Annotated in this window: 58 protein-coding genes and 1 pseudogene (1 of these 59 only partly in view); 28 read left to right on the top strand and 31 right to left on the bottom strand. The window is 71.9% G+C overall.

Translation table 11 applies throughout. The features are described 5' to 3' along the window. The first annotated feature begins 21 nt into the window (after nucleotides 1–21). From AC5R91_RS17925 to AC5R91_RS17910, 4 genes are all read left to right on the top strand, one after another. Nucleotides 22–1152, top strand: a complete 1131-nt coding sequence (locus tag AC5R91_RS17925) for a DegT/DnrJ/EryC1/StrS family aminotransferase (RefSeq protein WP_495392500.1) — start codon at nucleotides 22–24, stop codon at nucleotides 1150–1152. A gap of 8 nt (nucleotides 1153–1160) precedes the next feature. After that, complete coding sequence (locus AC5R91_RS17920) at nucleotides 1161–2138, top strand: NAD-dependent epimerase/dehydratase family protein (RefSeq protein WP_495392499.1); 978 nt, start codon at nucleotides 1161–1163, stop codon at nucleotides 2136–2138. A gap of 2 nt (nucleotides 2139–2140) precedes the next feature. Further along, nucleotides 2141–3484, top strand: coding sequence for an MGDG synthase family glycosyltransferase (locus AC5R91_RS17915; RefSeq protein ID WP_495392498.1), 1344 nt, complete (start codon nucleotides 2141–2143; stop codon nucleotides 3482–3484). Between the two features lie 266 nt (nucleotides 3485–3750). Further along, a complete protein-coding gene (locus tag AC5R91_RS17910; RefSeq protein ID WP_495392497.1) occupies nucleotides 3751–4953 on the top strand; it encodes a DMT family transporter in 1203 nt (400 codons plus the stop codon). 203 nt (nucleotides 4954–5156) lie between these two features. Here AC5R91_RS17910 and AC5R91_RS17905 read toward each other — a convergent pair whose 3' ends face one another. Next, nucleotides 5157–5924: an NUDIX hydrolase gene (locus AC5R91_RS17905; protein WP_495392496.1), complete on the bottom strand. Its 768-nt coding sequence runs from the start codon at nucleotides 5922–5924 to the stop codon at nucleotides 5157–5159. Nucleotides 5925–6005: 81 nt separating this feature from the next. Between AC5R91_RS17905 and AC5R91_RS17900 the strand changes: the two genes are divergently transcribed. Both AC5R91_RS17900 and AC5R91_RS17895 read left to right on the top strand, forming a co-directional pair. After that, nucleotides 6006–7046 (top strand): SPFH domain-containing protein, encoded by a 1041-nt coding sequence (locus AC5R91_RS17900; protein WP_495392495.1) that lies wholly within the window; start codon nucleotides 6006–6008, stop codon nucleotides 7044–7046. Further along, complete coding sequence (locus AC5R91_RS17895) at nucleotides 7043–7966, top strand: NAD(+)/NADH kinase (RefSeq protein ID WP_495392494.1); 924 nt, start codon at nucleotides 7043–7045, stop codon at nucleotides 7964–7966. The genes AC5R91_RS17900 and AC5R91_RS17895 overlap by 4 nt, the downstream gene beginning before the upstream one ends. Before the next feature lie 101 nt (nucleotides 7967–8067). On the opposite strand, the gene AC5R91_RS17890 is transcribed toward AC5R91_RS17895, so the two are convergent. The 5 genes from AC5R91_RS17890 to AC5R91_RS17870 form a co-directional block, all read right to left on the bottom strand. Further along, nucleotides 8068–8712, bottom strand: coding sequence for a dihydrofolate reductase family protein (locus AC5R91_RS17890; protein WP_495392493.1), 645 nt, complete (start codon nucleotides 8710–8712; stop codon nucleotides 8068–8070). Nucleotides 8713–9049: 337 nt separating this feature from the next. Next, a complete protein-coding gene (locus tag AC5R91_RS17885) occupies nucleotides 9050–9208 on the bottom strand; it encodes a hypothetical protein (RefSeq protein WP_495392492.1) in 159 nt (52 codons plus the stop codon). A 993-nt stretch (nucleotides 9209–10201) separates the two neighbouring features. Then, nucleotides 10202–10444, bottom strand: a complete 243-nt coding sequence (locus AC5R91_RS17880) for a DUF397 domain-containing protein (RefSeq protein WP_495392491.1) — start codon at nucleotides 10442–10444, stop codon at nucleotides 10202–10204. Next, the gene (locus AC5R91_RS17875) at nucleotides 10441–11301 is read right to left on the bottom strand and encodes a helix-turn-helix domain-containing protein (RefSeq protein WP_495392490.1); all 861 of its coding nucleotides are present in this window, start codon (nucleotides 11299–11301) and stop codon (nucleotides 10441–10443) included. Before AC5R91_RS17875 ends, AC5R91_RS17880 begins: the two co-directional genes overlap by 4 nt. Nucleotides 11302–11502: 201 nt before the next feature. Then, on the bottom strand, nucleotides 11503–11745 hold the full coding sequence (locus AC5R91_RS17870; RefSeq protein ID WP_495392489.1) for a hypothetical protein: 243 nt from the start codon (nucleotides 11743–11745) through the stop codon (nucleotides 11503–11505). 196 nt (nucleotides 11746–11941) lie between these two features. On the opposite strand from AC5R91_RS17870, the gene AC5R91_RS17865 reads away from it, so the two are divergent. Beyond that, nucleotides 11942–12220, top strand: coding sequence for a hypothetical protein (locus AC5R91_RS17865; RefSeq protein ID WP_495392488.1), 279 nt, complete (start codon nucleotides 11942–11944; stop codon nucleotides 12218–12220). Here AC5R91_RS17865 and AC5R91_RS17860 read toward each other — a convergent pair. The 3 genes from AC5R91_RS17860 to AC5R91_RS17850 all read right to left on the bottom strand — a co-directional run bounded on the left by AC5R91_RS17860 (nucleotide 12208) and on the right by AC5R91_RS17850 (nucleotide 14910). Beyond that, nucleotides 12208–13368 (bottom strand): SPFH domain-containing protein, encoded by a 1161-nt coding sequence (locus tag AC5R91_RS17860; protein ID WP_495392487.1) that lies wholly within the window; start codon nucleotides 13366–13368, stop codon nucleotides 12208–12210. The two genes, AC5R91_RS17865 and AC5R91_RS17860, sit on opposite strands and share 13 nt — an antisense overlap. A gap of 15 nt (nucleotides 13369–13383) precedes the next feature. Continuing rightward, nucleotides 13384–13623, bottom strand: coding sequence for an NfeD C-terminal domain-containing protein (locus AC5R91_RS17855; RefSeq protein ID WP_495392486.1), 240 nt, complete (start codon nucleotides 13621–13623; stop codon nucleotides 13384–13386). A gap of 315 nt (nucleotides 13624–13938) precedes the next feature. Beyond that, nucleotides 13939–14910, bottom strand: coding sequence for a helix-turn-helix domain-containing protein (locus AC5R91_RS17850; protein WP_495392485.1), 972 nt, complete (start codon nucleotides 14908–14910; stop codon nucleotides 13939–13941). A gap of 102 nt (nucleotides 14911–15012) precedes the next feature. Between AC5R91_RS17850 and AC5R91_RS17845 the strand changes: the two genes are divergently transcribed. Then, nucleotides 15013–15564 (top strand): cupin domain-containing protein, encoded by a 552-nt coding sequence (locus tag AC5R91_RS17845; protein WP_495392484.1) that lies wholly within the window; start codon nucleotides 15013–15015, stop codon nucleotides 15562–15564. 7 nt (nucleotides 15565–15571) lie between these two features. On the opposite strand, the gene AC5R91_RS17840 is transcribed toward AC5R91_RS17845, so the two are convergent. Both AC5R91_RS17840 and AC5R91_RS17835 read right to left on the bottom strand, forming a co-directional pair. Further along, a complete protein-coding gene (locus tag AC5R91_RS17840; RefSeq protein WP_495392483.1) occupies nucleotides 15572–16369 on the bottom strand; it encodes a response regulator in 798 nt (265 codons plus the stop codon). After that, a complete protein-coding gene (locus AC5R91_RS17835; protein WP_495392482.1) occupies nucleotides 16369–17907 on the bottom strand; it encodes a sensor histidine kinase in 1539 nt (512 codons plus the stop codon). The genes AC5R91_RS17840 and AC5R91_RS17835 overlap by 1 nt, the downstream gene beginning before the upstream one ends. A 381-nt stretch (nucleotides 17908–18288) precedes the next feature. On the opposite strand from AC5R91_RS17835, the gene AC5R91_RS17830 reads away from it, so the two are divergent. Both AC5R91_RS17830 and AC5R91_RS17825 read left to right on the top strand, forming a co-directional pair. Then, nucleotides 18289–18795, top strand: coding sequence for a hypothetical protein (locus AC5R91_RS17830; protein ID WP_495392481.1), 507 nt, complete (start codon nucleotides 18289–18291; stop codon nucleotides 18793–18795). 214 nt (nucleotides 18796–19009) lie between these two features. Then, the gene (locus tag AC5R91_RS17825; RefSeq protein ID WP_495392480.1) at nucleotides 19010–19804 is read left to right on the top strand and encodes a putative protein N(5)-glutamine methyltransferase; all 795 of its coding nucleotides are present in this window, start codon (nucleotides 19010–19012) and stop codon (nucleotides 19802–19804) included. A 126-nt stretch (nucleotides 19805–19930) separates the two neighbouring features. Here the strand turns inward: AC5R91_RS17825 and AC5R91_RS17820 are convergent, their stop codons facing one another. Next, nucleotides 19931–21151 carry an FAD-dependent monooxygenase gene (locus AC5R91_RS17820; protein ID WP_495392479.1) on the bottom strand — a complete coding sequence of 407 codons (1221 nt, stop codon included), beginning with the start codon at nucleotides 21149–21151 and terminating at the stop codon, nucleotides 19931–19933. A 131-nt stretch (nucleotides 21152–21282) separates the two neighbouring features. Here AC5R91_RS17820 and AC5R91_RS17815 point away from each other — a divergent pair, with 131 nt between their 5' ends. Continuing rightward, nucleotides 21283–22071, top strand: a complete 789-nt coding sequence (locus tag AC5R91_RS17815; RefSeq protein WP_495392478.1) for a TetR/AcrR family transcriptional regulator — start codon at nucleotides 21283–21285, stop codon at nucleotides 22069–22071. A 55-nt stretch (nucleotides 22072–22126) separates the two neighbouring features. On the opposite strand, the gene AC5R91_RS17810 is transcribed toward AC5R91_RS17815, so the two are convergent. From AC5R91_RS17810 to AC5R91_RS17800, 3 genes are all read right to left on the bottom strand, one after another. Further along, entirely contained in the window at nucleotides 22127–23137 is a 1011-nt protein-coding gene (locus tag AC5R91_RS17810; RefSeq protein WP_495392477.1) for a tyrosinase family protein, read from the bottom strand. A 1-nt stretch (nucleotide 23138) separates the two neighbouring features. Beyond that, nucleotides 23139–23618 carry a hypothetical protein gene (locus tag AC5R91_RS17805; RefSeq protein WP_495392476.1) on the bottom strand — a complete coding sequence of 160 codons (480 nt, stop codon included), beginning with the start codon at nucleotides 23616–23618 and terminating at the stop codon, nucleotides 23139–23141. A gap of 211 nt (nucleotides 23619–23829) precedes the next feature. Beyond that, a complete protein-coding gene (locus AC5R91_RS17800; RefSeq protein WP_495392475.1) occupies nucleotides 23830–24624 on the bottom strand; it encodes an MFS transporter in 795 nt (264 codons plus the stop codon). Nucleotides 24625–24834: 210 nt separating this feature from the next. Between AC5R91_RS17800 and AC5R91_RS17795 the strand changes: the two genes are divergently transcribed. Beyond that, entirely contained in the window at nucleotides 24835–25218 is a 384-nt protein-coding gene (locus AC5R91_RS17795; protein ID WP_495392474.1) for a DUF427 domain-containing protein, read from the top strand. A gap of 53 nt (nucleotides 25219–25271) precedes the next feature. Next, on the top strand, nucleotides 25272–25880 hold the full coding sequence (locus AC5R91_RS17790; RefSeq protein WP_495392473.1) for a 2-phosphosulfolactate phosphatase: 609 nt from the start codon (nucleotides 25272–25274) through the stop codon (nucleotides 25878–25880). Here AC5R91_RS17790 and pip read toward each other — a convergent pair. Together pip and AC5R91_RS17780 are read right to left on the bottom strand one after the other, a co-directional pair. Beyond that, nucleotides 25850–26842: a prolyl aminopeptidase gene (gene pip, locus AC5R91_RS17785; RefSeq protein ID WP_495392472.1), complete on the bottom strand. Its 993-nt coding sequence runs from the start codon at nucleotides 26840–26842 to the stop codon at nucleotides 25850–25852. The two genes, AC5R91_RS17790 and pip, sit on opposite strands and share 31 nt — an antisense overlap. Before the next feature lie 117 nt (nucleotides 26843–26959). Beyond that, nucleotides 26960–27718, bottom strand: a complete 759-nt coding sequence (locus AC5R91_RS17780) for an SDR family NAD(P)-dependent oxidoreductase (protein WP_495392471.1) — start codon at nucleotides 27716–27718, stop codon at nucleotides 26960–26962. Between the two features lie 136 nt (nucleotides 27719–27854). On the opposite strand from AC5R91_RS17780, the gene AC5R91_RS17775 reads away from it, so the two are divergent. Then, entirely contained in the window at nucleotides 27855–28772 is a 918-nt protein-coding gene (locus tag AC5R91_RS17775) for a helix-turn-helix transcriptional regulator (RefSeq protein WP_495392470.1), read from the top strand. Nucleotides 28773–28876: 104 nt separating this feature from the next. On the opposite strand, the gene AC5R91_RS17770 is transcribed toward AC5R91_RS17775, so the two are convergent. From AC5R91_RS17770 to AC5R91_RS17750, 5 genes are all read right to left on the bottom strand, one after another. Then, complete coding sequence (locus tag AC5R91_RS17770) at nucleotides 28877–30130, bottom strand: VWA domain-containing protein (protein ID WP_495392469.1); 1254 nt, start codon at nucleotides 30128–30130, stop codon at nucleotides 28877–28879. After that, nucleotides 30123–32654, bottom strand: coding sequence for a DUF5682 family protein (locus tag AC5R91_RS17765; protein WP_495392468.1), 2532 nt, complete (start codon nucleotides 32652–32654; stop codon nucleotides 30123–30125). Before AC5R91_RS17765 ends, AC5R91_RS17770 begins: the two co-directional genes overlap by 8 nt. Beyond that, entirely contained in the window at nucleotides 32654–33826 is a 1173-nt protein-coding gene (locus AC5R91_RS17760) for an ATP-binding protein (protein WP_495392467.1), read from the bottom strand. Before AC5R91_RS17760 ends, AC5R91_RS17765 begins: the two co-directional genes overlap by 1 nt. Then, on the bottom strand, nucleotides 33826–37056 hold the full coding sequence (locus AC5R91_RS17755) for an SWIM zinc finger family protein (protein WP_495392466.1): 3231 nt from the start codon (nucleotides 37054–37056) through the stop codon (nucleotides 33826–33828). The genes AC5R91_RS17760 and AC5R91_RS17755 overlap by 1 nt, the downstream gene beginning before the upstream one ends. 307 nt (nucleotides 37057–37363) lie before the next feature. Continuing rightward, nucleotides 37364–38092, bottom strand: coding sequence for a hypothetical protein (locus AC5R91_RS17750; RefSeq protein WP_495392465.1), 729 nt, complete (start codon nucleotides 38090–38092; stop codon nucleotides 37364–37366). Nucleotides 38093–38704: 612 nt separating this feature from the next. Here AC5R91_RS17750 and AC5R91_RS17745 point away from each other — a divergent pair. The 4 genes from AC5R91_RS17745 (at nucleotide 38705) to AC5R91_RS17730 (ending at nucleotide 41930) form a co-directional block, all read left to right on the top strand. Beyond that, nucleotides 38705–40120: a ferredoxin reductase family protein gene (locus AC5R91_RS17745; protein WP_495392464.1), complete on the top strand. Its 1416-nt coding sequence runs from the start codon at nucleotides 38705–38707 to the stop codon at nucleotides 40118–40120. Beyond that, entirely contained in the window at nucleotides 40117–40755 is a 639-nt protein-coding gene (locus tag AC5R91_RS17740) for an FMN-binding protein (protein ID WP_495392463.1), read from the top strand. The genes AC5R91_RS17745 and AC5R91_RS17740 overlap by 4 nt, the downstream gene beginning before the upstream one ends. A 58-nt stretch (nucleotides 40756–40813) precedes the next feature. After that, entirely contained in the window at nucleotides 40814–41632 is an 819-nt protein-coding gene (locus AC5R91_RS17735) for an FAD:protein FMN transferase (protein ID WP_495392462.1), read from the top strand. A 130-nt stretch (nucleotides 41633–41762) separates the two neighbouring features. Then, entirely contained in the window at nucleotides 41763–41930 is a 168-nt protein-coding gene (locus AC5R91_RS17730) for a hypothetical protein (protein ID WP_495392461.1), read from the top strand. Nucleotides 41931–42018: 88 nt separating this feature from the next. Here AC5R91_RS17730 and AC5R91_RS17725 read toward each other — a convergent pair whose 3' ends face one another. Next, nucleotides 42019–42501: a MarR family winged helix-turn-helix transcriptional regulator gene (locus AC5R91_RS17725; RefSeq protein WP_495392460.1), complete on the bottom strand. Its 483-nt coding sequence runs from the start codon at nucleotides 42499–42501 to the stop codon at nucleotides 42019–42021. Between the two features lie 66 nt (nucleotides 42502–42567). On the opposite strand from AC5R91_RS17725, the gene AC5R91_RS17720 reads away from it, so the two are divergent. Beyond that, the gene (locus AC5R91_RS17720) at nucleotides 42568–43656 is read left to right on the top strand and encodes an epoxide hydrolase family protein (RefSeq protein ID WP_495392459.1); all 1089 of its coding nucleotides are present in this window, start codon (nucleotides 42568–42570) and stop codon (nucleotides 43654–43656) included. A gap of 51 nt (nucleotides 43657–43707) precedes the next feature. On the opposite strand, the gene AC5R91_RS17715 is transcribed toward AC5R91_RS17720, so the two are convergent. Further along, entirely contained in the window at nucleotides 43708–44055 is a 348-nt protein-coding gene (locus AC5R91_RS17715) for a hypothetical protein (protein ID WP_495392458.1), read from the bottom strand. Further along, entirely contained in the window at nucleotides 44052–44432 is a 381-nt protein-coding gene (locus AC5R91_RS17710; protein WP_495392457.1) for a hypothetical protein, read from the bottom strand. The genes AC5R91_RS17715 and AC5R91_RS17710 overlap by 4 nt, the downstream gene beginning before the upstream one ends. 156 nt (nucleotides 44433–44588) lie before the next feature. Between AC5R91_RS17710 and AC5R91_RS17705 the strand changes: the two genes are divergently transcribed. The 6 genes from AC5R91_RS17705 to AC5R91_RS17680 all read left to right on the top strand — a co-directional run bounded on the left by AC5R91_RS17705 (nucleotide 44589) and on the right by AC5R91_RS17680 (nucleotide 48414). Then, complete coding sequence (locus AC5R91_RS17705) at nucleotides 44589–44819, top strand: hypothetical protein (protein WP_128423324.1); 231 nt, start codon at nucleotides 44589–44591, stop codon at nucleotides 44817–44819. Beyond that, entirely contained in the window at nucleotides 44816–45199 is a 384-nt protein-coding gene (locus tag AC5R91_RS17700; RefSeq protein WP_495392456.1) for a twitching motility protein PilT, read from the top strand. Before AC5R91_RS17705 ends, AC5R91_RS17700 begins: the two co-directional genes overlap by 4 nt. A gap of 71 nt (nucleotides 45200–45270) precedes the next feature. After that, nucleotides 45271–45867, top strand: coding sequence for a hypothetical protein (locus tag AC5R91_RS17695; RefSeq protein WP_495398107.1), 597 nt, complete (start codon nucleotides 45271–45273; stop codon nucleotides 45865–45867). Further along, nucleotides 45848–46303, top strand: a complete 456-nt coding sequence (locus AC5R91_RS17690) for a DnaJ domain-containing protein (RefSeq protein WP_495397998.1) — start codon at nucleotides 45848–45850, stop codon at nucleotides 46301–46303. Before AC5R91_RS17695 ends, AC5R91_RS17690 begins: the two co-directional genes overlap by 20 nt. A 403-nt stretch (nucleotides 46304–46706) precedes the next feature. Next, nucleotides 46707–48251 carry a carboxylesterase/lipase family protein gene (locus AC5R91_RS17685; protein ID WP_495392455.1) on the top strand — a complete coding sequence of 515 codons (1545 nt, stop codon included), beginning with the start codon at nucleotides 46707–46709 and terminating at the stop codon, nucleotides 48249–48251. A 16-nt stretch (nucleotides 48252–48267) separates the two neighbouring features. Then, nucleotides 48268–48414, top strand: a complete 147-nt coding sequence (locus tag AC5R91_RS17680) for a hypothetical protein (RefSeq protein ID WP_495392454.1) — start codon at nucleotides 48268–48270, stop codon at nucleotides 48412–48414. 96 nt (nucleotides 48415–48510) lie between these two features. Here the strand turns inward: AC5R91_RS17680 and AC5R91_RS17675 are convergent. From AC5R91_RS17675 to AC5R91_RS17665, 3 genes and pseudogenes are all read right to left on the bottom strand, one after another. Then, nucleotides 48511–48731: pseudogene (locus AC5R91_RS17675) on the bottom strand (IS5/IS1182 family transposase); the annotation flags it as partial. Nucleotides 48732–49022: 291 nt separating this feature from the next. Then, nucleotides 49023–49685: a hypothetical protein gene (locus AC5R91_RS17670; RefSeq protein ID WP_495392453.1), complete on the bottom strand. Its 663-nt coding sequence runs from the start codon at nucleotides 49683–49685 to the stop codon at nucleotides 49023–49025. After that, nucleotides 49682–50122, bottom strand: a complete 441-nt coding sequence (locus AC5R91_RS17665) for a hypothetical protein (RefSeq protein WP_495392452.1) — start codon at nucleotides 50120–50122, stop codon at nucleotides 49682–49684. Before AC5R91_RS17665 ends, AC5R91_RS17670 begins: the two co-directional genes overlap by 4 nt. A 425-nt stretch (nucleotides 50123–50547) precedes the next feature. Between AC5R91_RS17665 and AC5R91_RS17660 the strand changes: the two genes are divergently transcribed. After that, nucleotides 50548–51036 (top strand): zinc-binding dehydrogenase, encoded by a 489-nt coding sequence (locus AC5R91_RS17660; protein ID WP_495392451.1) that lies wholly within the window; start codon nucleotides 50548–50550, stop codon nucleotides 51034–51036. 109 nt (nucleotides 51037–51145) lie between these two features. Continuing rightward, nucleotides 51146–51721 (top strand): HhH-GPD-type base excision DNA repair protein, encoded by a 576-nt coding sequence (locus AC5R91_RS17655; protein WP_495392450.1) that lies wholly within the window; start codon nucleotides 51146–51148, stop codon nucleotides 51719–51721. A gap of 307 nt (nucleotides 51722–52028) precedes the next feature. Here the strand turns inward: AC5R91_RS17655 and AC5R91_RS17650 are convergent, their stop codons facing one another. Both AC5R91_RS17650 and AC5R91_RS17645 read right to left on the bottom strand, forming a co-directional pair. After that, a complete protein-coding gene (locus AC5R91_RS17650) occupies nucleotides 52029–53429 on the bottom strand; it encodes a phenylacetate--CoA ligase family protein (protein ID WP_495392449.1) in 1401 nt (466 codons plus the stop codon). A gap of 321 nt (nucleotides 53430–53750) precedes the next feature. Next, nucleotides 53751–53981, bottom strand: a complete 231-nt coding sequence (locus AC5R91_RS17645; protein WP_495392448.1) for a hypothetical protein — start codon at nucleotides 53979–53981, stop codon at nucleotides 53751–53753. A gap of 107 nt (nucleotides 53982–54088) precedes the next feature. Between AC5R91_RS17645 and AC5R91_RS17640 the strand changes: the two genes are divergently transcribed. Beyond that, nucleotides 54089–54673 (top strand): type II toxin-antitoxin system HicB family antitoxin, encoded by a 585-nt coding sequence (locus AC5R91_RS17640; RefSeq protein WP_495397997.1) that lies wholly within the window; start codon nucleotides 54089–54091, stop codon nucleotides 54671–54673. A gap of 73 nt (nucleotides 54674–54746) precedes the next feature. On the opposite strand, the gene AC5R91_RS17635 is transcribed toward AC5R91_RS17640, so the two are convergent. Then, nucleotides 54747–55030: the end of an AraC family transcriptional regulator gene (locus AC5R91_RS17635; protein ID WP_495392447.1), read on the bottom strand. It continues 676 nt past the right edge of the window; the window shows 284 of its 960 coding nt (coding positions 677–960); the start codon falls outside the window, past its right edge; its stop codon occupies nucleotides 54747–54749.

Genomic DNA, 55030 nt, shown 5'->3' with positions numbered 1-55030 from the left:
TCGGAAGGCAGGGGTGAACAGGTGCATGTCCCCGCGGCGCGCATCGTCTTCTCACCGGAGGATCGCGCGGAGATCGCGTCGGCCACGATCGAGATCCTTTCCACCGGCGCGATGACCTTGGGCGCTCATACCGATGAATTCGAGGCGGCATTCGCCGCCGCTCACCGAGCCCCGTTCGCGGTGGCCGTGAGCAGCGGCACGGCCGCACTGGAGATCATTCTCCGAAGTCTGGACGTTCAGGGTGCGGACGTCGTCGTTCCCACCAACACATTCGCCGCGACCGCCTTCGCGGTACTCCGGGCCGGGGCCACCCCGGTCTTCGCGGATGTGAGTCCGGACACCTTCGCGTTGACCGCCCGTGACGTCGAGGCGGCCGTGACCCCCAACACCCGGGCCGTGGTGCTGGTGCACATCGGCGGCCTGATCGCGCCGGACGTCGCCGAGTTGGCGGCGTTCTGCGCCGACCGCGGCCTCGCACTCGTCGAGGACGCGGCGCACGCCCACGGCTGCCGCCACGGTGAGGGATACGCCGGCTCCTTCGGGGTGGCGGGCGCGTTCTCGTTCTACCCCACCAAGCTGATCACCAGTGGCGAGGGCGGGATGATCGTCACCGCCGACCCCGCCATCCACGAGGCCGCGCTGATCTACCGCGACCAGGGCAAGGCGGGCTTCCTCGGCAACACCCACATCAAGCAGGGCTACGCCTGGCGCCTCAGCGAGATGCACGCCGTCACCGGCAAGGTGCATCTGCGCCACCTCGGCGAGTTCCTGACGACCCGCGCCGCCGTGGCCGCCCGCTACGACGCCGCGCTCGACGCCCTCGACGGCGCCGGCCGCCTGCGGGTGCCCGCGGGTGACGTCTGCAACTACTACAAGTACATCGTGCTGCCCCGACCCGGTGTCGACCGGGCGCGGCTGAAGAAGGAGCTCAAGGAGCGCCACGGGGTCTCGCTCAGCGGTGAGGTCTACGAGGCGCCGCTGCACCAGCAGCCCGTGTTCAGCGACTACGCGGGCCGTTCGCTGCCGGTCGCGGAGGACCTGTGCGCCCGGCACGTGTGCCTGCCGATCCATTCCGACATGACCGACGCGGAGGCCGACCACGTGGTCACCTCCTTCGCCGCCGCGCTGGCGAGCCTGGACCTGGACGGGTGAGCGTGAGCATGAAGATTGCCGTTACCGGAGGCTCGGGGTTCATCGGCAGCCACGTCGTGGACCGGCTCCTCGACGCCGGCCACGACGTCCTCTCCCTCGACGTCGACTCCCGCCCGAGCGACCCGCGGGCGACCAGCCGGCAGGTCGACGTGCTCGATCTGCCGGGGCTGACCGCGGCGTTGGCCGGGGTCGAGGCGGTGTTCCACGTCGCGGGGATGTCCAACGTGGACTTCGCCTACGCCGACCCGGCGCGCACGGTGCGTCTCAACGTCGAGGGCACCGGCAACGTCTGCGAGGCGGCCCGGCAGGCCGGCGTCGCCCGCGTGCTGTTCGCCAGCACCGTGTGGGTCTACGGCGCGGTCGGGGAACGGGCGGATCCGGCGCCGCTCACCGAGGACGCCGAGATCACCCTCGGGCGCGCCGGCCACGTCTACACCTCGACGAAGCTCGCCGCCGAGCTGCTGCTGCACAGCTATCAGCAGACCTACGGGCTGCCCTTCACGATCCTGCGCTACGGCATCCCCTACGGCCCCGGCATGCGCGACGAGCTGGTGCTGGCCCGGTTCGTCCGCAAGGCGCTCGACGGCGAGTCGCTCACGGTCGCCGGCGACGGACAGCAGTTCCGCAACTACGTGTTCGTCCGCGACCTCGCCGACGCCCACGTGCTGGCGCTGCGGCCCGAGGCGGAGAACGCCACCATCGCCCTGGAGGGCGCCGAGGCGGTCAGCGTGCTGGAGATGGCGCAGGCGGTGTGCCGCCACTTCCCCGGCACGGCGATCGAGCACGTGCCGGCCCGGCCGGGCGACTTCCGGGGCCGGGAGGTGTCGGCGCAGCGGGCGCTGGAGCTGCTGGGCTGGCGACCGACCACCCCGTTCACGGACGGGGTACGGCAGTACATCGAGTGGTACCTGGCAAACCGACGGCCCCCGACGCAGGCCGTCCAGCCCGTCGACGACCTAGACGTCTCCGCAGCGTCCTCGGAGTAACCATGGCTCAGATCGGCGGTATCACGGTGAGCGGACCATCCGAAAACGGCGATCCGGCGGCGACCGCCGCTCCCCCGACCCGACCCTCCGCGGAGGGTCGGCCGGCGGGGGTGGCGTCGGCGGTCGGACGCCTCGGCGACGACAAGGCGCCCGACCGCGGCGGACCGGTGATCAACGGCCTCGCGGTGGAGGAGGCCGCGGCCGCGGCCCTGTTCGCCGGGGCTGGGGCGCGGCAGCCGGCGACCCGTCGCGGATCGGCGCTGCTGCTGTCCGGTTCGCTGGGCATGGGGCACGACGTCATGGCCGAGGCGTGCGGGGCGTCGCTGGCGCGGCGCGGGTTCACCGCCCGGACCGCCGACAGCCTGCGCATGCTCGGCGGGCGCAACGGCTCCCGTGGGGAGAAGGTCTTCCGCGGGATGATCGCCGTGCCGGGCCTCTACGACGCCGTGCACTTCTCCCAGATGCGCACCGGTGGCCGGTTGGCCCTGGCGATCGAGCGGGCGTCGAGCCGCTACGTCGTCCCGGCGCTGCGCCAGGAGCTCACCGAGCAGCCGACCGATCTCGTCATCTCCATCTTCGCCACCGGCGCCGCGGCGACCAGCCGGGTCAAGCCGGAGTTCCCCGGCCTGGTCACCGCGGTGTTCTCCACCGACTGTTGCGTGCACCGGCTGTGGGTGCACGACAACACCGACCTGTACCTGGTCACCTCGCAGACTGCCGCCCGCTACGTGCGGCGGTTCGCGCCGGGCGCGCTCGTCTCGGTCGTGCCCACCCCCGTGCGCGAGCCGTTCTACGACCCCCCCACCCAGGAGGAGGCGCGCGCGGCGCTCGGCATCCCGGCCGACGCCCCGTGCGTGCTGCTGATGTCCGGCTCCTGGGGTCTCGGGCCGCTGGTCGAGGGTGCCGCGGCGATGGCCGCGGCGGGGATCTACGTGCTCGCGGTGGCCGGGCGGAACAAGCCGCTGGCGGCGCGGCTGACCGCCCTGGCCGAGCGGCAGCACAAGGTCATCCCGTTCGGCTTCACCGACCGCATCCCGGCGCTGATGGCCGCCAGCGACCTGGTCGTCACCTCCTCCGGGGACACCTGCAGCGAGGCGCGGGTGATCGGCCGGGACCTGCTGCTCATCGACGTCGTGCCGGGGCACGGCCGGGACAACCTGCAGAAGGAGCTTGAGCGGGGGCACGCCGAGGTCACCAACACCGATCCGGTGTCGCTGACCCGTTCCGCGCTCGCCTGCCTCGACCGGGTCAAGCCCCCCTCGGACCGGGTGGCGATCGGGCCGCAGGCGTGGGAGCAGGCGTTCGGCTCGGCGCTGGCGCAGATCGGCTTCGGTGCCCACTGGTGATGCGGTGCCCACTGGTGATGCGGTGCCCATTGGTGAGACGCGTCGGCGGTGGGACGCATCGGCGTCGGGCGGGCGCTCGTCCGGCCCGGGACGTTCCACGCGGCCCCCGGTGTTGACCCCGTCAGATGTTGTCGTCCCGGGTGTGGGCCCGGGGCGGCGGGGGACGAGTGAGGCGGCCAGCGCATGGGCAGGGCAGGGGGACCCCGGCATGAACGGCCGGATCCAGGCGCGAACGACGGCACGCCCGTGACCAGGATGGCGCGCGTATGAGCAAGGCGTTGGCGCTCGGCCTGCCCACCGCGATGGTGTCGGCCGCGCTGTACGGGGTCGCGCCGCTGGTGCAGGCGCGGGCCGCCCGGCGCGAGGAGGACAGTTCCGGCCTGGGGCTGGGCCTGCTGGCCCGGCTGGTGCTGCGCCCGCTGTGGCTGCTCGGGCTCGCCGTCGAGGCGGCCTCGTTCCTGCTGGAGGTCTACGCCCTGTCGGTCGCGCCGGTGGCGATGGTCGCCCCGGTGATGGCTCTCGACATGATCATCTTCACGTTACTGGCCCAGCGGGTGCTCGGTGAACGGATCAGCCTGACGGGCTGGCTGGGCGTCGGCTCGATGGTCGCCGGGGTCGGCCTGCTCGCCTATGGCTTCGCCAGTCGCGCCGAGGTCGGCAGCGCGGCCAGCACGGACGTCCTGCTGGCCTTCCTCGTCCTCGGCCTGATCTTCGCCCTGGTGTGCGCGTTCCTCGCGAACGTCGCCGCCGCCCGGAGCATGATCGCCGGGGCGGCGTTCGGCTTCGGCGCGGCCGCCGGCGTCTGCTATGCGATCGCCACCCTCGCGACCCGTCAGATCGGCCTGGCGGTCAACGATCGCCGCGAGGGCCAGTCCGCGCTGGCCGACCTGCTCACCACCCCGACGCCGTACGTCCTCGTGCTGTTCTCCGTGCTGGCTCTCGGTCTGCAGCAGCGCGGGCTGCAGGGCCGGGCGGCGGTGATCGCCTTCCCCGTGACCAGCGGGGTGTCCGCCTTCCTGCCGGTCACCCTGGGGCTGACGCTGTTCGGCGAGCCGGCCCCGGACGGCGCCCATCGGGTGGCGTTCATCGTCGCGATGGTGATGGTGGCCGCCGGCATCGCCGCCCTCGGGCGCGACCGGATGGCGGCCAACCGCTCCGTGGACGAGCTGGAGGGCGCCGCGGCACGCCCCGACGGGCCGGATCCAGGTCGGCCGGATGGAGGTCGGCCGGATGCAGATCGGCCGGATCCCGGTCCCGGTCGGCCGGATTTGCGTGGAGCTGATTCTGACCGACTGGACCCCGCCGAGCGGTTGGACTCGGAACGGCTGGATTCCGAGCGGCTGGAATCGAAGCGGATTGACCTGGAGCGGGTGGATCTCGGACGGCGTTCTCGCCACGGCGACGAACCGTGGAACCCGCCGGGCCGGGGAGACGGCGGGCCCGGCGCCGCGCTGCGGGAACTCGGCTGACTCGGAGGGTTGCCGGACCGGGCGACGAACCATCACCAAGGGCGCGGACCGGCACGGTCGCTAACCCTGACGGCATGACCCCAAACTTATAGTGACACCGCGTGTGCTTTCGGTGAGATAGTCGAGGTGGCCGGCCGCCCGGGTTCACCCCCCGATCGCCCGGGCGCCCGGCCATCTCCCGCCCGCGGCCACCCATGGCCCACTCAGGGTAGCCGCGGGACGGGCCGGAGCATCGCGGGATGCAGCACCGTGGCGTCGCCCTGACGGTACAGCTCCGCGGGCCGGCCCCCGTCCCGGGTCGTGAAGCGCCCGGTCGGGATGAGGAAGCCCGCGGTCCCGGTCACCTTGCGGTGGAAGTTGCGGGGGTCCAGCCGCGAGCTCCAGACCAGCTCGTAGATCCGGCGCAGCTCCGCCACCGTGAACTCGCCTTCGCAGAAGGCCGTCGCCACCGCGCTGTACTCGATCTTTGCCCGGGCGCGTTCCAGCCCGTCCGCGAGGATCGCCGCATGGTCGAAGGCCAGCCCGGACCCGCCGCCAGGGGTCGAGACCGGCTCCCAGCGGCTCGCGGCGGCGTCCGTGCCGGCGATCGGCGTGCGCGACTGCGGCGCGAGCGCCAGGAACGCCACCGTGACGACCCGCCCGCGGGGATCGCGATCCGGCGCGCCGTAGGTCGCGAGCTGTTCGAGGTGTGCCGGCGGGTGGCGTAGCCCGGTCTCCTCGGCGAGCTCCCGCACGGCCGCCTCGGCGAGATCCTCCCCCGGCCGGACGAAGCCGCCCGGTAGGGCCCAACGGTCCCGGTAGGGCTCGATACCGCGGCGCACCAGCAGCACCTGGAGCTGCTCCTCGCGGACCGTCAGCAGGACCAGATCGACGCTGAGGGCGACCGGCACGACGTCCGCCGGCAGCCCGACCGCCCCGCCGCCGTCGGCGTGGGTGGTCGTGGCCGCGGACGACTCAGGGCGGGACGGCATGCGGGGAACCTTACTCGTCAGGTTGACGAGAACCGCGTTCCCGGATTATCGTCAGTTCGACGATAAAGAGAGGACCTCCTCATGGCGGACATCAGCCGGGCGCCGTTCCTGTGCCACCTGCGGGGCACCCCCACCGCGTACATCCGCCACCAGCGCGGCACGGCCGTCGCCCACGAGGGCGTCGGCCTGGTCTTCTGGTATCGGCCGCGCACGGCGGTGATCAGCGAGGTGCCGGTCGACGACCGGGAGCTCGCGGTGCTCTTCCACGCGCGGACCGCCGACTTCCAGGACGTCGCGGTGCAGGCCACCGTCACCTACCGGATCGCCGACCCGGTGCTGGCCGCCACCCGCCTCGACTTCGGCATCGACCCCGAGCTCGGCACCTGGCGGGAGAAGCCGCTCGACCAGCTCGCCGGGATGATCAATGAGTCCGCCCAGCAGTACGCCTCGGACCTGCTCGCGCGCACGTCGCTCACCACCGCCCTCGCCGAGGGGGTGCCGGTCATCCGGGCGCGGGTGACCGACGGCCTGCGCGCAGACGCCCGCCTCGTCCAGACGGGGGTGAGTGTGGTCGGGGTGCGGGTGGTCGCCGTCCGCCCGTCGCCGGAGGTGGAGAAGGCGCTGCGCACGCCCACCCGCGAACAGATCCAGACCGAGGCCGACCGGGCCACCTACGGCCGCCGCGCGCTCGCCGTCGAGCAGGAGCGGCGCATCGCCGAGAACGAGCTGCAGAGCAAGATCGAGCTGGCCGTGCGCGCGGAGCGGCTCGTGACCCAGGAGGGCGCCAACGAGCAGCGCCGGATGACCGAGCAGGCGGCGGCGGCGCGCATCGCCGCCGCGGCGGAGGCGGAGCGGGCCGAGACGGCCGCCCGCTCGCAGGCCGAGCAGGTTCGGGTGGAGGCGGCGGCGCGGGCCGAGGCCGTGCGCCTGGTCGGGCAGGCTGAGGCCGACGCCGAGGCGGCCCGGGTCGCCGCGGTCACCGGCCTGGACACCTCGGCGGTGGTCGCGCTGGCGGTGCGGGACCTGGCCGACCATCTGCCCGCGATCGGGGCGCTCACCATCACCCCCGACGTGGTCACCGAGGCGGTCGCCCGGTTCGTCCGCGCCGGCACCCCTCGGTGAGCCTCGCCCCGCGCGCGGTGCTCGTGCACCGGCGCACCGAGTACGCCGAGTTGCTGGACCGGCACGGCACCCGCGGCCAGGCCGCCTTCTTCCTGGCCACCCGCGGGCGGGAGCTGGCCGAGGTGCAGGCCGCCCACGACGCCGCCGAGGGGGCCCGTCGGGCGGTCGCCGCGGCGATCCCGCCGCACTGGCGTCGCGGCGAGGTGGAGCGGACCGACCTCGACCGGTTCCTGTTCGCTCCGGATGACGTGGTCGTCTGCGTCGGGCAGGACGGGCTCGTCGCGAACGTCGCGAAGTACCTCGACGGGCAGCTCGTCCTGGGGATCAACGCCGAACCCGCCCACACGCCGGGTGTCCTGGTCCGGCACGCCCCGGGAGAGGCTGCCGCGCTGCTGCGCGCCGTCGAAGGATCGCCCGCGGATCCCGCCCGGGGGCTGGGGCGCCTGCTGCGCGAACTGACCATGGTCGAGGCCCGCTCCGACGACGGCCAGCGCCTCGTCGCGCTCAACGAGGTCTACGTCGGCCACCCCGGCCACCAGACCGCCCGATACCGGTTGCGGGTTCCCGGCGAGGGCACGCCGGTGACCGAGCGGCAGGCGTCGTCCGGTCTGCTGGTCGGCACCGGCACCGGTGCGACGGGCTGGTGCCGCTCGGTCTGGGCGCAGCGGCGCAGCGAGCTTTCGCTCCCGGCGCCGACCGCCGGCGCGCTGGCCTGGTTCGTCCGCGAGGCGTGGCCGTCACCGGCCACGGGCACCGCCTGCACCGAGGGCCGCCTCGCCGGGCCGGCGCGGCTGGAGGTCCTGGTGGAGGCCGATCGGATGGTCGTGTTCGGCGACGGCATCGAGACGGACACGATCGAGCTGTCCTGGGGGCAGCAGCTCACCGTCGGCGTGGCCGACCGTCGCCTTCGCCTCGCCTAGTACATCGCGGGCGGGTTCGCACGGCGGGACGTCGCAGCCGGCGCGCGGGACCTGCTGGGATCCACCGCCGACGACACGGACCCACCTGGCGCGGGGCGGCTTCAGCCGGCGCGCCCGGCACCGCGATCGGGTGCGCTCATGTCCCCCGTTCCGGGCGTGCCGTCGGCGAGCCCGTAGCGCAGGTACACGGTGCCCTTCGGACCGGCTACCGGCGGTTCGAGGAGGGTGACGTTCGTGGGCACCGCGCCACCGTCGAACACCTTCTTCCCGACGCCGAGCACGAGCGGGTGCACCCAGAGGTCGAGACGGTCGAAGAGTTTCTCGCGCAGGAGGGTCTGCACCAGGTTCAGGCTCCCGACGACCTTCACGTGCTCGTGCCGGTCACGGATCTCGCGCACCGCGCCGGCGAGATCCGGGCCGAGCTGCGTGGACCCGGTCCACGAGAGGTCGGGCCTGCCGCGGGAGGCCACGTACTTCGGGACGCTGTTGAAGAGCGTGGCGATCTCGTTGTCCTCCCCGCCCTCCTGGTACGGCCAGTAGGCGGCGAAGATGTCATACGTCCGCCGGCCGAGCAGGAGGGCATCCGTGCCCTCGTACGCGGCACCGACCTGCGCCCCGGTGACCTCGTCCAGCAGGGGCGCCTGCCAGCCGCCGAACGCGAACCCCACCGGGTCCTCGTCGGGGCCGCCGGGTGCCTGCCCGACGAGGTCGAGGGTTGCGAACAGCTCGATGTGGATGAGGCCCATGCCCTACTCCCGATGAGTCGGTTGTCTCGGTCGGAAGGTAGACTTGTGGGCGCCGCCGCCAGACTCATCGCTGCGACGACACCCAGCTTCGTACTCGTCGACCGCCTCGCCCGGTGCATGTGGCTGCCCTGCGTTCAGCGTCACCGCAGGTCACCGGCGCGATCTACGGCTGTGGTACTGGCAGGCACCTCGCCCGCGGCGCGCCTCGAACGTCAGCCGCGGCGGCGAGCCCGGCGGCCTGGCCGGGAGGTCCAGGGTCGGCCAGGCCGGCGGACCGCGCCGGTCGCGGACGGGCCGGCCGGCGGACGGCGCCGCCCGCCGGGCCTGGGCCGGCCCATCACACCCCGAAGCGTTCGAGAGCCTTGCGTACCCGGAGGTTCGCCTGCGCGTAGGTGATCTTCCCGTCCACGTACGCCGACAGTGCCGCGCGCCGAACACGTTCGACTCGCTGATCTTTCATCGGGGTGTTGAGCAGGTTGGTCGTGGCGGTGGCCACGGCAATCACCTCCCAGTGGCAGGGGAACAGGATGGTGCTACGCGGTGAATCTCGGAAGCCGTGCCCGCAACCCGGGATCCGTCGGGGACGTCCATGCCCGGCGGATCCAGATGCGGACCGACCGTGATCAGATGTGAGAGGGTGCCCGGCGCGCGGGCGGGATGCGCCGTCCTCAGCTAGGACGGCGACGGGATGGCGGCTCCGCCGGCCACCGAGCCTGCCCGAGGCCCCCCTGCCGGCGGGCGACAACACGCGGCTGTGAGGACTGAGGCCATACGCGCAGCCTGATGGCCGCCGGGGTCGAGCACCGCCTGCGACGCGGCCACCCGGACCGTGGCGTGGCGGCGCTGTACGCGGGTAGCCGTACCGTCAAAAATGATCACAACGACTGCCCTCCTCCGCGTTGGGCGGGCATCTGCAGCCCGCGTGGCCCGTCCAGTGGGCGAAGGTGGCCGAGCGCCGCCCCATGCCGCCACGGCGCCGGGAGCGTCCGGTCCGCCTGCCCACCCTGCGCGATGGACGACGCGGACGTCGTGCCCCGGAAATGCCACGACCACAACGGGACGAACACTTGAACAACGAGGACCGACTGAACATCTACAAGAGTGCGCGACCGGGGGGCGTTGCGCAAGAGCCAACCGGCATGTCGAGCGGCCGCCACCGCACCGTCAGAACAGGAACCTCGACCCGGTCGGGGCGGGAACGTCGACGTTGATCGGATCGTTCCGCCCCCACGACCGGCGGCCGTCCCCGGCCCAGCGGTCCCCGACCGGCCCGGGCGCATCCGGTGGAGGCGTCCGGGCCGGACCTGGCGCTGTCGGGCGCAGGGGGAGCGCAGGCTCGGGCCAGGCCGGTCTCGCCAGCCGCTTCGTCCGGCCGGGCTCTGGTCAGCTCCGAGTCCGAGTCCGAGTCCGGCCGAGTGCGAGGCCGGGTCAGGCCGGGTCAGGCTGGGTCGGTCGGTCGGTCGGGCTGGGCAGGTCGGGCCGGGGTGAGTCAGGCCTGGCGGACCCGGGTTCGGTCGAACTCGCCGTCCCGCGCGCCAGCCAGGAAGGCGTCCCACTCGGCCGCGGAGAAGGCGAGCACGGGACCGCTGGGGTTCTTCGAGTCACGAACCACGATGCCCTCGCCCAGGGGGGCGACCTCTACGCACATGCCACCTGCTCCGTTGCTGTGGCTGCTCTTGCGCCAGGCCAGCTCGGCGGGACCGCCCACATCGGGCTTCGCAAATCTGGTCATTTGAGTTCCTTTGCGACGGAAAGTATCATCTGTATGGATTCTTCTGGCCGCAGGGCGGCGGCCAGAAGGTGATTCATCTTCAACTTATAGCGCCGGACTTCGGCGGCACGCTCGATGTAAAGGCTGCCGGCCGCCTCTTCTATATAGACCACTTCGTGGTCTTCCGAATCGGGGAATCCGAGTATGGAGAATGCGCTGCCCAGGCTGGAGTGTGCGCCCACCGCGAACGGCAGGACCTGGATCGTCACATTCGGGAGTTCGGACCGTTTGGCGAGGAAATCGAGCTGGTCGCGCATGACCGCCCGACCGCCGATCTCCCGGCGCAGCACCGCCTCGTCCAGAATCACCCAGAGCCGGGGATGGTCGGGGGCGGTGAGCCGACGCTGCCGGTCCATCCGCAAGGCGATCTTGCGCTCGACCTCCTCCTCGTCGGCCTCCGGGTCATCGGCCCGGATGACCTGCCGGGCGTAGTCTCCGGTCTGGAGCAGCCCGTGGACGAGCTGGGACTCGTACACCTGGATCGACGCCGCGTCACCCTCGAGGCCTATGTAGATCTCGAACCAGGCCGGGACGACATCGTGGTAGGAGTGCCACCAGCCGTGCCGGCGGGACTCCCGGGCCAACGCCAGCAGCGCGTCGCGCTGCTCACCCTCCGTAACACCATACAGGTTGAGCAGGTCCGACACGTCGCGGGTGCGCACCGGCACCCGCCCGTTCTCCATCCGGCTGACCTTCGAGACCGAGCATCGCAGCAGTTGGCACACCTCGTCGACCGAGACGTCCGCCGCCTCTCTCAGGCGCCGTAACTCGGCACCCAGCCGCCGCCGCCGCACAGTCGGACCGCCGCTCGTGGCCATCGCTAGTCCTTCGGTCTGTTCGGAGTGATGGGTGCATCCTGCCACTGGATCGCCACTCCTCATACACAGTGCGCAGCTCTGGGTAGCGAGACTCTTACAGAAGCTCTTGCAGACGGTCGAGGCAGGGGCCATGCTGCGAGTCTTGGTTTACTTTGAGTGGCGAACACAACGCTCTGGGTGAGAACTTGGTACGGTGAGGAATCACGGGGAGTAGTCGATGGCGATCGCGCGGGGTCCGAGGCGTCGATCCTGCGACCATGCCGGGATGACCGCCCGGGAGGCGTCGGTCGTGCTGCCCGCCCCCACCGCGCTGTCCACCTCTGCCACCCCGCTCATCCCGTCCATCCCGTCCGCTCGGGAGATTCGGACCGCCACGACCATGGCGCGGCCCGCCGTCGCGAGGGCTGCGGCCACGTGGCCGGCGACCAGGCAGTCCACGACCACGCGGCACGTCGACGCGCTGGCCGGGGCCGGTGGGGGCGGCCGCCGATCGCCGGCTCCGGGCGGGTGGGCGTCGAGCCCCGCCCGGAGCCGGCCAACCCACCATCGCGGGCCGGACCGACGCCCCACCAGACGTGACCGCGCACCGTGGACAGCTCCACGGTTCTCATTATTCGGTAATTGGCTGAAAGGCGTGACAATGGCGACTCGCCGATTCCAGGTCTATGACGGCGATGGCGAACTGGTGGCCACCTTCCTGGAGTGGGAGGCGGCGCACTCCTGGGCGCACCGCCGCGCCACCGAGGCAGGGACCCGAAACCCCGTGCAGGTCGAGGACCGGGTCGAGCGGCGGACCTGGACGATCGAGGCCGATCAATGCCGGCTCACGGTGTGGCGGCGCCGCGTGGAGTACGGATACTGCGGCCGGCCGGAGGCGCGTCCCGCCGCTGCCGGCCGTAAGCACGTCTACGTCTCCTGAACGGGCCGGGCGGTCCCGATGCCGGGGTGTCCGGCGCTGGCGCTGGTTTCCTGGCCTTCGGCGGCGTAGGCCGGCTGCCGGACGCCCGCGCGTAGGGCCTCGAAGATGGCTACGCCCTGCCCGACGAGTCCGCTGGCGATCTCACCGATGCCCTCGGCGCCGTTGAGCACCGTGACGTTCGCGCCCGCCAGCCCCGAGGCCGCCTGCCGGACGATCTCCGGAAGCTGGTCGATGAGCATCCGGTCGAGTGCAACCCGGTTGTGCGACGCGGCGGCCTCCGCCTGGATCCTCATCTTCTCGGCCTCGGCGAGAGCGAGGACGCGGACCCGCTCGGCCTCCGCCTCTGCGGGTTTGACGACCTCGGTGACGAGCTGCTGCTGGCGCAACTGAGCCTCGCGTTCGGCCAGCTCGGTCCGCGCCGCGGTCACCGCCACCTCCGCCTGGGCCTGCGCAAGCGGCCCGGCCTGTGCGGCCTCTGCCTGGGCTCGGTCGATCTCCGCCCGATACTGGGCCTGGACGATGGAGGTCTGCCGGGCGTACTCCGCCTGCGCCCGCTGCGATCGCTGCTCGGCCTCGGCGGCCGCCTGGTTGGCCTCGGCCTGGGCGATCTGAGCCTGACGCTGGATGGCGGCGTTGTGCGGCGCCGCGATCGCCGCGATGTAGCCGAGTCTGCCGTCGTCGATGGACTGGATCTGCAACGCGTCGATGGTCAGCCCGATCCGGGCCATCTCCGCCTTGGACCCGTCGAGTACCTCGGTGGCGAGCTTCTGCCGGTCGCGGATGATCTCCTCGACCGTCATCGAGCCGATGATCGAACGCAGGTGGCCGGAGAAGATCCGCCCCGTCAGCACGGCCATCTGGCCCTGGTCGGACAGGAAGCGCTGGCCGGCGTTGACGATGCTCTCACTGTCGTTGCCCACCTTGAAGGCGATCACGGCCCGGACGTTCAGGGAGATTCCCTGGTAGGTGACGCATGTCTCCGCGACCTCGGCCTCGCACATGGCCAGGGTCAGGAAGCGCACCTTGCGGAAGAACGGCAGAATGAACCCGCCGTGACCGGTGACCACCCTGAAAGGCATCCCACCGCGGTTCTTCCCGCCCGAGATCAGCATCGCCTGGTCGGGTGCGGGGACTCGGTAACCAAACACGCCGCGAACCTTTCGTCAGAGATCGCCGCCGAAGACGGCGGCGGGATCCAGCCACGGCACCACCTCGACGGTCCGAGGCCCGCGCGTCCCGATGACCAGCACAGACACGCCCTTGGGCAGCGGGGTGTCGGACAGCGCGAGGAATGTTTCGATCCCGCCGCGAACCCGCACCACCACCTCGCCCGGCCCGGCGTCACCCCGGGTGCCCACGATGAGCGCGCCGACGCGGCCGATGACGGACGGATCGCCCACCATCCTCGAACCTCCTCCTCGCACGCGGCGGGCGCGGAAGGCCATGGCTGAAACGGTCGTTGCAGGCGAGAAAAGACTACAAGTCGCCATCCTTGGGATCAGGGTCTCGTCGCTGTCGACTTCTGTATTGACCAGACGCTGGTCGTCTGGAGCAGCCCGATCGGCGCTGGCCGCCTATCCGCCCCGCCTCACCCCACGGACCGTTCCCGCCCGCCCACGGAACGTTCCCGCCCGCCCACGGACCGTTCCCGCCCGCCCCGCGGGCCGTTCCCGATCCGGTTTCCCGACCTGCTCGACCTTTTCTGTCGCTCCCTCCGCTCAGCCGCTGTCCGCCGGACCGGCCAGTCCGGGCGCCGGTCGGCCCGGCCCGAACCGGCTCCGGTAGGCGGTCGGCGTGAGGCCCGTGCGTCGCCGCAGCGCGACCCGCAGACCCGTGGCGGTCCCGAGACCACTGGCCCGGGCCACGAGATCGAGGCGATGTTCTCCGCGTTCGAGCAGGCGGCAGGCCAAGGCGACCCGTTCGGCGGTCAGCCACGCCAGTGGAGTGACACCGAGTTCGGCGCGGAACCGGCGGTACAGCGTGGCCGGGCTGACCGCGGCCTGGCTGGCGAGGTCGGCGATCGCCGTAGGTCGGTCGAGCCGCTGGCGGGCCCAGTCCAGCAGCGGCGCGAGGGAGGTGTCGGGCACGATCGGTACGGGCCGTTCGACGAACTGCCGCTGCCCGCCGTCACGGTGCGCCGCGAACACCAGCCGTTGGCTGACCACATTCGCGACCTCGGCCCCATGATCACGGCGGATGAGATGCAGCCCGAGGTCGAGGGCGGCGGCGCTGCCCGCGGCCGTGCACACGTCGCCGTCGTCGACGAACAGCACATCGGGTACGAGCCGTACCTCGGGGTAACGGCGGGTGAACAGCTCGGCCCACCGCCAGTGGGTCGTGGCCCGGCGACCGTCGAGCACCCCTGCGGCGGCGAGGGTGAATGTCCCCGTGCAGAAGCTGACCAGGCGGGCCCCGCGGTCGCTGGCCGCCCGGATCGCGGCCAGCACTGCCGGTGGCGGTGTGACGAGCGGATCCGGCCGGTTCGGCACGATGACCGTGTCGGCGGCGGACACCACGTCGAGCCCGGCGACGCCGGACAGGGTGAACAGCCCGCCGTGCATGCGGACCCGCGGGATGGGCGCGCAGAGCGTGCAGGCGTACCAGGGTCGGTCGAGTTCGGGGCGGCGCAGCCCGAACAACTCGGTGGCGACACCCAGCTCGAAGGGATTCGACCCGTCATCCACGATCACCGCAATTCGATGCGTTGGCGCGCGATCCGGTTGCGAGGATCCATGCGACATGCGCGATTCCTAGCACTCGTCCATCCCTTCGCCGGGCGGGAGTATCCACGCATGACCGCCGAGCCAGTCTCCGGGCCCGACCGCCGCCCCGCACCCGCTGACACCTCCGCACCCGCTGGCACCTCCGCGTCCGCCGCCACCCCGGCGTCTGCTGGCTCCGCGCACGCTGTCCCTGAAGCAGCGGCGGCCGAGCCTCCGCGAGGTCCATGGGCGGATCCGGTCGACCTCTATGCCGCTTTCGGCAGCTTCGAGGAGCTGTGGAGTCCCCGCATCGTCGCTCGGGTAAACGATTACGACATCCGCATCGCCAAGGTCGCCGGCGAGCATGTCTGGCACGCGCACTCCGATACCGACGAGCTTTTCCTCGTGCTCGCGGGCACTCTGCACATCACCGTGCGCGACGCGCCTGGCGGAGGGGAGCGAGTCGTCATCCTGAACCGGGGGGAAATCTTCGTCGTCCCGCGCGGTGTGGAGCACCGTCCCGCATCTCCGGTCGGCGCGTCGATCCTCCTGGTCGAACCGACAGGCACCCTGTCTGTGGGGGACCGCCATGACCCGTTGCCCGACCACGTCGAGGCGACCACGGGGCACGCCCTCGCCTGAATCGTTCTCACGAGCGGTCCCTTCCCGGCGCGAGCGGATCGGCGCCGGGGATTACCACGCCGGACTCGTACGCGGCGACGACGAGCTGCGCCCGATCGCGCGCCCCAAGCTTGGTCAGTAAGCGGCTGACATGCGTCTTGACGGTTGTGACGCCGACGAGTAGCCGCCTGGCGATCTCGGAGTTCGACAGTCCCGCTGCGACCTGGATGAGCACCTCGCGCTCCCGCTCCGTCAGCCGGGTCAGCTCTTCACCCCAGGCTGCGGGCCGCTGCGGCCGCTGGGCGAACTCGGTAATGAGCCGCCGGGTGACGCTCGGGGTCAGCAGCGCGTCGCCGGCGGACACGATCCTGATCGCGGCCAGGAGGTCCTCCGGACGAGTGTCCTTGAGTACGAATCCGCTGGCGCCGCCACGTAGGGCCGCGAAGACGTGCTCGTCCTGATCGAAGGTCGTCACGACGAGGACGCGCGTCGCGGCGGTGCCAGGGTCCGCAGCGATGATCCGCATCGCCTCCAGGCCATCCATGATCGGCATACGGATGTCCATGAGAACGACGTCCGGGCGTAGGTGCCTGGCCAACCGCACCGCCTGGGCACCGGTCTCGGCCTCCGCGATCACCGCGAGGTCGGGAGCGGACTCGACCAGCACCCGGAAACCGGCGCGGACCAGGGCCTCATCGTCGGCGATGAGGACCCGGACGCGACCGTCGGCCGCCGACAACGGGCGGGACCCATAGTCGGCTTCAGCGCGGTTACCGGGCCCATCATGGCTCTCCGCCGGCGCGGAGCCATTGGATGTCAACATCATCAGCCTGCATCCTGCCCGACAGGGCACGGCCGGACAGACGCCGGTGGGAGCCCACAAGACTGATCCGCGATCACGGTGGCGAGTGAGACGGGGAATCGGGCCACGACCGCGAATCCCCCTCGTTCCCGGGGGCCCGCACTGAGCGTGCCGGCGAAGAGCTCCGCTCGCTCGCGCATCCCGACCAGGCCCAGCCCGGGTCCTGATGCTCTGTCCGGCTCGGGTCGCCGCGGGGTTCGGCCACTCGGCTCATCAGCCGGGTCGTGGCGCGCCTGGTCGCTCCGGCGATCTGCCGGCGTCTCGACGCTGTGGTGATGCTCTGGACCGCCCGGTGAGGTGTGGCCGTCATCGACGATGCTCACGACCAGCTCCCGCGGCCCGTCGTGCACACTGACCTCGGCCTCGGTGGCGTTGGCATGCCGGACCACGTTCGTCAGTGCTTCTTGGACGATGCGGTACACCGAGGTCTCCAGGACCGGGAGATAGCAGCGCTCGGTGCCTGTGCGCCGGTATGACGTGCGGAACCCACGTCGCTGCAGCCCGGCGACCAGATGGTCGAGGTCTGCGAGCTTCGGTTCGGTGACCCTGGCTGGCTCGTCAGCACTGGCCTGTTCGCCAGCTCGCGCGGATTCGGTGCGCTCGGGCCGCCCACCCGACGAGACCGCCTCATCCGCCCGGCCCGAGACTCCGGTCGGCTTTGTCTGCGGTCGCGCTGTCAGCGTCGCGTCTGATCGAAACACTGGCTCCCGGATCTCCTGGCGGGTACTGCGTAGGACGCGGCGCACCTCGTCGAGAGCCGAGCGGCTCGTCGTCTCGATCACGCTCAGTGCCTCACGCGCCTCGCGTGGGTCCTCGAGCAGCCGGGCGACTCCGGAGCGAACCGCGATCAGGCTCAGCGTGTGCGAGACGACGTCGTGGACGTCTCGAGCCACTCGAAGCCGTTCTTCGGCGCGGATACGGCGCTCCCGCTCCGCGGCCTCTCGGCTCGCCTCCAGCGCCAGCCGGGACCGGTAGCGGCGGCGGGTGCGGAAGGCATCGCCGACCAGCCAGGCCGCTGCGGCGATGAGTGCCTGGACCAGATCCTGTTCCTGATCGGGATACAGCCGCATGGCGACGGCGGTGGAGACCGCGATCGCTGCGACTGCCGCCGTGCTCGCGGCCAGTGACGTCCGCCTTGGGTGATGATCCGCGACGGTGAGGACGGCAATGCCGAGCGCTGGTCCGGCGTTGCTGACCAGCGGCGTGAAGCGGACCCCTGCGAACGCGGCCGTGCAGAGGACCGCGGTAACGCTGGCGAGAACCGGAAGCGGCCAGCGTCGGGCCGCTATCAGTGGCGCGGCGGCGAGTGCCCCGAACAGAAGGATGTGCGCGGTCGAGCCGTAGGCGTCAGCCTCAGTCGCGACCGTCGGAGTCAATGCGGCCGGCACACTGAACAGGGCGAAGGAAGCAAGGACAACCGCGATGTCGACGGCGCCGGGTCCAGCACTTCGGCCAGCCTTAGCGGAAACGTCGACCTTGGCGGACCCGACGAATCCCTGCATGCATGCGGGCCGGTGGGTCGGGCCGGACGGGGCCGGCGTGATGAGCGCCATAGGACATTACGGTAGACGCCGAGGTCGGCTCCCGGCGTCCCTCCGCAGGATGACTCGGGCCATCCGTCTCAGGTCGGATCGAGCCGCTCCGAGTCCACCCCTCGAAGGACCTGGAGGGGGTTCCGGCGATGGACGACAGGCCGGCCAAAAAACGCGAGTTTGATGGACATGAAGCCGCGTCCATCCGCTCCGCCCCAACCAGCCGCCGCGTCGCCGCGCAGGGTAGCCAGCGTCCGTCCACGGCTCCGGCATCGGCCGCATCCAGGTCTCTGGACCGTTTGCCGGCAGCGGGCGGCCGCCGGGATCTCGCCCGTTCTGACCGGGTTCGCTATGAGCGCTTTCAGCGCAGGTGTCCTCTCCGGCGGTGTCATGTACCAGCACCGGTCCGCCGTGCGCGCGGGGCACAGCGCGGGCACTGCCGCCTGGGGGCCACACCTTGTCGTACTGATCCTGGCCGGGGCGCTCGCCATCGGTGCCTGGCTGCGCCGCCGGCGGCTTCCGGCCGAGCGGCGTGCCCGGGGCGCGCTGCCTGCGCCGCTCGGCCGGCCCGCGGCGCGGCGAATCGGGCTGACGGCGCTCGCTGTCCGTCGCCACCCGGTGGAGCTCTGGCGGCTTGCCGTTCTCGCCGCCCTGGCCGTGCTGCTGCTCTACCTGTGTTGGCGGACCGGGGTGCAGGTGCTGGCCGGACTGGACCCGAACTTCACGGTGAACGCGTGGGGCGGCCCTAGCTATGCGGGGGCGATGGCCTGCCACTACCTCGATCTTGCCGTCATCGGCGCGGTCGTCGCGGGGCTGCTCGATTGTGCCCTGCTGCCGGTTCCAGTGGGCCGTGCGTAGTCCCTGGTAGAGCGAACTGGTTCTGGTACTGTAGGCGCAGTCAGAGATGATCTTTTTGAGGAGGTGGGACCCATTTCCGCGGTATCAGGGTGGGTGTACTCCTCCCATGATCACATGCGGGTCGACCGGGCCTGGTGATCGGGAGGGCGCCCTTCGGTGTCCCGAAAGGCTTCCCGTGTCGTCAATTCCATCGCCCCTTCCGCCGTCTCCATCGTTGCCCGATGTCGTTCGTCGGCTGCGTGCCGCAGGTTGCGTCTTCGCCGAGGACGAAGCCCGACTGCTTGTGGGCGCCGCCCGGACTACCGCCGAGCTCGCCGCGATGGTCGACTGTCGGGTCGCCGGCAAGCCCTTGGAACACATCCTCGGCTGGGCGGAGTTCTGCGGCCTGAGGATCGCGGTCGAGGTCGGCGTGTTCGTGCCCCGGCACCGCACGGAGTTCCTCGTCCGACAGGCCCTCGACCAGGCCGGTGGCCGGCCCGGCGAGGTCGTGGTCGACCTGTGCTGTGGATCCGGTGCAGTGGCGGCCGCGTTGCTCGCAGCTCTGCCCGACGCTGAGGTACACGCCGCCGACATCGAGCCCGCCGCAGTGCGCTGCGCTCGGCGCAACGTCGCCGACGGCGGCTTGGTGCACGAGGGTGACCTGTTCGCCGCGCTCCCCAGGGCGCTGCGAGGACGCGTGGATCTCCTGGTGGTCAACGCGCCGTATGTCCCGACCGACGCGATCGGCCTGATGCCGCCCGAGGCGCGGGAGCACGAGCCCCGGCTGGCTCTCGACGGTGGAACGGACGGTCTCGACGTGCTACGCCGGGTCGTCGTCGGCGCGCCGTCCTGGCTGGCCCCGGGCGGCAGCCTGTTGTTCGAGACCAGCGCGCAGCAGGCGCCCTCGCTCGTCGACGCGGTCTCCCGCACCGGGCTGATCGCCCGGATCGCCATATCCGACGAGTCGGCAGCCACCGTGGTCATCGCGGTCTCTCTGACCGGAGACGCGGCAACGTCGGACCGACAGTGAGGCCTTTTCCCAGAGGACGACTACCGCCGATGGTGGAGGGCGGGCGGTAGTTGTCCTCCGACGCACGTTCAGGCGCCCTCCTCGCTCCTACCGAGCCCTGTGATCGTGGCGCGGGGTAGGGAGCGGTCAGCCCGGTGAGGTGGCGCCGGCGGGGCGGGCGGGGGCGAGGTGGGGCGGGTTGGGGCCGCGACCGGCGGTGGTCAGGCGGCTGCCGAGCCAACCGGCAGCGGCGGCGGCCGGCCAAAGTCGAGTCGCTGCGTTGCGGGCGCGGATGCCGGTCCAGGTAGTGGGGATGAGCAGGTGGGCAGCCTGATCGACGCCGCGCTGGCGGGGTTCGACGAGACGGCGGTGGCGCGCCTCGTAGCGGCGCAGGGCCGAACGGTGATCGTCCGGGGTAGCGGCCAGCTCCTCGGCGAGTGCGAACGCCCCGGCCATCGCCAGGGAGGAGCCGTCGCCGAACAGAGACACGCAGGAGGCCGCGTCGCCGACGAGCGTGATCCGACCCGTCGACCAGGCGGGTACGTCCACCCGGCTCACCGCGTCGAAGTACAGGTCCTCGCTGGCCTGCGCCCGCGCCAGCAGCTCCGCCGTCCGCCATGATCCGGATGCGTAGGCGCCGGCAAGCAGGGTGCGGTGCTGGTCGATGTCACGATGGTTGAAGTCCGCCAGATCCGGGCGGCGGAAGGCGAAAAACGCGATCGGTCCGGAGGCCGACGGGTGCAGGGCGACGGCCCGACCCGGGGTGTTGTGCATGACCACCTCACGCCGGTGCTCGATCGGCCCGTTGAACGGCACCGTGGCGATGTAGAGGCCCAGGTGACGCACGAAGTTCGCGTCTGGTCCGAAGGCGAGCCGGCGCACCACCGAATGGAGGCCGTCGGCGCCGATGACCAGGTCGAATCGGCGGGAGCGACCGTGGTCGAAGGTCACGTCGACGCCATGCTCGTCCTGCGCCAGACCGGCGATGGAGTCGCCGAACACGAACTCCGCGTGCTCCGCGCTCGCCGCCTGCAGGATCGTCGCGAGCGCGCCGCGAGGAAGCTCGACGTCGCCGCCGCCGGTCGCGCGCGCGAGCGCGCGCAGGTTGACGCGGCCGACGCTGCGGCCGGCCGCGTCCACGAACCGCATCCCCGTCACGTTGGTGGCGGCGGCCCGCAGCCGCGCGAGCACCCCCATCCGCTCTGCCACCCGGAGGGCCGGGCCGCGCACGTCCACCGGGCTGCCACTGGTCCGCTGCCACAGCCCGCGCTCGACCACCATCGGCCGAAAGCCGTGCCAGGACAGCCAGTACGCGAGCGTCGTACCGGCGATGCCGGCGCCGGAGACGAGCACCGTCCGGTTGCCCATGCGTCCTCCGCAGGTGGGGTCGAGGCCGATCGGACCGTCAGCGTATGACCAGATTTCAAATCTGGTCAAAAGTTGAATGCGCGGTGTGATGAACGTTGACCAGATCTCGAAAGCGGTCATACGGTCGTCGCGTGAGCCCGACAGCCGGCCGGTCCCGGGACCCGTCGCGCGGGCGGGAGCGCGCCACGCGCATCCTCGACGCCGCCGAGGATCTGCTGCTGCGTCACGGCGCGCGGCGGGTGACTGTCGAGGACGTCGCGGTCGGTGCCAACATCGGCAAGGGCACGGTCTACCTGCACTGGGAGACGCGGGAGAAGCTGTTCGCCGCTGTCTTCGACCGGGCGGTGGCCCGAGCGATGTCCGAGCTGCTCGTCGCGATGCGCACCCGGCCGAGTACCTGTCTGCCGCACCAGTTCGCCCACGACTACTTCCTCGCAGTCATGCACCGTCCGCTGCTGCGAGGGCTGCTGCTGGCCGACCCGGAGCTGCTCGGCCGGCTGGCTCGCCAGCACGACCCCGCCTGGGACGAACGCCACCACCTGGTGTCCGAACGGTACTTCCGGCTGCTCGCCGAGTACGGCGTGCTCCGTGCCGAGCTCGGGGCCGACGAGGTCGCCTACGCGTTCCAGGCGACGTTCGAGGGTTTCGTGCGGGCCGAGGGCGAGCTGGCCGGCGGCGAGAGTGCCGCGCCGCGGGCCGCCGCCCAGCCCGCAGTCGCCACCCTGGAACGGCGGGCGGACCTGCTCGCCCGGACCGTCGAGCTCGCGTTCGAGAACAGCCGCCCGTTTACGGCCGACGAACTGCGTTCGCTCGCCGCCGACGTCGTGGACCTGTTCACCGACCTCGTCGACCGCCGCGGGTTCGCCGACCTCGTCGACCTCGTCGACCGTGCCGAGCTCGGCGCTCCCGCCGCCTCCTGATCGTCCAGGCCGGGCGTCCCCGTCCCCCGTCGGACGTCCGCCGGGGGACGGGAGGTCAGGGCAGAATGTCGTAGCTGTAGAAGGCCGCAACGTCGAGGACGCCACCCGGGGTGTCCGGCTTGCGGGCCGGGGCGAACGGGGAGACGAGCGGATCGTCGATCCGGTGGCCGAGCAGGCTCGGTGGGGCCGTCATATCCGGCTGGTACTGGCGGCCGTTGCGGAGCATCCAGCCCTCCCAGAGCCGGTCGACATTGCAGTGGTGGACGAAGAACACCGGGTCGTTCGGGGACGATGCCGGGGCCATGTCCCCGCCGACCCACAGGTGGACCTGGTTGTGCAGGCCGGGGCCGGTGAAGCCCTCCAACCGGTTACGGAAGCCGCGAGATGAGACGTCGAAGGGCGGCCGGTCATAGTCGGCGAGGCTCGGGTCGGCACGCGCGTTGTAGGCCGCGCGGACGTCGCTGGTGCGAGGCAGCCGCGGCGAGCCGAACGGCGCGTTCTGGCCGAACCTGCGGGCGAGGCCGCGCTCGGTGACCTGGCGCAGCGCGCCGCTGGAGTTGGTCGCGATCCGCACCCGGAAGCTCGTCGGGTCGGCACGGTCGAAGGCGAACGCGCCGCCGCGCACGGGGCTGCCCTGACCGCCGAACCCGTCCGGGGTGTCCCGCCACAGCGCCGAGGCGGCCGGATTCGCCACCCCGTCCGGCGCGGGCGGGGTGCCGTCGAGCGCCCAGTCCCAGTAGGGCAGGCCGAAGTCCGGGTCACGGAGAACCCGTTGCAGGTGGGCCTCCAGCCATCTGAGCATCACCCGGTGCCAGGGCAGGAAAACCGGCCCGCGGTGCGCGGCGTTGCGGGTTCCGGCGTCACCGCCCGGTGGCACCGCGGTGTTCATCGCGAGGACGTGCCAGATGACGAACAGGTCGTAGGTGTACACGGGGCGGGCGGGCCCGGAGACGCCGAACCGGTCCGTGGTCAGCGTGGTGGGCTCGTGCTTGAGCAGCTTGACGCCGCGGATGTAGTCGGCTCGCGACTTGTCGTCGCGGAGGATGTCCCGGCGGACCGCGGCCACCTCACCGCCCTCCCGGGGTCTCGTCGCCGTGGGTGTGGGTGTGGGTGTGGGTGTCGCCGTCGCCCTCGCCATGGTCGCGGACGTGGTCGAGGTGCTCGGGATGGTCGCTGGATCCGGCTCCGCCGTGATCGCCGCCGTGATCGTGGCCGTCGTGACCGTCGTCGGGCGTCGGGTGCGGGGAGAACTCGTCGGGGAAGGTGCGGATGAGCACCCGCACCAGGTCCACGAGCGAGGGGAGCTGGTAGGCGGGCAGGCCGTGGCAGTGCGCCGAGCCGTCGTTCGACAGCCCGATGTGCACGTCCAGCGGCCGCCCGTCGACGGTGATCTCGTAGGTGGTCGTGATGACGACGTGATGGCCGTCAAAGTCGTCCTCGCGCACGCTGCGCGCCGGGCCGGTGTGATCATGTTTGGGCTGTGGGAGTCCGGCCAGGTAGGTCGCGAGGAAGGCCGGTTGGGTGGGGTCGGCGGTGTCCGGTTGCATGGAGGTTCCCCCGAGGTCTGATGGCTGCCACGATGCGACGATGTGGCCGCAGCATCTACCGTGAGTGAGGGATTCACAACGAACTGTCGCCTAGGTGTCGCCGATCGCGTGGCGGGCCCGGGGCAGCAGCTCGGCGCAGGGCGGGTTCGGCGCAGGGCGGGCTGGGCGCAGGGCGGGCTGGCACTGACAGCCCGGGATGAGAGCGGGCAGGTCAGGTCCTCTGCTCGCCTCCGACCGGGATGGGAGCGGCCGGCGCTGGCTCCGGTGGGGTGACCCTGGCCTGCGGTCGGGCCGGGACGAGCAGCAGGGCCAGGATCGCGGCGAGCGCTAGCAGGCCACTCCTGACGCCGACCGCGGCGGCGTAGCCCGCGGCCAGCGCCGTGTCCGGGGCGCCGCCGTGGTGCTCGGTGACGGTGATCGCCGTCGTCGCCAGGGCCGCCAGCCCCACCGCGCCGCCGATCTGGCGTGAGCTCTTGATCAAGCTGGACGCCATGCCGACCTCCGCCGGCGCCACGCCGATGGTCGCCGCGGTGCCGATCGGCACGACGCACAGGCCGATGCCGACGCTGGTCAGCAGGGATGGGCCGAGGACAGAGGAGAGGAAGCTACCGTCGGCGGTCAGCGTCGCCGCAAACCAGCCGAACCCGGCAGCGGCGGTCAGCCCACCCGCGCCGAGCAGCGGGCGTAGACCGAACCGGTTCACGGTGCGTGCTGCGACGCCCGAGCCGAGCACGGTGCCGAGCGCGAACGGCACGAACGCCACCCCGGTCGCCGTCGGGCCGTAGCCCAGCACCTGCTGCAGGTAGAGCGAGACGAAGTAGAACGCGGCAGCCTGCCCGGCGAACAGCAGCAGCACGAACAGGTTCGCCGTGACGACCGCACGCTGGGCCAGCAGGCCTATTCGCAGAAGTGGCTGTGCGCTACGCGACTCGATCACGACGAACATGGCCAGCAGGACCCCCGCCCGCGCCCCGCGGTGACCCGCGGCCACCCGCGGGCCCGTCACTCGCCGGGACTCCGCGGCGCCGACGGGCGGCTCACCGTCGTGGCGGCCACTTTTGCGAAGCAGGGTTGACGGTTTCCGCGATGCGGCGGAGCCTTTATGTGCGCCGCGTTTCGCCCTTGGCAGTCGGGCTGCCCTCGTCGGCTGCTCGCCGTCGGGGTGTCCGCATCCGCGGGGTCCGTCTGCGGGCCCGGTCGGTCTGGAGGAAGCCTGATGTCGCGAACGGTCCTGTTGCCGAACGCAGACCATCCGATCACCGTCGAGCCGACCCGCGGCCGGGTGGTCGTCCGGATCGGCGGGCGGGTGGTCGCGGACTCGCACGACTCCCGCACCCTGCGCGAGGCCGGCTACCCGGCGGTGCAGTACCTGCCCATCGCCGACGTCGACCAGAGCGTGCTGCGCCGGAGCGAGACAACCAGCTACTGTCCGTACAAGGGCGACGCGAGTTACTACGGCGTCGAGACCTCGGACGGCACGACGCTCGGCGATGTCATCTGGACCTACGAGACCCCCTATCCGGCCGTTGCCGACATCGCCGGCCGGGTCGCCTTCTACGCCGACCGCGCGGAGATCACCGTTCCCGACGCCGCTGCGTGAACCCGGCGGCGCAGCACCCCTTCCGGCTCCGTTTCGGCTGGGGTCGAGAGGACTTGGACGTCCTCGCCGCCCCAGGCGGCATTGTCGTGATCGTCGATGTGCTGCGGTTCTCGACGGCAGTCTCGGTTGCGGTCGGTCGGGGCGCGCGGGTCTGGCCGTGCCGGTGGCGCGATGAGGACGCGGCCCGGCGGGCCGCCGAGCTGGGCGCGGTTCTCGCCGTGCCGGGCCGGGACGACCCGACCGCTCGCTGGTCGCTGTCACCGGCGGACCTGACGGCCGACCGGCTGGCGGACGGCGGGACCGTGGCCGTCATCGCGGCCGGCGAGCGTTGGCCCGATCCGTCCGGGGCGTCGCACGCCGGCCCCCTACGCCCGGCGGTCGAGGATCTGCTCGGCGCCGGCGCGGTCCTCGCCCGGATCCTCGAGGCGGGGCACCTGGAACGTTCGGCGGTCGCCCCGGAGGCGCGCGCCGCCATCGCCGCGTTCCGCGCCGCCGAGGCCGATCTGGCCGGCGAGCTGCGCGGCTCGGCGTCCGGCCTGGAGCTGCTCGCGTTGGGCTGGGACGACGACGTGGCCTGCGCGGCCGACCTCGACGCCGACGCCACCGTTCCCGTCCTCGACGCCGACGGTGCCTACACCGGCGCGCCCGAGCTGTCGTCCTGACCTCGGGCGAACCGGTCGAGTGCGCCGCGCAGCCGGCGGCCCAGGGCGTCGCTGCCGGTGTGGCCGGAGTCGGTGATCGGGACGAGTTCGGCGCCCGGCCAGGCGCGGGCCAGCTCCCAGGCGACGCGGAACGGGCCGCCCAGGTCGTGGCGGCCGTGGATCAACACCCCCGGGATGCCGGCGAGCCGGCCGGCGTCGCGCAGCAGCACGCCTTCGTCCAGCCAGGCCCCGTGTGCGAAGTAGTGCGAGCAGATTCGCGCCAGCGCGAGCCGTGCCCGCTGCGGGCGGCCGCCGTATGCACCTGGCTGCCCGTTCGACTCCAGTGAGATGACCGCGTCCTCCCAGGCGCACCACTCGTCGGCGGCCCGCCGGCGCACCGCCGGGTCGGGGTCCGCGAGCAGGCGTGCGTAGCCGGCGACGATGTTGCCGTTGCCGTTGCCGTCCGCGGGCGGCAGCCCGTCTCGGAACCGCTCCCACTCCTCGGGGAAGTACCGGGCCACACCTCGGTAGAGCCAGTCGATGTCGCGGCGACGGGTCATCGTCACGGCCACGAGGATGATCTCCGAAACCCGAGACGGGTGGCGCTCGGCGTAGGCCAGGGTGAGCGTCGAACCCCATGAGGCGCCGTACAACAGCCACCGGTCGATCCCGAGGTGCTCGCGGAGCAGCTCCATGTCGGCCAGCAGGTGATCGGTGGTGTTGTGCCGCAGGTCGGTGTGATGGTCGCCGGCATGCGGGGTGCTGCGGCCGCAGCCGCGCTGGTCGAACAGGACGACCCGGTAGCGGTCCGGATCGAACCAGCGGCGCGCCCCCGGGGAGCAGCCCGAGCCCGGGCCGCCGTGGACGACGAGTGCCGGCCTGCCGGCCGGGTTGCCGCAGACCTCCCAGTAGACGAGGTTGCCGTCGCCGACGTCGAGCATCCCGGCGTCGTACGGCTCGATCGGCGGATATTGCGATCCCATCAGCCGATCCTGACCTACTGGTCACGGCGAGTATCGGCAGTCGACGAGGTCGCGATCGTCGTCGCTGCCGTGCCGTGCCGTGGAGCGGGCTCGTGGGCGCGGTGGGCCGGCGTCGCGCTACAGGTTCTGGCCGCCGGACAGTTCGATGCGGGTGCCGTTGGCCCAGCCGAAGCCGTCGGCGAGGATCAGCGGCACGGCCGCGCCGATGTCCTCGGCCTCGCCCACGCGGCCCAGCGGGATGGCGCTCGCGACCGCCTCGTTGAGCTGGGCGTTGTCCCGGAGCCGGCCGCCGCCGAAGTCGGTGGCGATTGCCCCGGGCACGAGCACGTTGACCCGGATGCCTCGCTCGCCGAGCTCCTTGGCCTGGTACCTGGTCAGAACCTCGATCGCGCCCTTCGCGGCGGCGTAGGCGGAGGTGCCCGGATGAGTGAAGCGGGCCAGGCCGGAGGACACGTTGAGGATGCGTCCGCCGTCGGCCAGCAGCGGCAGCAGCGTCTGCGTCAGGAAGAACGGCGCCTTGACGTGAATCCGGAACAGCTCGTCGAACTGCTCCTCGGTCGTCTCCGTGAACGGCGCGTAGAGGCCGACTCCGGCGTTGTTGACGAGGTAGTCGATGCGTTCGGCGCCGAGGCCGGCGAGCGTCGTGCGGACGTCGGCCGCGAACCGGGCGAAGTCGGCGCTGTTGCCCACGTCGAGCTGCAACGCCGCCGCGGGTACTCCCTGCCCCTCGAGCTCCGCCACGAGCCGATCGGCCTCGTCCTTGCGGCTGTTGTAGGTGCCGATGACGCCCACCCCGGCGCGGGCGAGGTGCGTGGCCATGCTGCGCCCGAGGCCGCGGCTCGCGCCGGTGATCAGGGCGATTCTGTTGTCGGACATGATTCCTCCCGTGCCATGCCAGTGGTGCTCGCATTCCACCCTGGCACCTCCGCCGGCCGTCAGCGGCGTCTCGGTCATCCCCGGATCGCGAGTCCGGCGATAGTCCGGCCGGCCGCGGTCATGATGGAGATGTCTGATGGGCCGTGGGCGCACGGCCGAGTGGAAGCCGGTCGAGTGGAACCGCGGAGGGACCGCCGTGCAGCGCCAGGAGCTGGGTGTCTTCCTTCGTCACCGAAGAGAGCTGCTGCGGCCGTCGGACGTCGGGCTGGTCGCCGGCGGTCGGCGACGGGCGCCCGGGCTTCGTCGCGACGAGGTCGCCGTGCTCGCCGACATGTCGACGGACTACTACGAGCGGATCGAGCAGGGCCGCGGGCCGCGGCCGTCGCCGTCGATGCTCGGCGCGATCGCGCGGGCGCTGCGCCTCACGCTGGACGAGCGCGACCACATCTACCTGCTGGCCGGCCACGAAGCCCCGCCGCGGCACCGCTCCCTCGGCTACGCCGACGCCGGCCTGATGTGCGTGCTGGACGCGCTCGCACCCACCGTGCCGGCGCTCATCTCGGATGACCTTGCCAACGTCGTGGCGCAGAACCCGCTGAACGTCGCGCTGCTCGGCCCGATCGCCCGCGCGCCGGGTCGGGCGCGCAACTTCCTGTGGCGCTGGTTCACCGACGGCGAGCTGCGCGCGCGATACCTCGCCGACCAGCACGACACGCTTGGCCGCGACCACGTCGCGGACCTGCGCGTCACGCTCGGCCGGCGGCACGAGGACGAAGCGGTCCGTTCCCTCGTCGCCGAGCTCTCGGCGGCCAGCGCGGAGTTCCGCGAGGTGTGGGCCCGTCAGGAGGTGGCGGTGCGGCGGACCACCCGCAAGGTGCTCATCCATCCCGAGGTCGGCCGGCTCGACCTGGAGTGCGACGCGGTGGTCAGCCCGCCGTCGGGCCAGCGACTGGTTCTGTTCCGCCCGCGGCCCGGCTCGGGGGCGGCTGAACGCCTGGAGATGCTCGCCGTCCTCGGTACCCAGACCTTCCTCGAACCCAGCCGCTCGCGCTGACGCCCGCCCCGCCCACGGCGCCGAGGCCGGACGAACCTGCTCGCCGGTGCTCCGCGCCGCAGGGTCGCCCCGCAGCCGACGTGGTCCCCTCCGCATCCTCGTCGTCAGGCCGGAACGAGGCCGTGCAGCGCCGCCCACCGGCCGACCTCCTCCCGGCGCAGCGCTGTGGCCAGCAGCTCGGGGAATCTGTCCGGGGTGCACGCGAAGGCCGGCGCGCCGAGCTGCGCGCAGGTCGCCGCGAGTTGGTGGTCGTAGGCGGGGGCGCCGTCGTCGGACAGCGCCAGCAGCACGATGACGGCGACCCCGGCATCGACCAGCCCACGCAGCCGGGCGATCAACGACGACTGGTCGCCGCCCTCGATGAGATCGCTGATGAGGATGAGGACGGTGTCGGCGGGCCGGCGCACGAGACTCGCGCCGTAGCCGACCGCGCGGTCGATGTCGGTGCCGCCGCCGAGCTGGACCCCGAAGAGCACGTCGACGGGGTCGTCGAGGGAGTCGGTCAGGTCCACCACCGACGTGTCGAAGACGACCAGCCGGGTGCGCAGGGACCGGATACTCGCCAACGACGCGCCGAGCACCCCGGCGTAGACGACCGACGAGGCCATCGAGCCGCTCTGGTCGATGAGCAGGATGACGTCGCGCAACGCGGCCATCCGCCGGGCCCGCTGGTATCCGATCAGCCGGTCGACGATGACGGTGCGCTGCTCGGGCTGGTAGTTGCGCAGGTTGGCGAGGATCGTCCGGTTCCAGTCGACGTCGGGCAGCCGCGGGGTGCGGGCGCGTTCGCCGCGGTTCAGCGCGCCGAACACCGCCGAGCGCAGCGAGTGCGCCAACCGCCGCTCGATGTCCTCGACGACCTTGCGCACCACCATCCGCGCGGTCTCCCGGGTGCGTTCGGGCAGCGCCGAGCGCAGCGACATCAGCGTGCCCACCAGGTGCACGTCGGGCTCGGCCGCCGCCAGCAGCTCGGGCTCCATCAGCAGCCGAGCGAGCCCCAGCCGCTGGACGGCGTCGTGCTGGAGGACCTGCACCACCGACGACGGGAAGTAGTCGCGGATGTCGCCGAGCCAGCGGGTCACCGCCGGCGCCGACCCGCCGAGCCCCGCCGAGCGCCGCCGGCCGCGACCACCGCCGGGCTCGCCGCCGGGCTCGCCGCCGGCGTCGTAGAGCGCGCCGAGCGCGGTGTCGATATCCGCGTCCCGGGTCGACAGCGCACACGCCGAGTCGAACGCGGGCGCCGCCGGCGCGCCGAGGATCAGCCGCCACCGCCGCAGCCGCTCCTCCTCCGCCGCCATCTCGCCGGCGGACCGCGTCGGCCCCGGACCGTCGATGTCCCTGGTTGTGTGGTCAGGCATCGGAATGTCCCTCCTCCGCGCCGGCAAGCGCGGTGCTGGCCGGTCTGGTGCTGGCCGGTCGTGTGCCGGCCGGTGCGGTGCCGGCGGCGGGTGCGGTGCCGGCAGGACCGAGCAGAGTGGTGAGGGCGGGCAACACGGCCGCGACCCGGCCGAGGTCCCAGGCCGGGCCATCACCGGCAGGGACCGCGCCGGCCGGCGAAATGGCCGCCGGGGCCGGACTCCCTCCCGCACGCCCTCCCGGGCTCCCGGAGTCGGCCGGGTCTGTCGCGGTGCCGCCCGGCGGGCCGGCGGTCGGCCGGGGCAGGCCCGAGCGGACCCGTTCGCCGATCAGGCGGCGTTCCGGGCCGGCGAAGTCGGCGAACGTTCGGCGCAGGGGCGCCAGCACGATCGTGAAGGCGTCCCCGTCGAGGCTGGCCAGCCAGGTGTCGACGAGCGAGAGCATCGCGGGGTCGCGGGCCAGCACCGCGCCGGACCGGCCGAGGAGGCCCGCGAGCCAGCGCGCGGCGTCTGCGGGGGCGCCGCCGGCCGCGGACAGCGCCCGGGCCAGCCTGGTCGCCACCTCCGCGGCCGCGAGCACGCCGGCGTCGGACAGGATGCGGGTGCACCGCCCGGCGACCAGCGGGTTACCGCCGGCCATGGCGGCGGCGATGCCCACCGCCGCGTGCCACCGGGCGACGTGTTCGGGGTCGGCGACGAGCCCGAAGGCGGTGTCCGCGGTGTCGACGGCGGCGACCATGGCGTCCGCGGCGTCGTCGTCGAGGCTTGCGCAGGCCGGCGGTAGCCCCGCGCAGATGCGGGTCGTCAGGCTCGTCGTCAGCCCGACGACCAGGCCGGTGTCGGTGCCGCGCACGTCGCCGTAGCGGTGGACCCGTGCCAGCGGGGCCAGCGCCAGCATCAGGTGGGCGACGTCGCCGGTCGTGGCCGCGCGCTGTTCCAGCCCCGCGCGCACCGCCTCCAGCGCGGCGGCCAGATCCGCGAGGACCACCTGCTCGAACAGCCCGGTGATGGCGGCGAGGTCGGGCGCTGCACGGATGCGCTCGGCGACGACGTCGCCCGCGGCGTCCTCGACGGTTGCGCCGTGCCTGGCGGCTGCGACGAGCGCCAGCACGAACGTCGGCTTCCAGGCGAGCGTCCAGCCCTCGGCGAACGTGCCGGTGCTGTTGGTCGCGGTGGGGATGCCCCAGTCGACGTCGAGCAGGCGCAGCCGGTGCAGCAGGGCGCTGCGTTCCCGGTCGAGCTCGCGGCGCAGGTCCAGGCGCAGCGGCTTCTCCACCGGCGTGGGCGCGAGCCGCAGCCTCTTCTGCGTGCGGGCGACGTCGGCGGCCAGGGGCACGGTGGGCACGTCGGGGCCGACGGCGCCGACGATGTCACCGACGACGAGCTGTTCGCGGACGACGGCCAGCGGCACGGGGTCACCGGCGCAGAGCCCGGCCAGCACCGCGTCGGTCAGCTCGGTGAGCCCTGGGACGGCTCGCTCGCGCACCGCGGCGAGGGCCTCGGCCAGCCGCACGGTCTCCACCACCGAAGCCGTCGAGGCGGGCAGGTCGGCGGCGCGCAGGAGCGCCGCGACGCGGGCGACCCAGCGGGCGCCGACCTGGTCGGGCGCGGTCCACAGGTGGTGGTACCAGCCCGGTGACGTGACGCCGGCTCCGTAGCCGGAGTCGGCGCTCAGCAGCGCGTGCGTCCACGGCACCCACGTCGTGGCGGTGCGCACCGGCCGGACGCCGCGCAGCAGCTCACGGTCTGCCGCGACGGTGATCCGGCCCGTCCGGCCGGTCAGCGCCGGGACGTGCCACGCACCGCAGAGCACGGCGACCCGTGCAGCGGCGTCGGCGCCGGTGCTGGCCGCACGGATCTCCAGGCGCATGTGCGCCTCCCGTAGGTCCTCCCGCCGAGCGTGCGCCCCCCGCGGCGCGTCCGGACCGGGCTGGTGGTCGGGATCGCGCAGCGCCGCCATGGACTCGGCCACGGCGGCGAACAGCTCCAGCGCCGAGGAACGGCCGCCCGCGTCGGCCGCCGGAGCGCTCGCGGGCCGGTGGTGCTCGACGAGGTCCTCCCAGAATCGTTCCGGGTCGTCGTGGCCGGCGGCGAGCGCCAACCAGCCGAGCGGGTCGGCCGCCAGCTCCGGGACCGTCTCGTCGCCGGCTTCCGCCGCGTCCTCGCCGGCTTCCGCCGCCTCCTCGTCGGAGTCGGTCTCGGCGTCGCGCCGGCGCAGTGCCAGGTCGTGACCGAAGGGCAGGTCGATGAACCGGGTGGGCACGCCCGCCGCGCGGCCGTGCAGCAGGGCCTGCCACTCGGGGGAGAACTCGGCGAAGGGCCAGAAGGCGGCGTCGCGCGGCTCGTCGACGGCGTAGGCGGTCAGCGCCACGGGTGGGGTGAGGGCGCCGACGTGGGTGAGCGCGCTGTCCCCCTCGGGCGGTCCCTCGACGAGGATGAGGTCCGGATCGAGCTCGGCGAGCGCCGCCCGCACCGCCCGCGCCGAACCGGGGCCGTGGTGGCGCACTCCCAGAACGGTGACGGGCATCAGGCGCCGCCGGAGACGCTTGTGCCGTCGTCCAGGTCACGGCAGGCCCGGTACAGGTCCGACCAGCCCTTCCGGTCCCGGACCACGCCTTCGAGGTACTCGCGCCAGGCCACGGGGTCCGCCGCGGGATCCTTGATCACCGCGCCGAGGAGCCCGGCGGCGACGTCCTCGGCCCGCAGTCGGCCGTCGCCGAAATGGGTGGCCAGCGTCATTCCTCCGGTGATCACACTGATCGCCTCGGCGGTGGACAGGGTGGCGGTCGGGGTCTTCAGCGTGGTGCGTCCGTCGCTGGTGACGCCGGCGCGCAGCTCGCGGAAGATCTGCACGACGCGGCGCACCTCGCTCGCGGCCGGCGGCTCGTCCGGCAGCGCCAGCGCCCGGCCGAGGTCGGCGACCCGCCTGGTGACGATCTCCACCTCGGCGTCCTCGCTGGCGGGCAGCGGCAGCACGACGGTGTTGAACCTGCGGCGCAGCGCCGAGGACATCTCGTTGACGCCGCGGTCACGGTCGTTGGCGGTGGCGATCACGGCGAACCCGGCGACGGCCTGCACCTCGCTGGCCAGCTCGGGGACGGGCAGGGTCTTCTCCGACAGCACGGTGATGAGCGCGTCCTGCACTTCGGCGCCCATCCGGGTGAGCTCCTCGACCCGGGCGATCGACCCGCGGGTCATCGCGCGCATCACCGGCGAGGGCACCAGCGCGTCGGGGGAGGGCCCCTCGGCGATCAGGCGGGCGTAGTTCCAGCCGTAGCGGACAGCGTCCTCGGAGGTGCCGGCGGTGCCCTGCACGACGAGGGTCGAGTCGCCGCTGACCGCCGCGGCGAGGTGTTCGGACAGCCAGGTCTTGGCGGTGCCGGGGCTGCCGAGCAGCAGCAGCGCCCGGTCGGTGGCGAGGGTGGCGACCGCGACCTCGACGAGGCGCCGGGAACCGATGTACTTCGGGGAGATGACCGTCCCGTCGTCGAGCACGCCGCCGAGCAGGTAGGTGACGACCGCCCACGGCGACAGCCGCCAGGACGGCGGGCGCGCCCTGGTGTCGGCGGCGGCGAGCGCGGCGAGCTCGCCGGCGTACGCCTGCTCGGCGTGCGGACGCAGCAGCGGCGCAGTGTCCGCGGCGGGCGCGGGACCGGTGTCGGGCGCGGCGGTGCTGGTGGTGGGGGGCGCCAGGGTCATCAGGGGCCTTCCTGAGGGAGGGGCACCGGGCCGGCCGGCCCGGTGTCGGCGGAGGGCGGGTCGGTGAGTGCGGCGCGCAGCCGCCGTCGGGCGCCGAGGATCGTGCGCAGCCGGGTGTGCCCGCCGCGGTGCAGGTACGTCTCCCGATCCGGGTCGGGATCGCCGAGTTCGATGTCGGGGTGCAGCCGCCAGGCCATGGGCCCGAGCAGCTCGCGCAGGACGTACTCGTCGCTGTAGCCCTCAGTGGGCACGGCGGCGAGCGCGATCCACGCCGTCTGGGAGAACGGCTCGGACCACGGGCCGGGCACTGCGGTCAGCAGCGACGTGATCCGCTGGGCCGGGGTCTCGCGTTCCCGGCCATCGCGTTCCCGGCCGGTCGGCCCGCCCGCGCCCGAGGAGCCGAGCTCCGCATCGCGCAGCGTGAGCAGGAGCACCTGCGAGCGGGCGGGTTCGGCCAGGCAGGCGATGAGCCGCCCCTGGTGCGCCCGCCCGACACGAGGGAGGAGCGCCGCGACCCAGTCGGGATCGCCGTGGCGCAGGACGGCGGGCAGCAGCCCGATGCTCACCAGCCGGCTCACCGGGCTGGTCGCCCCGGGCAGGTGGGTCACGGCACCGAGGAACTCCTCGGGGGTCAGCCCGGTGCGGCGCGTCCACACGGTCGGATCGACGCGGGCGAGCTCGGCCATGAACATGACCTCGCCCGCCGTCGCCGTGCTGATGTTCGAGCGGGTCGGAACCGTGTCGCTGATGCCGTCGCGGCGCATCTCGTCGCTGCACTCGGTAGGCAGGACGATCTCGAGATGGTGGCGCCCGCTCAGCCTGCCGCGCCGTGACGTGATCATTCCTTCGGTGCGTGTCTCGGCGCGTGCCTGCAGGCCGGCGCCGGGCAGAAGCAACGCGATCTCGACCGCGGCCCCGCGGACGTCGGCGCGCCGGTCGTCCAGGGCGTGCTCGAGCAGGTCGACGTCCCAGGGACCGAGACCGACCCGCAGCGCCTCGCAGAAAGCGAGGCGTTCCGCGGCGCTGGCCCCGTCGAAGGCGGCGAAGGCCGGACCGTCCGTCGGGCCGCGCAACAGTGCGATCGCGGCGGCCGGGTCGCGCTGCCTCAGCTCCTGTACCAGCGTGCGCCGCTCGAGGGCGCTCGCTGTCGGCCAGTCGGTGAGGCGGGTGCGTGCCACCCACCGGCCGTCCGGGTGCAGGCCGGCGAGCCACCGCCCACGCTCGCCAAGAACACCGGCGATCGGGCCGCGGATCGCCACATCCCGCAGGCCCCGGGACAGCAGCCCCGGCAGCAGGAGATCCGGGGCGCGCCACCCTCCTTCGGCCACCAGCTCCAGGCACGAGCGGGCTCCCTCGGGCTCGGAGCCGGCCAGCGCGTCCTCGACGATGCGCGCCGCGTGGGGCGCCAGCGCCGGTACCCGCTCGGGCGCAGCGGGGGCGGGTGCGGGCAGCGCGCGGGCGTCGGCGGCGAACAGGCCGGCGCGGCGCGCGCAGGACGCGAGGGCCGCGGTCTGCAGCAGAGCGGTGGCGCGCGAGGGTCCGTCTCCGGCCGCGCCGCCACCACCACCGCCGCCGCCACCGGCATCGGCAACGTTGCCGAGGCCGGGGATGACGGGCACAGCGGCGCGCGCCGTGCCGACGACGGCCGCGTCGACCAGGCTCGACCATCCCGGCGTCGGTCGCGGACAGGCAGGTTGCTCAGGGGGCCCGCTCGCGAGGTTCGCAGAGCTCGTCGGGGCGGGCAGGTCGGCGCCGGGCTGCGGCTGGGACGGCATCGCCGCCAACGGCACCAGGGCGAATCCGTCCCACTCCACAGCCAGGTCGAGGGGGCGGCCGCCGCCGAGGGCCAGCAGGTGCCAGCCCCACCGGACGCCCGCGTCGGCCGCCAGCGGCAGGGCCTGGCCGGCCCGGTCGCGCAGCAGCCAGCGAGCATCGACGCCCGATGAGGGCCCACCCGCCGGACCTTTCCTCGCCGCCGCACCCGTCGGCGCCCTGTGGGGAGCATCGACGGGAGGCGGCAGCACGGTGAGCTGGCGGACGACGAACGCGACGGGGTCGGCCCACGGGTCCTCGGTCAACGCCGAGGTGAGTGCCGTCAGCGCCTCCTGCCAGGTCCTCGCGGTATCACCGGCATCGTCGCCGGCCAGTTCGGCGAGTGGTCTCGGGGCCGTGGTCGTCTCGGCGAGGGCCAATCTGGTCGGGCGACGCCCCGGATACGCGGCCACCTCCGCCTGGAAGCGGGTGAGGACGGGCAGAGTCGGCGGGGGGGCCTCTTTGGCCGAGCCGTAGGTGACCAGCAGCGCGAGCCGGTCGAATCCGGCCACCCGTAGCCACTGCCGCCGACCCTGCAGCTTTCCGGTGGTGAACCGGCGCTCGCCCAGGACGTCGATCGGCCCGGTGAGCCGCTCGCCGGCGAGCACGTCCGACGCGCTCCGGGAGAAGCCGATCCGGTCGCGCACCACGTCGACCAGCGCGGGCCCCACCTCGCCCCGCCTCGACCAGCCCTCGCAGAGCAGGTACAGGCGGCCGATCCGGTCGGTGAGCCGCGCCGGCCAGTCGGGACCGCCCGCTGCGGCGATCCGCGCCATGTCGCGGATGACCTCGGCCAGCCCCGGTGCCTGCGCATCGACCATCCGCGCCGCGGTCGCCTCCCACCAGGAGGCCGGCCGGGCCTGGGCGGCGCCGAGCCCGCCGTGGGCGAGGTCGACCAGCCAGCGGCTCAGCTCGGCCACTCCGGCGTCGACCCGGGCGTCGCGGCGGGCCTGCGTGCGCGCCGACGACGCGGCGCGCGACGCCCCGGCCTTCCCACCGGCTCCGGCCCCGTCCGTTCCCGCGGACTCAGTCGGTGCCACCTGCGGTGAGGTTGCCCGCGCGGCGCGGGCGGCCCGCCGCGCGAGCCAGCCCGAGACCCAGTCCGGTGGATCGTCGTCGGCGGCGAGCGCGGACGGGGCGCCGCAGGCGAGGAACAGCAGGCCGAGGGCGTGCTTGCAGGGGAACTTCCGGCTCGGGCAGGTGCAGGTGGAGGCGAACTCGGCGCCGGCCAGCACCACCACCCGGTACGGCGCGGCCCCGCTTCCCCGGCACGCCCCCCACAGCGCCTCGCCGGACATGCCGAGATCCGACCAGCCGCCGGGGCCACCGAGGCGTTCACCCGCTCGGGCGGAAGCCTGGTCGGGTGCCAACGCGAAGACGGCCTCGCGGGTCATGGCCAAGGCAGGTGTCAGCGACATGCCACGCAGTCTGGCCTCGGCCTCCGACACTTTTTCCCGGCGCAAGCACGCCGACGAAGGCTGTCACACCGACCGGAGGCGCTGGTGGGCCGAGGTGACGTGCGACGCGCAGGCACTGCGTCACATGGTTCAACCATCCGCGGGTCTGAATTCTCACACCGCACCCGAGTCGCTCAACCGGCCGAGAAAGGCGGGCCTCACCGACCTGGCGGGACCCGGCTTCCCGGCGGGACCACGCTTTGCCTGGGCTGCCGACCGCACGGCAGATGGTTGGCGCGGTCACCGGGCTGCGGGACGGCAACGGTGGTCATCGCGCGCGTCGGCCGCCGACCGCGCTCAGCCCGAGCATCCCGACGATGACGGCCAGGAGCAGCAGGATGGCCCAGAGGGGTCCGTCCTCGCCGACGAGAACCTTCTCGCCGATGGCGGCCGGGACCCAGACGAACGCGGCGGCCAGTTGGATCCGGCGTCCGACGACGCGGCGGCGGGTGATCCTCTCCTGATCGGCCGCATCCGTGATCACCTGCCGGTGCCGGTGCAGCCATCGGACCGGGTCCTCGAACCGGGTGGCTCCGGCGGCGAGGAGGAGCCGCTCCAGCCCCGGTGGGTTCTCGGCACGCAACGTCACGCCGTCGACGTAGGCCCCGCGCTCCGCCCGCGTCGAGAAGTAACCGAACGGAAGGTCGGAGTTTGGCGCCATCGCGGGCCCGAGCCGAAGCGGCGGCACCCGCTGCGGCTCGGTGAACATCAGCAGCAGGTTCGGCCGGGTCAAAGGCCCCGTGGTGAACAGATAGGGAATCGTCACCTGGCGGGCCAGAACCGGCTCGGGTTCTGGGATGTCCTCCGGTAGTGGCGCGCTGCTCAGGTCGCGCACGGCAACCCGATCTACCGGGATGGGCCATGGCCGGCCACCGAAGTATCCGGGGAGAACCAGCGACACCGTCCCGGCCTCGTGGACCACCCGGGGCTTGCGGATCGCGTACCAGTACGCCTTCAGTCGTGTCGCTTCGGCCGGCGTCACCTCGTCCGACAACATGCTCTTCCCCTTCGCAGTGCCAGGCAACCTGGCGTTGTCAACGATGGACGTTGTGGATTCACGATGAATGATCACTGTGGGCCGTCGAATCGGCGCGCGAGGAGTCGAATCGGCGAGCGAGGGGTTGAGTCCGCAGACCGGGACCGGGTGAGACCGATGGTCGTCGGAGAAAACCGGTGCTGTCGGGCCGTTGGATGGGCCGAGGCCACGGGGTGATGGTCACCGTCTGCCTCCAGGGAATGGTCGGACACTAATCGCCGACCAGTCTTCCCGGCACACCGCGAAAAACTTTACCTGAAGGCGCGGGTTCCGTTCGAGCTTTCGTCCGGCTGCACGAGGCGACGGCGGCGGCTGGAACGCCGGGAGATCAAGAAGATCGCGAAGTCGCGGCCGTCCGGCCACCCCCGAGCAGGCACATTCCGACGGCAACCTGTGAGACGCCCCGGATCCGGGCGCAGTCAGCCGGCGAAGCGGACAGGCAGGGTGGTCGAGGTGCGGCGAGCGGAGACCGGGGCGGGTTCCCTGGTTGGCCCGCAGGTGTTTTTCAGGTTCGGCATCGACCGTGGTCAGGCACTTTTCAGCCTTGTGACCGACCGTTGCCACATGACGTGGATGCCTCCTCCGGCGCCCGAGCCGCGCGCTGGCCTCGGGCTGAAGCCCGGGCGGCCGCGCGTCACGGCGTGGTTACACGAGCTGCTGTCCGAGGACCGGCTCCCCGAGCTGGCGGTGCGCCTCGGGCTCACCGCGGTCGGCGTCGCCGTCGTCGCCCTGTGGTGGGTGGACACGCCTTCGTCCCGGGTGCAGACGGCGGCGGCCACGATGACCGCGCTCGGCCGGGTGGCCGGCCTGCTGGCCGCCTACCTCGTGCTGGTGGAGCTGATGTTGATGGCCAGGGTGCCGGCGCTCGAGCGGGCGATCGGCTTCGACCGGCTCGCGTCCTGGCATCGAGGTCTGGGCACGAACATCGTGCTCCTCATCGGTGGGCACGTCCTGCTGACGGTGTGGGGCTACGGGCTGAGCGCGCACGAGCAGCCGCTGTCCGAACTCGTCACCGTGATCATGCAGTACCCGGACGAGTGGGAGGCGACCATCGGCGCACTGCTGTTCGTCGCCGTGGGGATCAGCAGCGCCCGGTCGTTGCGCGCCCGGATCTCGTATGAGGCGTGGTACGCGGTCCACCTGACGGTCTACGCGGCAGTCGCGCTCACCTTCTTCCACCAGGTCGCGAGCGGCGAGGACTTCGTCGGCCATCCCCGGAACAGGCTGCTGTGGACGGCCATGTACCTGGCCGTGGCGGCCTGCCTCGTGGTCTGGCGGATCGTCCTGCCGGTGCGGGCCGTCCTGCGACACCGGATGACCGTCGACCGGGTGGTGGTGGAGGCCTCCGGGGTCGTGTCCGTCTGGATTCGGGGGCGGCGGCTGGACCAGCTCGGCGCACTTCCCGGACAGTTCCTGCTGTGGCGGTTCCTCGCCCGCGGACAGTGGGCGTCCGCCCACGCCTACTCGTTGTCGATGCCCCCGCATCCGGATCTGCTGCGGATCACCGTGAAGGATCTCGGCGACCAGTCCCGGGACCTCGCCCGGCTCCGGCCCGGAACCCGCGTGCTCGCGGAAGGGCCGTTCGGGCACTTCACCGTCGCCCACGCCCACGCCCGCAAGGCGCTGCTGATCGGCGGCGGCAGCGGCATCGGGCCCGTCCGGGCGGTGGCCGAGGACCTCGTCAACCGAGGCCGGGACGTCATCGTCCTGCAACGGGCGAGCCGGCCGGACGATCTACCGCTCGGCGGCGAGCTGTCGCTTCTCGCCGCTCATGGGCGTCTCGTGTTCCACCAGGTCGTCGGCAGCCGGCGGGAACTCGGCTACGACCCGCTCGCATCCGGCATCATCGCCGTCTCCGTCCCGGACGTCGCGCAGCGTGACGTCTTTGTCTGCGGACCCCCCGGGATGACGGCAGTTGTCGCGCGCGGGCTGCGTGATCTCGGCGTCCCGGCGGGTCAGATCCACACGGAGGAATACAGCCTACGTTGAACGACATCGACAGTCGCCGCTACCGGGGTTCGCTCGGCTTCGCCGCCCTGGCGGGCGCGGTCGTCCTCGTCGTCGGCGTCAAGACGATTTCCGGCGACGGGTCCACACCGAGCTCCGCGCTGGCCTCCGCGCCGCCGGGCCGGGCCGCGACATCCGAAGCGGCCCCCTCGACTTCACCCGATTCCGACCCGTCCGATCCGTCCGCCGCGCCCGACCCCTCCGCCGCGCCCGACCCCTCCGTCTCGTCCGACCCCTCCGTCTCGTCCGGTTCCAGCGGCTCGTCCGGTTCCAGCGGTTCGTCCGGCTCCGGGGGTTCGACAAGCCCATCGCCTGCGGCCGGCTCCGGCGGCTCCAGCGCCCGACAGACGGTGCGAGGGGACGCGATCGACACCAGGTTCGGGCCGGTACAGGTCGACGTCGTCCTCGCCGGCAGCACGATCGTCGACGTGGTGCCGGTGGTGGTGCCGGATCAGGATCCACGCGACCGCCAGATCAACGAGTACGCCGTGCCGCTCCTGCGGCAGGAGGTCCTCGACGCGCAGAGTGCGAAGATCGATTCGATCTCCGGTGCATCGTTCACCAGCTACGGGTATGCGTGGTCCGTCCAGTCGGTACTGGACAAGCTGGGTGCCTAGCCCGACGAGTGCGCCGAGGCCACCCGGCCGGACCGGCCGCGTTCACCCCGAGCCGGTGATGGGCACGGTCGTCAGCATCGACGTGCGAACCCCGTTACCGGCGCCGGCCCTCGACGCGGCGATCGAGACGGCCGTCGCCGTCCTGCATCAGGCGGACGAGGACTTCAGTACGTTCCGGCGGGAGTCCTGGGTGTCGCGGCTGCGGCGGGGCGAGGTCGACCTCGCCGACTGCCCGCAGCCCGTGCGCGAGGTGTATCGGCTGGCCGCGCGTTGCCGGGACGCCACCGGCGGCTGGTTCGACCCGGCCTGGCGGCGCGATGGCACCCTCGACCCCACCGGGCTGGTGAAAGGCTGGGCCGCCGATGCGGCCTCCGCCGCCCTGCTCGAGGCCGGTGCCCCGGACCACTGCGTCAACGCGGCCGGCGACCTGCGGATCCGCGGCGCGGCCGGAGGACCGTCAGCCGTGCCGTCAGCCGTGCCGTCGGCCGAGGGATCGGGGCCCGGCAAGCCCTGGCGGATCGGCATCGTCGACCCGTTCGACCGGGGCGGGCTGGTCGCAATCGTCGAAGGCACCGATCTCGCCGTGGCCACGTCCGGTATCGCGGAGCGCGGCAGCCACGTCGTCGACCCGTCGACCGGCGCACCCGCGAGCGGTCTCGCCTCCGCGACGGTCGTCGGGCCCGACCTGACCTTGGCGGACGCCTACGCGACCGCGGTGCTCGCCGCCGGGTCGGAGGCGGGCGGCCTGCTCGCCGAGCTCACCCGGGGCGGCTGGGCGTGGCTTACCGTCACGACAACCGGCCGGATCCGCGCCTGCAAGGCCTTTCCCGGCCAACTGGCCGCCAGGAGACAGCAGCCGGGAACGCCGGCACTGTAGCGGATGGATTCCCCGGGACGGCCGTGTCCGCTCGGTCCCGGGGTGCCCGATGCACGGCCTGGCCGCAGCCGACCCGGGCGGTGCAGCCTGAGACGGGCTGACGGCCGATGAGGACGAAGTGAGACGGGCGATGACGGAGACGATGCGCGCGGTCGTCGCGGAGGACTACGGGCCTCCGGAGACCTTGCAGGTCAGGGAGATACCCGTGCCTCGGCCAGGGCATGGGCAGGTTCAGGTACGGGTGCATGCGTCGTCGCTCACTCCGGGCGAGGTCCGGAAGCTGGGCGGCGCGATCTGAGTCCTGGGGCCGGGCGATGCCGGCTCCAGGCCGGACGGCGCGCGGCTTCGGTGAGCAGTGTGTCGTAGCGGAGCATTCGCCGGGCGGGTCAGCGTGCCGAGTGGTGATCGTCTATTCGTTGCAGGAGACGGATCAGTTCCGCGCGTTCGGTCGGGGTCAGCGGGGCGAGCAGTTCATCCTGGGTCTGGTCGACGAGCCGGTCCAGGGTGCGCAGCCGGGAGCGCCCGGCCGGGGTCAGCGTGACGATGTTGCGGCGCTGGTCGGCGGGGTCGGGGGCCCGTTCCACGTACGCCGCCTCGGTCAGGCCGCCCAGCACGGCCACCATGTCGCTGCGGTGGATGCCGGTGCGCTCGCTGAGTGCGGCCTGACTCGCCGGGCCGCCGTCGCGGAGGGTGACAAGCGTCGCGTACTGCCACCGCGTCGCCCCCACCGCGGTGAGGCGGGCGTGCGAGATCCGGTCCGCGTGCACCGCGCCGCGGCCGAGGAGCCGGGTGGCCAGCGATCGTAGGCGCGCGGGGACGGCGGTGGGGTCGATCGACCCGTGACGGCCGCGCTCCGGCATGAACCGCATCGTAGCGCCTTGCGTTCGTCGCACCAACGATTTACGTTAGTGTCCCGAACGTTAGGATGACCAACGATGAGGATCGAACCCTTCCGTGTCGACGTGCCGCAGGCCGACCTCGACGACCTGCACGCACGCCTCGACCGCACCCGCTGGCCCGACGAGTTGCCCGGCGCCGGAGACGAGTTCGGCGTGCCGCAGGCCAGGGTCAGGGAGCTGGCCGACCACTGGCGCCGCCGGTACGACTGGCGGGCGGCGGAGGCCGAGCTGAACAGCCATCCGCAGTTCGTCACCGAGATCGACGGCCAGCGGATCCACTTCCTGCACGTGCGCTGCCCGCGGCCGGATGCGCTCCCACTGGTGCTGACCCACGGCTGGCCGGGATCGGTGGTGGAGTTCCTTGACGTGATCGGGCCGCTCTCGGCCGAGTTCCACCTGGTCGTCCCGTCGATCCCGGGCTGGGGCTTCTCCGGCCCGACGCGCGAGCGCGGCTGGGATGTCGACCGCGTGGCACGTGCCTGGGCGGAGCTGATGCGCGGCCTGGGCTATCGGCGGTACGGCGCCCATGGTGGTGACTGGGGGGCGTCGGTGTCCCGGGCGCTGTCGCAGCACGACGCCGAACACGTCGTCGGGATACACCTCAACTATCTCCCGACCCCACCGCTGCCCGGCGACCCGGACCGCGCCCGGCTGACCCCGGGAGACCAGGAGCGGCTCGCCCAGACCGAGGCCTACCTGCGCGACCAGCCGGCGGTTCGGAAGATCAACGGCACCCGGCCGCAGACCCCGGCATACGCCCTCAACGACTCGCCGGTCGGGCTGCTCGCCTGGCTGCTCGACCCGATGACGATGTGGGCGGCCCCGGATTTCTCGATCAGCCCCGACCGAGTGCTCACGAACGTGACGCTCTTCTGGCTGACCGGCACCGCCGGCTCGGCACCGCGCCTGCACCGGGAGACCGGCGGCCCGCCATCGTGGCGGACCGTCCAACCGGTGGGCGTCCTCGTCCTGCCCGAGGACATCACCCGCCCGATCCGTCCGTACGCCGAGCGGCGGATGCCGATCGCCCGGTGGACGGAGGCCGACCGAGGCGGGCACTTTCCGGGGCTTGAGGTACCTGAGCTGCTCGCCGCCGACATCCGTGCCTTTTTCCAGAGCCGGTGAGGCCGACAGCCCCGGCGTGCGATTGCCCGTTTGACGACTGCGAGGGCTGCCTCATGCTCGCTGGCCGGGTCTCCTCTGCAACCAGCGGAACAGCGACAGGCCGGTCAGGAACAGGACGAGGACGGCGGGGCCGACGTGCACGGTGATGAACTCAATGTAGTGGGGGCCGCCCCAAGCTCGTCGGTAGGTCTCGGGACGGCCGGGGTGCTCGGTGGCGAGGATGTATCCGGCCCGTGCGACGAGGAAGGCACCGGCCGCCAGGAGGAGAAGGCGAGCCGCCGCGCGCCGTAGTCGGGCGCCCCAGCCACCGGCTGGCGGTGGCGCGGACCGGCGTGCCACGATCAGACCCAGCGTGATCAGGCCCGCCGCGACCAGCGCCGCTACGAGCAGGCCCGTCATGCCGGTTCGTGATCGCGGCGCCGGACGCGCCGCCTGGTCGTGGAGCCGGCCACCAGCGTCGTCGGTGCCAGAACCGCCACCAGCGCCAACGCCCGGAGCGGGGTGGTCGGAGCCCAGAGGATGTTGTCGGTCAGCCCTGCCCGCGAAGCCATGGCTTCGACGGCGGCCGTCGCGAGTACCGATCCCGCGATCCGGGCGACGTGTGGCCTGGCCCGGAGGCGGAGCCCGACGGCGTGGCGCAGGACGTCGACGATGGCGGCCAAGGTAAGCGGAGTCTCCCGGAGGAGCGGTCCCGGCTTATCTGGCAGGACCACTCCTTTCCGCCCCTTCTCCTCCGCGTGATGTAAGGACTGTCCGGCGGGCGCGACAGTCCTCACCGCGATCGGGCTCGCCCACGGCGATGGCAGAGCCGCCGATTACCCACCGGCACCCCTGACCCCTCCCGCCCGGCAGACACCGTGGACGAGCCACGCCGAGATGACATACCGCGGTAGTTGCTACCCCGGTATTCTGGGGCGGTGAAGGTTGACAAGATGAGCGTCTCGTTCGACGGCGAACTGGGCGACGCGGTTCGGGACGCCGCCCGGCGCGCCGGCGTCGGGCTGTCGGCCTGGCTCGCGGGCGCCGCTGCCGCGAAGCTTCGAGCCGATGCCCTCGCCGAGTTCCTCGACTCGTGGGAGACGGCAAACCCGGCGTTGACGCCGGAGGAACTGGCGCGGGCTGAGCGCGAGCTGGGCCTGCGCGCGGATCAGTCGGCGGCGTGAGCGCGCTCGTTCTCGACGCGGGCGCGCTCCTGGCTGCCGAACGCGGCGATCGGGAGATGGCCGCCCGACTCCGGGTTGCGCAGCAGCGGGACATCGGGCTACGGAGCAACGCCGTCGTCGTTGCCCAGGTCTGGCGGGATCACGCCGGGCGGCAGGCCGCGCTGGCCCGCCTGCTACGCGCGGTGGAGGTGTGCACCGTTGATGAGCGGACCGGCCGCGATGCCGGTGTGCTACTTGGTCGAGCCGGTACATCCGATGTGGTTGACGCGACGGTCGCCCTGCTCGTCCGTCCGGGCGACCGCATCCTGACCAGCGACCCCAAGGACATCACCCGGCTCGTTCAGGCGGGCGGCGTACCAGCCGTGGTGGTGCGCTGCTGACAACCCCACAAGCCGGCTTCCCGCGGCGGACGATCCGCTGACGAACGATGCGGGTGCAGTCGCTCTGCCGGTTGATCCTGGACTCCTCTGACGGCGACGTGGCGGCGGTCTGGACGATCGCGGCGGACGGCCGTGTGCTGGTTGCAGCAGGCCGCGGCACTGCCGGGTTTCGGCGCACAGAAGGCGAAGAGCCTCGTTGCACTGCTGGCAAGCAGCTCGGTGTCGATCCCAGGGGACTCTGCCTCACCGAACCGGCGATCCGCACGGATCATTCACCGACCTACCGGCTCAGCTCGTACCTGCTGCGCGACGGGTCTCTGCGGCGCAAGGCGATCGAGCACCGGCCACCGTCCGGCCCCGGCCGCCGCCGCCCGACTGTCGGCACCACACTGGGGCTGGAGAATCGCTACCTGCCACCGCCGGATTCCCGCGCGGCACCGCCGATCAAGATCGGTGCGCCGGCGCGACGGGCCTTCGGCTACCTTCCCGCGTATGCGCAACATCTGCTACAGGAGCCCTTCCTGGACGGGCAGGAGATTCTGCGGACCGAGTGGCACTACGAGGGATACGACAACAACGGCTGGCCTTCCGAGCTCGCCAACCACACGACGTCGTCCAGCGGATCGGACGACGACCCCGCTCGGACGACTGATTCGCGATCTCGGTGACGACAATGCCTACGACATACTCGGGGTGACCAGCACCGCCAGTCAGGCGAAAATCCACCGGCCGTACCGGGCCCGCGCCCGGGAAAACCATCCCGATAATCCCGCGCGGCATCGACCAGCCAGAACTCCAGGAACCCACGCCGGACCAGCCTGTGGGATCAGCCCTCACCTCAAGGTCCAGCACAACCGCCGCCGCCTCCACCGCCGCCGCCTCCTCCGCCATCTTCGTGGCCGACCGGCGGGTCTTACCCGGGTGCCTACCAGCGGCCGACAAACCGGTACTATCCAACCGGTCACTACGAGTGGCGGAATTATCCGCCCCGGGGAAGCCCTTCGCCTTTTCCTGGCCAGCCGCGAGTGTTTCCCAATTCCACGATGTCGCCGCCATCGCTGCTGGCAACCGAAATTTACGAGATCACGGTCTTCTTTGCGGTAATCCTGATGCCGCCGGCCGGACTGCTCGCCGTCTGGTATCGCAGAAGATGGAGGAGGGATCTCACGCGGAACGATCTCCAGGCTGCTCGCAGAGCATGGCAGTGGAGCCGGATCTTGGTCGTGATCGGAGTCGTGGCCGGCCTGCTCTGCGCGATGATCATAGTCGGGGCACTTTCCGACGCCTCGTCGTCATAGGCGACTCGGGACGGGCGTCAACCTCCGCCTCGACGGGGGATTGATCCCTACCGTCAACCGCCCACTCCGGTCAGCTCGCACGCGTGCACCTCTGGCCACCTCCCCGCGTATTGATCGCCGGTAAATGGTTGGCGAGGGTTCCGGTCCTGCGTGATGATTCTGCCGCCCGCGGCCACGATCGGGTGCACAGCATCCGCGCAGGAGGAACCATGACGACCGCCGTCGCCGGCCCGGCGTCTGCCGGGGCCCAGCCCGAAGTCCGCGCGGCGGGCGGGGCACTGCGCGGCAGCCTGGAGTCGGGTGTGGCGGTCTTTCGCGGCATCCCCTACGCCGCGCCGCCGGTCGGCGGGCTCCGCTTCGCCGCACCGCGGCCGGCCGCGAGGTTGGACGGAGTGCGGGCGGCTCTGTCCTACGGCCCCCCGCCGCCGCAGACCGACGTGCTCGGCCGGGACCCGTCGTCCCAGGGCACGGCGGGCGACAACTGGCTGACGGTCAACGTCTGGTCGCCCGCACCCGACCCGGCCGCGAAGCTTCCGGTGATGGTCTGGATCTACGGCGGTGCCTACGCGATCGGCGCGTCCAGCCGGCCCGAGTTCGACGGCGGTCACCTGGCCCGGGACGGCGGCGTGGTCGTGGTGACCTTCAACTACCGCCTCGGGATGGAGGGCTTCGCCCAGATCACGGGAGCACCCCCCAACCGCGGCCTGCTCGACCAGGTCGCGGCCCTGGAATGGGTACGCGACAACATCGCCGCCTTCGGCGGCGACCCGGACGACATCACGGTCTTCGGCGAGTCCGCCGGCGGCGGATCGGTCGCCGCCCTGCTGGCCATGCCCCGGGCGGCCGGGCTGTTCCGCCGAGCCATCGCCCAGAGCGTGCCGGGCACCTTCTTCTCGACACAGCTCGCCGCCGACATCGCCACCACCTGCGCCGACGAACTGGGACTGCGTCCCAGCGTCGCGGATCTGGCCACCGTGGACCCGGCTCTGCTGGTCCTCGCCGGTGACACCGTCGCCGCCACGATGGCCGCTCGGGCGCAGCGCTGGGGTCAGGCCGCCCACCGGTCGATCCTGTTCGCGCCCGTCGTCGACGGCGAGGTCCTGCCGGCCACGCCGTGGCAGGCCGTGGCCGCCGGCTCCAGTCGGGACGTCGACCTGCTCGCCGGCCACACCCGCGACGAACAGCGGCTGTTCACCGCCTTCACCGGCCTGCTCGGCCAGGTGACACCCGAGCAGGCGGCGACCGCGCTCCAGGACTTCGCCCCCGTCCCGGACGGCGCCCGCCGTTACCGGGAGGCCTATCCGGACGCGGGCCCCGACGAGTTGTACGAACTGGTGCACTCGGACTGGCTGTTCCGGATGCCCACCCTGCACCTCGCGCAGGCGCAGGTCGCGGCCGGCGGACGGGTGCACCTCTACGAGTTGACCTGGCCGGCCCCGGGCCTGGGCGGCGCGCTCGGCGCCTGCCACGGCCTCGACGTTCCGCTCGTGTTCGGCACCCTCACCAGCGGCCAGCCGGCCCTGCTGATCGGCGAGCACCCCACCTCCGAGGCGACGGCGCTGTCGGCGCGGATGCGGACCGCCTGGACCGCCTTCGCCACCCGGAGCGACCCCGGCTGGCCGCCTTACGATTCCGCCCGACGCCTCACCCAGGTCTTCGACACCACCTCGCTCGTCACCGCCTACCCAGAGGAGCGATCCCGGCTGATCTGGCAGGACCACTCCTTTCCGCCCCTCCTCCTCCGCGCGATGTGACGACTGTCCGGCAGGCGTGGTCGGCGATGGGCGGACCGCCGGACGTCACCTGAGCCAGATCGCCGAGGCAGACGAGCTGCTGACCGACGATCCGCTGGCGTTGCTGATCGGGATGGTGCTCGACCAGCGGGTATCGGAAAGAACGGGCGAAATGGTGTCGTAGGCCCAGGCTCCGAGCCGTGATGTCTGGCAGGGATAGCGGTCACCGGACTCCGTTGTCCCCACCAACATGCGGATGCCCGCTCTGGGCCGGGATCGGGCGGTAGCCCACCGACCGGGACACCCCGTGATCGGTGAAGAGCCGACTGGTCCTGGTGCCCTCACAGAACCAGCGCAGGACCATGACGGCCTGTTCCAGCGTGGACAGCGTGCGGGTGCCGTTACGGGTACCACGGCGCTGACGCTCCGCGACGAGAAGACCCGCCAGGCGGAAGACGGTGTGATCGCGGAGGGCAGCTCGGCGGTGTATGTGAAACTCATGCAGGCGCGGGGTTCCTTCGGAGTTGCTCTTTGGTCGGAACACCTTCCCATCGGAGCCCCGCGCCTTCGTCGTCGCAGCCCCGGGGACACTCACACCGCGCAACGGTCACTGAAAGTCACGGATCGTTGCTGGGAATGGCTCACTCTGTGGGCCGCTGGAACGTAGGATCTGAGGTCGGCTGACGTGACGGCGGTGACCATCCCCGCCGTCCTCGACCGGTGAGCTACGCCGGCTCGGGCTGGGTCTGCCCGGCGGCGGTGCTGCGGTGGGGCCAGCTGACGCAATTCGTTCTACCAGGAGGTTAGGTCAATCCGCCGGGAGCAGTGGGGATCGGTGTCGAGCTCCGTCTCGCGTTCCTTTTCGGTGATCAGGGACGGTAGGGCCGCGATCAGGGCGGTGACGGGGCCAGAGGGCCGTACGTCGACGGCGAGCACATCGGGCCTTTCCTCGGTGTCGAGGTAGAGACGCAGTAGGTCCTGTTCGAGGAACAGGAAGCCGCGCAGGAGGGGGTTCGGTCGTTCCCCGACGAATGGCTGCGCGACACAGCGCAGAATGGTCAGGGCATGGTCGTCGAGGCTCTCGGGAGCCGGCTCCACGGTCGTATGGTTTAGGTGGACGAGCGGCATGCCCATCACGGTGGTGACGCTGTCGCTGGAGAAGTAGTGGGGGCCGCTGGTCAGGGTGCGCAGAAAGGCAAGGATGTCCCTGGCGGTGAGGTAGTGGTCGTTCGCGCGGAGGGGGATCTCGTACGCCGTCAGACTGTCCGGGGTATGAGCGGCCTCGTCCCCGGTGACGAGGCGGATGGTCTCGGCGGGCGGCGGTACGGGCAGGATTCCCCGGATGCACACGGCGTCCACACGTGAATCCTGGACCAGGGGTGTCTGAACATGGTGGAGCAGCAGGCGGGTGATGTCCGCCTGCTGCTCCACCAGCTCGTCATACGTAGATGTCATCCATTGATCCAATTGGGGCACACGTTCATGCCTACACAGTAAGCGGTGATAACGCCGATCTTACCGCCAGGTCCTGCATCATACCTTCCGTCGGCCGTCCGTTGTGCATATTGGACAACGACTCTGATCGACACATGGCGGCGGCCGTCAAAAACGTCACCCCAGTATACCAGCCGGTCGCCGTTCCTCTCGTCCACTCGGCCGGCGAGTGCGGCATTGACGATCCCACAATTTCTGATGTTGTGGTTGGCGGAGAAGTGCTTCCAGCCGAGTTCGCTGTTGCCGAGCCGGGTCGGTATGACCCGGCCGTCCGGGTCGGTCTGCTGGCACATAAGCCTGTGGTCCCAAGAGGGCCCAGCCCAGGCGGGTGCGGCGGGTGCGCTGAAGGCAACGGCTGCCGCGATAATCGAGAGCGTCAATGTGACGATCTTCTTCATGGAGAAAACGTAACACCGTATTAGTCCTATTTATAGGGCCTTTGGTCACCTGCGGGGCGCTCTGGTAGCTTCTGTGACTTGAGTACGGGAGTGCATTGATGCCTGTCTTCCCTGGTCACGGGCCTGACGTCAGGGTCGCGGGTTGCGGGTTGGCGTGGGTGCGCTGTGCTGGGAGGTATGGCCGAGCATAAGCCGTACCTCAGTGACCTGTCAGATGAGGAGTGGGACCTGATCCGCCCGGTGCTGGAGGTGTGGAAGGCGCGCCACCCGTCGGCGTTGGGCACCAAGGGCCGCCACGAGCTGCGGGAAATCGTTAACGCGACCCGCACCTCAACCGGACCGGGCACGCGGCCGCCCTTCCCGTCGCTGGTATCACCGCCTGGCAGGCGGTGATCGAGCACGGCCGCGTCGCACCTGGGAAGCGGGTGCTCATCAACGGTGCCGGCGGTGGCATCGGCGGGTTTGCCATCCATCTGGCCAAGCGCGCCGGAGCACACGTCATCGCCACAGCCAGTCCGCGTAGCACCACGGCGGTCCATCAGCTCGGCGCCGACCAGATCATCGACTACACCGCCCGCTCCATTGCCGATGGGCTTGATCGGCCGGTCGACGTGGTCCTCAACCTCGTCGCTCTGAGCCCGCCACAGACCGCCACCCTGGTGCCGCTGGTCCGGCGCGGCGGTGTTCTCGTTTCCGTCACCACCCCGGTCGAGCCACCGGCCGGCGTCCCCGTGACGGCCACGCGCTTCGTGGCGCAAAACGACGCAAGCCAACTCGCCGCACTGGCCAAGCTCGTCGACGCAGGCGCCGTCCGTGTCGACATCGCCGCTACCCGCCCGCTCGCCGACCTCGCCTCAGTGCACCGCGACGCCGAGGCCAATCGAATTCGCGGCAAAATCATCATCATTCCGTGACGACGTTCCCCAGGGGGGCCATCGCCGGCCATGCAGGACTACGCCTGACTGCACGGCGATGCGACAGACGTCCCCATGGCCGCCCGACGCAGTCGGCTACGGTTGTGCCGTGGGACTGCATCTGAGCCAGATCGCCGAGGCGGACGAGCTGCTGACGAACGACCCGTTGGCGCTGCTGATCGGGATGGTGCTGGACCAGCAGATTCCGCTGGAGCGGGCGTTCGCGGCTCCGCTGGAGCTGTCGCGGCGTCTTGGTCGTTCGTTGGATGCCGCGGATCTTGCGGGGACGGATCCGGACGAGCTGGCCGGGGTCTTCTCGATCCAGCCCGCGTTGCATCGCTTCCCGGCGGCGATGGCGCAGCGGAGCCAGAAACTCTGCCAGATCGTCCTCGACCAGTACGACGGCGATGCCGCTCGGGTGTGGACCACTGCCGCCGACGGCCGACAGCTGTTGAAGCAGGTTTCTGCCCTGCCCGGCTTCGGCGTGCAGAAGGCCAAGATCTTCGTGGCGCTGCTCGGCAAGCAGCTCGGGGTCACACCGCCCGGCTGGCGGGAGGCCTGCGAGCCGTTTGGTGAGGACGACAGCTACCGGTCCATCGCCGACATCACCAGCCCCGAGTCCCGGGTCAAGGTCCGCGACTACAAAAGGGCGATGAAGGCGGCAGCCAAGGTTTCCGCCGGCTGAACCGCGGTTTTGCAGTTCAGAGTGCTTCGCGATCTGAACCAGCCCACAGGAGTCCGCGGGGTGCGGTCGCGCCCGGCGTCCCGCTTCGCTGGTCAGGTGGGTTGCGCTGACCGTTCTCCCAGCGGACAGGGCGGTTTACTCGTCGTTACGGAAACATTCCGCGACACGGGAGAAAAGCCCTTCCGGGCTCGCTTCCCACGCCTCGATATCCACATCGGCGGCGCCGCCATCTTTCCCCAGCGTATCCTCGCCACATCCCCATCTACCCCGATGGTCACATGACAGTCGTGTCGCGCACGTACAGGGGCTAGTCGCTCAGCGCGATGAAGCGCTTGAGCTTGCCGGTCGAGGCGTGCCGGGGGAGCTGCTCGACGACGCTGACACTGATGTCAGGATTCGTAAGTCCATACGGCCGTAGCGAAGAGGTGAGTGCCGCGGCTACCGCGGCGGCGTCGGGTGACCCGACCACGAGCACGTCCGCCCCGCTCGCGGTCTGACGCACCTGATACTCCGAGATCAGCGGGTCGGTACCCAGCACGTGCCGGAACGCGCTCGCCGGGACCGTTCGCCGCCCGTAGCGGAAGTCGTCGTCACGCCGACCGACGATGTCGGCGACGCGCGGCATCGAACTGCCACACGCGCAGCGGCCGGGCAGCAGCGTGATCTCGTCACCGAGGTCATAGCGAACAAACGGGAACGTGCGCCCGGCGAGCCCGGTCGCGAGCGTGCGCGCCGCCGGCTCGTCGGGGGCGACTGGCCGCCCGGCCGCATCGACCCGCTCGAGGATCACCTCGTCCGCGCAGATGTGAAGGCCGTCGCCGTGGCCGCAGCCGACCGCCTGGACGCCGATCTCGGTCGAGCCCCACAGGTTGTGGACGGGCGCGCTCCAGGCAGTGTCGATCGCGTGGCGGTCCTGTGCGCTGAGCGGCTCGGAGTTGGTGCTCACCCGCACCGGCCGGATATCGAGTTCTCCCACGATCGCGGCCCGGGCGAGGCGGCCGATCACCGAGGCGTAGCCCACGAGATGGGTCGGCCGCGCGTCCGCCACCGCGCGCAGCACCTGATCGAACGGCGCCGCCGCCGGGATCACGACGGTCTGCATCGACGGCCCGGTCGCGACGTCGAACAACGGCGTGCTGGCGTGTGGCGGCTCACCGGCCTCTATCACGGCCAGTCGCACCGGGCGGCCGGCCGAGCCGGAAGCGCGCTCGTCACGCGCCTGCCATCGCCAGGCGAGACAGGCGAGCGTGACGAACTGCTCCCAGCCCCAAACGTAGACGCCGCGCACACCGCTTGAGCCGCCCGAGCTGAATACCTGGAGTCCCGCGGGCGTGTAGGAGAACCAGCCCTGCTGGGCCAGCACCCGCTCGGCGCCCGCACGGTCGATATCGGGGGTGGTGACAATCCTGTCCCATTCGTTCTGGATATCCTGCTTGACCATGGCTGGCAGCCGTGCGAGATCCTCGACCGTCGCCGTGGCCGGGTCGATGTGGGCCATCCGGGCCGCGTGGAACGGCGAGCGCTCGCGCGCGAACCCCAGCAACGACCGGAGTCGTTCGGTGCGGTAGCGATCGATTCGCTGGCGCGGCCACGCCAGCCGCGCCACATGATCCTCGAGCGTGGCCTGCACAGCGCTCAGGTGCGCTGCGCGTAGACGCTGGTACGCCGCCTTGGCATCCTCCCGGTACACGCACACAGTGTCGGCCACCAACGCTTCTGCCCGGCGAGCCGATGGTCAGGGGCCGCGCCGTGTCGGGGACCGTCCTGTACAACCGGGTCCGCTTCCGGCTGGGCAGCCCGAGCCGAGGCATCGCGGTGGTCCGGGCATGCCCGGCACTGGTAATCAGTTGATCGCCGTGCGTACCGGTCCGCTACGGCGCCGCCGTGGGTTGTACCCGCGGCGGCGCCTGCCAGTGGGAGGGCCGGCAGCCTGACGGCTCACCGGCAGCGACAATGGTCAGCCCATCAATGCTGCGAAGTCGGTACCTGCTCGCCTCAGCCCGGGCCCTCCTCGCCCTGGCCGAGCGAGTCAGGGCGTCGGCGCGGGCGCGGGCGCGGGGTCGAACGCGGTGTCCCGTGCCGGCTTCTCCCAGGCGTTGATGTCGGTGCGCACCGCGTCGAGATGGCTGAGCACGGCGTCGACCCCGTCGGCGCCGACCGGTAGCCGCAGCGGGACCCGGCCGGAGCCCAGCACCTCGACGGCCAGCCGGGCCAGCTTCGCCGGGTCGCCCGCCTGGCCGCCGTCGCCACCGGCGACCATCGCCCGGGTGCCGCCGACGGTGTCGGCGTAGACGCCCTGGTCGGTGCTGAACGTCCGGCGCGTCGGGTCGAACAGGCCGGTGCGGAACGCCCCCGGCTCGACGTGGGCTGCTCCCGGCGCTGCGGTCGCGGTTCCGGTCCCGGCAGCCGGCGGCGGACTTCGAGTTGCGGCAGGTCCAGTGGGATGATCCGACGGCCGGACTCGCCGACGGCTCCTGCGACCTCGCCTTCGTCTGGCTGCCCCTGTCGTCGGCGCGGCACTACGCAACCATGGTGATCGCCCAGGAGCCGCCCGTTGGCACTGCTGATCGGGATGATGCTGGACCAGCAAATCGGATAAACAAGGAGCGGATCTGGGCCGCGCCTCCCGATCCGTACGTCGCCGATAACGAAACGTGGCGGCGGCTGGGATGGGCGCGTCGCGGGCACGTACGCGTGCGATGCACGCTCGGCGTGACTAGAATGATCTCCATGGAGCGAGCTGTCCGGCTGACCGCGGTCGTCACGCACGAAGGCGACTGGTACGTGGCGCGGGCCCTCGAAGTCGAAGTGGCCAGTCAGGGACCGAGCGTGGAGGAGTCGCTGGCGAACCTACGTGAGGCGCTGGAACTGTACTTCGAGGACGAACCGGTTCCCTCGGTCTCTGCTGACGGGCCGATCGTCGCGCCCGTTGACATCCGCCTGTCAGCGTGATAACCGCGCTGCCCAGAGTCTCAGGTCCGGAGGTTGTCCAAATCGGACAAACAAGGAACGGCGGGTAGACAGATCAGCGTTGATGCTCCCCACGGGTCGCGGAGCTGTGGTGGGTACGGCTTTGGCTGCGGTAGCGCCCTGGCGGAATCGCCCGGTGGCGTGAGAAGGCGCGGGAGAACGCGTACTCGGAGGTGTAACCGACGGCGCGGGCGATGACGTCGATCTGGTCGTCCGTGTCACGCAGCCGCCGGGCGGCCAGGTCCATGCGCCATCGGGTGAGGTAGGCGGCCGGGGTTTCACCGACGAGGGTGGGAAAGCGGCGCGCGAGGGTGGCGCGGGAGACGGCGACGTGGTCGG

Source organism: Frankia sp. BMG5.60 (genome assembly GCF_059428125.1).
This window is presented reverse-complemented; position numbering and strand designations above follow the sequence as displayed.

Coding starts and splice junctions, on each gene's coding strand:
- AC5R91_RS17920 (WP_495392499.1), top strand. CDS start 1,161: ATGAAGATTGCCGTTACCGGAGGCTCGGGGTTCATCGGCAGCCACGTC.
- AC5R91_RS17915 (WP_495392498.1), top strand. CDS start 2,141: ATGGCTCAGATCGGCGGTATCACGGTGAGCGGACCATCCGAAAACGGC.
- AC5R91_RS17910 (WP_495392497.1), top strand. CDS start 3,751: ATGAGCAAGGCGTTGGCGCTCGGCCTGCCCACCGCGATGGTGTCGGCC.
- AC5R91_RS17905 (WP_495392496.1), bottom strand. CDS start 5,924: ATGCCGTCCCGCCCTGAGTCGTCCGCGGCCACGACCACCCACGCCGAC.
- AC5R91_RS17900 (WP_495392495.1), top strand. CDS start 6,006: ATGGCGGACATCAGCCGGGCGCCGTTCCTGTGCCACCTGCGGGGCACC.
- AC5R91_RS17890 (WP_495392493.1), bottom strand. CDS start 8,712: ATGGGCCTCATCCACATCGAGCTGTTCGCAACCCTCGACCTCGTCGGG.
- AC5R91_RS17880 (WP_495392491.1), bottom strand. CDS start 10,444: ATGACCAGATTTGCGAAGCCCGATGTGGGCGGTCCCGCCGAGCTGGCC.
- AC5R91_RS17875 (WP_495392490.1), bottom strand. CDS start 11,301: ATGGCCACGAGCGGCGGTCCGACTGTGCGGCGGCGGCGGCTGGGTGCC.
- AC5R91_RS17865 (WP_495392488.1), top strand. CDS start 11,942: ATGGCGACTCGCCGATTCCAGGTCTATGACGGCGATGGCGAACTGGTG.
- AC5R91_RS17855 (WP_495392486.1), bottom strand. CDS start 13,623: ATGGTGGGCGATCCGTCCGTCATCGGCCGCGTCGGCGCGCTCATCGTG.
- AC5R91_RS17845 (WP_495392484.1), top strand. CDS start 15,013: ATGACCGCCGAGCCAGTCTCCGGGCCCGACCGCCGCCCCGCACCCGCT.
- AC5R91_RS17840 (WP_495392483.1), bottom strand. CDS start 16,369: ATGATGTTGACATCCAATGGCTCCGCGCCGGCGGAGAGCCATGATGGG.
- AC5R91_RS17835 (WP_495392482.1), bottom strand. CDS start 17,907: ATGCAGGGATTCGTCGGGTCCGCCAAGGTCGACGTTTCCGCTAAGGCT.
- AC5R91_RS17830 (WP_495392481.1), top strand. CDS start 18,289: ATGAGCGCTTTCAGCGCAGGTGTCCTCTCCGGCGGTGTCATGTACCAG.
- AC5R91_RS17820 (WP_495392479.1), bottom strand. CDS start 21,151: ATGGGCAACCGGACGGTGCTCGTCTCCGGCGCCGGCATCGCCGGTACG.
- AC5R91_RS17805 (WP_495392476.1), bottom strand. CDS start 23,618: ATGCAACCGGACACCGCCGACCCCACCCAACCGGCCTTCCTCGCGACC.
- AC5R91_RS17795 (WP_495392474.1), top strand. CDS start 24,835: ATGTCGCGAACGGTCCTGTTGCCGAACGCAGACCATCCGATCACCGTC.
- pip (WP_495392472.1), bottom strand. CDS start 26,842: ATGGGATCGCAATATCCGCCGATCGAGCCGTACGACGCCGGGATGCTC.
- AC5R91_RS17780 (WP_495392471.1), bottom strand. CDS start 27,718: ATGTCCGACAACAGAATCGCCCTGATCACCGGCGCGAGCCGCGGCCTC.
- AC5R91_RS17775 (WP_495392470.1), top strand. CDS start 27,855: ATGGGCCGTGGGCGCACGGCCGAGTGGAAGCCGGTCGAGTGGAACCGC.
- AC5R91_RS17770 (WP_495392469.1), bottom strand. CDS start 30,130: ATGCCTGACCACACAACCAGGGACATCGACGGTCCGGGGCCGACGCGG.
- AC5R91_RS17765 (WP_495392468.1), bottom strand. CDS start 32,654: ATGCCCGTCACCGTTCTGGGAGTGCGCCACCACGGCCCCGGTTCGGCG.
- AC5R91_RS17760 (WP_495392467.1), bottom strand. CDS start 33,826: ATGACCCTGGCGCCCCCCACCACCAGCACCGCCGCGCCCGACACCGGT.
- AC5R91_RS17755 (WP_495392466.1), bottom strand. CDS start 37,056: ATGTCGCTGACACCTGCCTTGGCCATGACCCGCGAGGCCGTCTTCGCG.
- AC5R91_RS17750 (WP_495392465.1), bottom strand. CDS start 38,092: ATGTTGTCGGACGAGGTGACGCCGGCCGAAGCGACACGACTGAAGGCG.
- AC5R91_RS17745 (WP_495392464.1), top strand. CDS start 38,705: ATGCCTCCTCCGGCGCCCGAGCCGCGCGCTGGCCTCGGGCTGAAGCCC.
- AC5R91_RS17735 (WP_495392462.1), top strand. CDS start 40,814: ATGGGCACGGTCGTCAGCATCGACGTGCGAACCCCGTTACCGGCGCCG.
- AC5R91_RS17730 (WP_495392461.1), top strand. CDS start 41,763: ATGACGGAGACGATGCGCGCGGTCGTCGCGGAGGACTACGGGCCTCCG.
- AC5R91_RS17725 (WP_495392460.1), bottom strand. CDS start 42,501: ATGCGGTTCATGCCGGAGCGCGGCCGTCACGGGTCGATCGACCCCACC.
- AC5R91_RS17720 (WP_495392459.1), top strand. CDS start 42,568: ATGAGGATCGAACCCTTCCGTGTCGACGTGCCGCAGGCCGACCTCGAC.
- AC5R91_RS17715 (WP_495392458.1), bottom strand. CDS start 44,055: ATGACGGGCCTGCTCGTAGCGGCGCTGGTCGCGGCGGGCCTGATCACG.
- AC5R91_RS17705 (WP_128423324.1), top strand. CDS start 44,589: ATGAGCGTCTCGTTCGACGGCGAACTGGGCGACGCGGTTCGGGACGCC.
- AC5R91_RS17685 (WP_495392455.1), top strand. CDS start 46,707: ATGACGACCGCCGTCGCCGGCCCGGCGTCTGCCGGGGCCCAGCCCGAA.
- AC5R91_RS17670 (WP_495392453.1), bottom strand. CDS start 49,685: ATGACATCTACGTATGACGAGCTGGTGGAGCAGCAGGCGGACATCACC.
- AC5R91_RS17665 (WP_495392452.1), bottom strand. CDS start 50,122: ATGAAGAAGATCGTCACATTGACGCTCTCGATTATCGCGGCAGCCGTT.
- AC5R91_RS17645 (WP_495392448.1), bottom strand. CDS start 53,981: ATGGTCGCCGGTGGCGACGGCGGCCAGGCGGGCGACCCGGCGAAGCTG.